Below are 56,426 nucleotides of genomic sequence, written 5' to 3'. Positions count from 1 at the left end.
AGATACAGATCGCCGGGGATTTCGTCGCCCACCTCGGTGCTGGCATAGAGAGCTCTCGCCAGGGGCGGTGCTTCGTAGAGGGGCACGTCGTGTTCCGTCGCAATGGTGCGGATCTGCAAAGCCAGTAAATCCCGCCCCTTCGCCACAACCCGAGGAGCGCCGGCGCCGTCCGCATAGGACAGGGCTATGGAGACGTGGGTCGGGTTCGTGATGACGACATCCGCTGTGGGCACATCCTGCATCATGCGCCGCTGGGAGACCTCGCGCTGGAGATTTCGAATGCGCTGCTTGACCTCCGGGCGACCATCGGTCTCTTTCATTTCGTCGCGCACTTCCTGCCGGGTCATGCGCAGCTGTTTGTTGAAGTTCCAGAGCTCAAAGGGCACATCAAACATCACGATGAGGACCATCGCCGAACTCAGAACGATCAGCGCGATCACCAGCATGCTCACAACCCGGCTGCTTGCCTCGCCGGGCGTCAGGGCGCTGAGCGTCAGGATGTCCCGCTCAAAGGCCATGATCATGAGATAAGCAACGGCCATGAGCAGGAGAAACTTGATGAGCGCCTTGGCGAGCTCAGCGAGACCCTTGAGGGAAAACACTCTGCCCAATCCTTTTACGGGATCGAGTTTCTCAAGCTTGAAGGCCATGGCCTGAACACTGAAGGACCAGCCGCCCATAAGCAGAGGCCCGGCAAGGGCCGCCACCACGGTAACCGCAAACAGCGGAGCGAGGGCCAGAAGCGTCGCCGAAGCCATGTGCATGAACCGCACGGGGAGCTGCTCCGCATCAAAGGCCGCCGCGCGATCGACGCTAAAACCCGAGATTGTAATCGCAAAAAGGTCATCCACCAGACTGCCCCCGAGCACCCAGAGACCCACACCCGTGATGAGCAGGGAGAGCATGGTGTTGAGCTCCCGGGAACGGGGCACCTGGCCTTTTTTCCGCGCCTCTTCCTTGCGGCGCTCTGTTGGCGGTTCCGTGCGTTCCTGACCTGTCTGTTCTTCAGCCACCGCGCCCTCCCCTGATTACCCCAGCACCAGCAGAGTCTGCTCGAGCCCGAGGCTGAGAAAACGCTGAAGCGTAGAAATGAACATGGGAAGCGCCAGAAGCATGAACACGAATCCGGCAATGATGGTCACGGGAAAGCCCACGGCAAAAATGTTGAGCTGGGGTGCCGCCCGGGTGATCACGCCAAAGGCGACGTTGATCATGAGAATCGCCGTCAGCGTAGGTAGGGCCAGGAGCAGTGCGCTGGCAAAAAGCTGCGTACCCAAAGACGCCACGTTAGAAAACATGCCCTCGGGGCTGATGGCGCTGCCCACGGGCACCAGGCCAAAACTATCCACCACCGCGCTGATGAGAATGAGGTGCCCGTCGATGGCCAGAAACAGCAAGGTGGCAAGCACCACGTTGAGCTGACTGACCACGGGCACCTGCACACCGTTTTGGGGATCCACGGACATGGCGAAACCCAGGCCCATGCTCATGGCGACGCTATGCCCCGCCACCACCACGGCAGCAAACACCAGTTGCATCACAAAACCCATGACCAGACCGATGGCCACCTCCCGCAACGCCAACACCAGACCCACGGCGGACAGGGGCTCCACCACGGGGGTGGTGGGTAAGAGGGGTGCTACCAGAGCGGCGACCAGCACGGCAAGAAGCACCCGCACCCGGACGCTGATGGAGGAATAGCTGAATATGGGCGCCGCAAGAAACATCGCCGATACACGCAAAAAAGGCCACAGGTAGGTGTGCAGCAAGAGGGTTAATTCTTCGGGGGTGAACTCCATGGCGTTCACCCGAGGAGGGACGGGATCTCTAGAAAGAGCCGCCGGGAGAAGCTCACCACCACCTGTATCATCCAGGGGCCCGCCACAAAAAGCGCGACCACCAGGGCCAGCAGTTTAGGAATAAAGCTGAGGGTCATTTCCTGAATCTGGGTCGCCGCCTGGAAAATACCGATGAGCAAACCCACGGCCAGAGCAGATAGCAGCAATGGGCCCGCCAGCAGCACCGCCAGCCACAGCGCATCCTGTCCTACCGCAAGTACTGTTTCCGGTCCCATGCTCCGCTCCTACACCGTAAAACTGGTGACAAGGGTGGCAGCGATGAGCGACCAGCCATCGATGAGCACAAACAGCATGAGCTTGAAGGGCAGGGAAATGAGCATGGGCGACAGCATCATCATGCCCATGGACATGAGCACTGCGGCAACCACCAGATCAATAATCAGGAAGGGCACGAACATCAGAAAACCAATCTGAAAAGCCGTCTTGAGCTCGCTGGTGAGAAAAGACGGGAGCAGCACTACCATGGGTACATCATCCCGGGTGTTGAATGGCTCGTAGCCACCAAGCTCTGCAAACAGTAATAGATCCGTTTCCCGGGTCTGCCCGAACATGAACTCCCGGAAAGGTATCTTCGCTGCGTCCAGGGCTTCGCTAAAACCCACGGTTTCGTTCATGTAAGGCTGGAGGGCCGTAACCCAGGCCGTCTCAAAAACCGGCGCCATAATGAACAGGCTCAGGAACAGCGAAAGACCCAGGATAATCTGGTTGGACGGTGTCTGGGCCGTACCCAGGGCCTGGCGCAGGATAGCCAGGACGATAAGAATCCGGGTAAAGGACGTCATGGTGATGAGCGCTGCGGGAATCAGCGTCAGCAGGGTCATGAGCAGCAGAATCTGGATGCTCATGGAGTAGTCGTTGCCACCGGCGGCGCTGGGCTGTACCGATACCAGAGGAATCCCCGCCTGCGCCAGTGCCGTTTCAGGCATCAACAGCAGCATCAGCGGTGCGACAATAGCGAGAAGTGTTTTCACGACTTGCTGCCCAGCGGATTTGCCGCGCGCAAGACAGCAGCAAAATCCGGTGTCGGGGTCTGCGTCGCTTCCTCAGTCACCAAAGCTTCGGGGAGTACATGGAGCTTGCGCACGGAGCCGGGAGCTACGCCAATGAGCAGCTGCTCGCCACCCACTTCCATGAGCACCACCTTTTCCCGCTGACCAACACTGGCGCTGCCCAGGACGCGCAGGGCGGAGCCGCTGGTTCCCACGGTGCCGTTAAAGCGCTTGAGAAAATAAACCACGGCAAAAAGACATACGAACACCAGGACCAGGGAGCCGAGGACCTGAAACAGGTAACCGGCACTGAAGAGCTCCGGGGAGCTGCCCGTCTTTGCGATGCCCACCGCTTCCTGCGCGGTTTCCTGCACCTTTTCCTGGGCAAGGCTTCGCGACGCAATCAGCGGCATGAGCAAAACCGGCAATGGTGAGCGCAAGGTCTTCATTTCAGTTTCTTGAGTCGCTCCGACGGACTGACGACATCGATGAGCCGCAGACCGAACTGCCCGGCGGATTCCACCACCTCACCGCGGGCAATGAGGGTGCCGTTCACCATCAGATCCAGAGGCTCTTTCACGCCCCGGTCCAGACTGACGATGGATCCCTGGTTCAATGCCAGGAGATCCTTGATGGGTAACTTTGTACGGCCGATCTCTACGGACAGAGTGACCTGCACATCCATGAGCAGATCCAGATCGATCTTGCCACCGGCACTTGCTGCCGCCGGAGGTGCCGTGCTCTGAAGCTCCTCGGGAGGCTCAGCTGCTACGGCGTCTGTCGCTTGTTCATCACTCATTGTGTTCTCCTTGCCTTAACTTGCTGCGGGAAACAGCAGACTGGCCAACCGATGGAGTTGCACGGCTTTTACGCCGTCGAAACTGCCGTAACGTCCCTCTGCCAGGGTGACGTTGTCGACTTTCAAACTGACCTGCTCCGCCGGAGCCAGGGGTATGACCGCGCCGGCCTCGAGTTCAAGGAGGTCTGCCAATGCGATGGATTGCGTCGCCAGCACACCGGCCACTTCCAATTCAATGCCCGGCAACTCCCGGCGAAAAAAGGGTTCCCAGGTCTGCCCCTCGAATACATCATCCTGTTTCCGCGGCGGCGCAAAGCGCTCTCGGTAGGGCTCCAGCGCGGCGAAGGGAAGCATCACGCTGAGCGCACTGGAAAAATCTCCGGCGCTAAGGGTAAAAGCGATACGCAACAGCATTTCCGAAGCCGGCAACATTTCCAGGCGATCGGGCATGCCGAGGGTGTTGATCTCCCCGGCCTCCAGAGGCAATTTGTCGACCCAGGAATTGATCATGCTGCTGAGCTGAAACTCCGCAATACGCTCGGCAAGACGCAGCTCCGTGGGAGTTAGATTGCTGCGCGCAGATTCCGCGGGGCCACCGCTGCCACCACCGAAATAGGCGTTGACGACAAACGACAGCAGATCAGCAGGGGCGATGGCGAACACGGGACCCGCCAGAGGCGAGAGCGTGGTAGTGCTAACCGCAACGGTGCGCTCAAGAGACGCCACCGCATCAGCAACGGTTAACAGGGAGGGGGTATCACCACGGACAGTGAACTCAATGGAGAATCCGGATTCCAGAGCCTCCCCCAGTGCCTCTGCGTGACGTTCCACCAGAGGCCCGAGGGCGGTAAATTCGCGGAGCAGTGACTGCTCCCGCGCGGCAAAGTCAAAGCGACGGAATTGGCCATCGTCAGCAGCATCAGCCGCCGAGGTGTCGTCGTCAACGCTTTCCATGAGCGCATCGATCTCACCTTCTGTCAGGACGTCTTCACTGGCCATTCCCGCTCCATGATCATTGCAAGACAAAGTTCTCGAAGTAAATCTTCTCGATACCGTCCGGGGGTGTCAGCCCCAGCGCCTGATTTACCGCCTTGAGCGCGTCCGCACGCAGTGCGTCCTTGCCCTCTATGGTTTTCAGTGCCCCAAAATCCTGCACACTGAACAACGTGATCAATCCGTCGCGTATCGCCGGCATATCCCGGGATGCCTGATCGATGGCGTCCTGGCTATAGCCCATAAGCTGCATCTCAGCCTGGACGTAGCGGGTTTTTCCCTTGTACTCCAGGTTCACCAGGAGCTTTTCAACGTCCAGATACAGGGGCACTTTGGGAGCCTCCTCGACGACCTCTTCAACGGCATCCGCTTCTGCCTCGTCGCCGCCGGAGAGCAACAAAAACGCCGCTGCACCACCTCCAAGCAAAACGACAACCGCCACGATGACAATGATTAACTTTCCCTTGCCTCCGGACTTTTTTTCGGCTTCCGGAGCATCTCCACCCAGGTTCAAGTTGTCTTTGTCAGCCATTTGTTCTCTCCCGTGTCATCGGCTTTTCGCTGGTCCGCCGCGCAGGAATACACGGAGAAGACTCAGCAATTGCCATACCAGTGGAAATTTCCACCATAAATACAATGAGTTACAGATACTTGGGGTTGCCGGGCGCCGGTATTTTGACGTCTTAAAATGACCCGGACGTCAGTAAACACACACCCTTCAGCAACCCCGTTAAGGTCCCGGGAAAGATGGTAGAACGAAAGACGCCCGGAGAAAACGATTCCCCGCGGAGATCACCGGCGGTACAGACGCGGGGAGCGTCATGGCGACGCTCAGATCGGCCTGAAAATTAAGATCAGCTGGATTGGGCTTGCGCGAGGGATTCCGGCACTCGGTTTAAATATAGGTGTCGATGCGCGCCTTGCCGGCGTCATAAATCAGCGACCGGGAATCGTCGCTGTCTGCAGCATCGGCGACAGCGGCTTCATCCGCTGAAGACTTACCCTCACCCCGTTCACCACTCTCACTGCCACGGCCGAGATCACCCTGCCCCACGTCCGACTGGGCCAGCTGCAGACCACTCTGCTCCAGCATCTCCCGAAGTCTGGGCATGGACTGTTCAATAGCATCCCGGGCCGCGAGGGTTTCGGCGGTGAACACCACTTTGGTTTGATCACCCTCGGTGGTCACGGTCACCTGCAGGCGACCGAGTTCAGCAGGGTGTAGCTGCAGACGCGCTTCTCTCACACCGTCACGCACCAGGGTCTTCATTCGGGCCGTGAGCTCTCCAGGAAACTCGCCATCATCCGGCGCCCGCGTGAGGGAGTATTCCGGCACGGCGGCGGTCGCTGGCGTAGCCGATGGCGGCGTAGCGCCGACAGAGGGACTGAGCACCGCGGTGGCCGGGGTTGCGCCCGTCGGTGTCAGTCCTTCACCCCGAGGTGTTGAGACAGCACCGCCGGAGATGTCGCTCAAGGTCGCACCCTGCATCTCTGCGACGGAGCGCTGCCCTGTATGCTCAGAGCCCATGCCGGAACGCAACCAGTCTACGGTGCTGCGATTCAGGACATCCGTCACGCTTGTAGGGCCCGAGGCCTGAGCCGTCACGGCGCGCCGGGTATCCATTGCGAGGGCGTCGCCCGGAGACGGGCTCCGGTTAGGATCCGCAGCCTCCGCTCCCGTCAGAGGTTTGGAAACAAAGCCTGCCGTGGCGGAAGCGGCCGTCTCCGCGGTCGCTGCTACCGACCCGTTAACTGCTGCGGTGGTCGCCCCGGGGGTCACCACAGGGGAATTCGAATTAGGATTCGCTCCGGATTTGACCGTCTCTGCAGCAGACACAAGCGCACTGGCTGCAGAAGACAGCTCTGGCGATCCCTGAGACAGCGACACCGGCGGCGCCGAAGTGCCGGATGCCGACAGGAGCTCACCGCCCTTCCCTGCGGCCGCAGCTTGGGTGCTCGCCGTTACCAACCCGTTGACCGCGGATGGCTCCGCGGTTTTCAGGGAGACATCTCCCGGTGTTTTTGCATCACCCTGACCGGGTAGCGGCCATTCACCCACGGCGGTTGACCCCGCCGGCACAGTTATTGGCTGAGCATCCGAAGGGGTTAACCCGGCAGCAGATTCACCTGGCGCGAGGGGCGAAAGGCTGGCCGAAAAGGCCATTGGGGCCGGCGTGGTTTCTCGGGGCGCAGAGGAAGATACAGCGGTAGTATCGGCCTTGGACCCCGCTTCCATGCTCGCTACACCCCCTTCAGAGCGGGGATCGGGCTTGACTGTCGCTGCAGTGGCTTCTGTGGCTTGAGTGCTGGCAGCCTCGCGCGCAGTGCTTTCGGCAGTGTCTTTCCCTTCCTGCGGCAAAGCCTTGCCGGCGGCTTTCTCCGCTCCTGCCTGCCCGTCGGTGCTTTTTTCTGACTGAGCGTCGCGGGATCGCTGACCGTCCAGAACTTTGGAGAACGCGCTATTTTCGCCACTTTTAGCTTGATAATTGCCGACTTTAGCGGCTTTTACCCCCGCAGTCTCCGTGGGAGCTACGGTGAGCAAGGGCGAGTTAACACGGTCTGCCATGACGGCCTCTTCTGTTTCAAACGATCGACTTACATCAACAGAGCAAAGCCTATGCCAATTCAGGCACCCGAATCGTGACGCTGGAGGCTCATTTCATCGCTCTGCTTTTGCTCCTGCTTGTCCGTCTCGCGAAGAAGATCGAGGCGCCCGCGGTTCACAAGCTCATCCACGCTGGAACGTCGCAGACTCCGATCGACAAGGGCCTCCCGATGCGTCTCCAGCTCTGCCTCGCTGCGACTCACCTCCTGATCCTGGTGGCTGATAGCGTCGTTAAGGTTGCGAAGAAACAGGCGGTAGTCCGCCAGCTGCCGGGCATCCATCCCGGTGCTCGCCATCGCCTGAAGACGCTGCTCGTACTCCTGTTTGAATTGTTCGAGCTGGGAGCGGCGGGCGGCAGACTGATCCAGAGCCTGCTGGCTTCGCTGCAGAGTGCCCGCTGCACGACTCTCCTGGGAGCGCGCAAGCATGGCCACCTTGTCGAGTTTATCGAGCTCCATCAGCCTGCCGCTGTTCCATTACCAAGATGTCGCGCCGTGTTTTGAAGATCGCCAAGGCTCTGCGCCATATCCACCTTCTGATGCTGGGGCTGGCGAATGATCTGGCGAAGGGGCTCGTGGGCGCGGAGGGCCTGATCAATCTTTGGATCACTGCCATGTTCGTAAGCCCCAATGGAAATCAAATCCCGGTTCTGACGATACACCGAGTATAGCTCTTTCAGGGCCCGGGCAAGGTCCTGCTGCCCCTCATCAGCAATACCGGGCATGGCCCGACTCACGGACGCCTCCAGATCGATAGCAGGAAACAAGCCCGAATCCGCCACCTGGCGCGAGAGCACAATATGACCATCGAGAATGGCCCGGGCGGCGTCGGCAATGGGGTCATTGTGATCATCACCCTCCACCAGCACGGTATATACCGCGGTGATGGACCCCTCGGGACCGTTCCCTGCCCGCTCCACCAGATTAGGGAGCAAGGAAAACACCGACGGCGGATAACCCTTGGATACCGGGGGTTCTCCAACAGCCAGTCCGATCTCCCGCTGCGCCTGAGCGAAGCGGGTGAGGGAATCCATCAGCAGGAGCACATCACGGCCCTGATCGCGGAAATATTCGGCAATCGCCGTGGCGCGCCAGGCGCCATGCACCCGCATCAACGGCGGGTAATCCGCAGGCGTTGCAACAACGATAGCCCGGGCGAGCCCCTGGGGCCCCAGAATATCCTCGATAAATTCCCGTACCTCGCGACCCCGCTCTCCCACCAGGCCCACGACAATGACATCGGCCTCGGTGTGGCGGGTCATCATGCCCAGGAGCGTGCTTTTGCCGACACCACTGCCCGCGAAGAGCCCCAGGCGCTGGCCCTTGCCCATGGTCAGAAAGGCATTGATAGCTCTGACACCCACGTCCAGAGGTTCCCGAATGGGGCGACGGTCCAGGGGGTTGAGTGCTTTTGCCCGCAAGGCCACGCTGTGGCTGCAATGGGGCGCAGGCCCACCATCAAGATAACGACCGGCGCCGTCGATGACCCTGCCAAACAGCTGTTCGTCAACGGCAACGGTCGCGCGCTCGCCCAGGGGCTGCACCCGCGCGCCGAGCTGCAGGCCCGACACATCGCCCTCGGGCATGAGCACCAACCTTCCCTCGGCAAAGCCGACAATTTCCGTGTCCACCACGGTACTGCCACTCACCACGCGACAGCGCTCGCCAATGGCGCCATCACAGCCCTCTGCTTCGAGCTTCATGCCGACCATACGCATAAGCCGACCTTCACAGAGAAGCTTCGGCGCGTGCACATGAGCAGCGAGGGTGTGCAGTCGCTGCCCCACGCGCTGTTGCTGTAGCTGACGATGGGTCAGGCCCGAGGACATGCCTCTCACATCTCCTCGGACGAGAGATCGGGAGAGGCACTCTCTCTGACGGTTGCCGCCTGCGGCGTATCCTCCAGTTCCTCGGGAACCCCGGCATCGGCACGGAGCGCTCCCAGGGCAGCCTCGATGCGCGATTCCACGGACGCATCGACAAAACTGTGTCCGGCGCGAAGCTGCAATCCCCCGCGCTGCATACCCGGACTCTCATGAACTGTGAAGCGCTCATCCGTGACCAGGCCCAGGTCCCGGCAAAGCGCCGCATCCTCGGGGTTCAGGCGCAACTCCACGGGTACCGACACGGACCCGAGAGCCGCCAGAGCATCGGCCAAAACCTGCTCTATATCCACGCCTGCTTCCAGCTCCCGGCGAACCACCGCCCTCGCTACGCGCTCGGTGATCGCAAGAAGCTCCCTGAGGAGCACCGCATCCGTATCCTCAAAAGGTGCTGCCATGGCGTCCAGGAGCGCGCGCAGCTCGCCGACAATACTCTCGGCCTGGGCCCGCCCGGCGGCAAGACCTTCGGCGTAGCCTTTATCAAAACCCTTACGACGTTCCGCCTCTTCGTCAATCGCTGCGGCCTGCGCATTCGCCGCGCGCGCCCCGGGGGCTCCCGCCTGTGACAGGGCGTCGAGCACCGACGGTGACCAGCGGTCCCCGGCCTGATCGGACTCAGACAAAGTCATCTCCGCCCTTGCCAATCATAAGCTCGCCTTCGTCTGCCAACTGTTTGGCGGTACCCAGAATTTCCTTTTGCGCCGCCTCTACCTCCGCAAGCTTCATGGGACCTTTTGCCTCCAGGTCCTCGCGGAGCATATCGGCGGCCCGGGACGACATATTCCCAAAGAATTTTTCCTGCAATTCGTCATCAACGCCTTTCAGTGCAACGACCAGGGTATCTACGGAAATTTCCCGAATAAGGCGCTGCATACCGCGATCATCCAACGCCGCGAGATCATCAAAGACAAACATCAGCTCGGCGATTCTGTCGGTAATTTCCGCATCGTTTTCGCGCAGGGATTCCATGACCGAGGCTTCGAGATCCGCATGCACGTTATTCATGATGGCGGCGGCACTGGTCATACCATTGACCGCGCGGGGTGGCGTCTTGGAGGCGCGACCGAGTTGCTTTTCAAGCACCTTATCCAGCTCCTCCATGGCCGCCGGATCGATCATCTCAAGCCTGGCAATGCGCAGCACAAGATCCGAACGAATCCCTTCGGGAAGCTCCCCAAGAACCTCGGCAGCCTGCTCCTCTTCCAGGGAAGCCAGGACAATCGCCATAATCTGGGGATGCTCTTCCATGATGATGTCCGCAACACTGCCGGCATCCATCCATCGGAGAGCCTCGATCCCGCGGGTTTTTGCTTTGCCAGGCATCACCTTGGAGAGCATGCTGCGGGCTTTTTCTTCCCCCAGAGCCTGTACCATCACGCGCTGGGCAAAGTCTGAGGCACCAATCCCCAGGGGATTGATGGACCCCGCCTTGGTATTGAATTCGTCGAGAACCTCCGCCAGCTGATCATCGGAAACCCCGGAAAGCGTCGCCATGGCCTCGCCGACCCGCTGGACTTCCCGAGGTTCCATATGACGCATGATCGACGCGGCGGAATCCTCCCCCACGCCGAGCAAAAATATAGCGGCCCGCTGTGCGCCGCTCAGCTTAGATCCTGCCTCAGCCATCATCTGATACCCAATTCCTGACTACCTGCGCGGCCCGGTCGGGCTCGCCTGCGGCGACGGACCGCGCCATCTGCAACTGTTGCTGGTACCCACCAGCTCCCCCGTCACCGGAGGTGCCTGGCAGTCCCGCCTGATTCTGTCCACCCAGGGTCACCTGATCGTCACTCATGCCCGCGCCGCCCAGCGCCGCGACCGCCTGTCCGTCAGGTCCCTGAATACCCTGCGGTGATTGCATCATAGGCACGGGCACCGCGGCAAACTTCACGAGAGGGCGCACTACAACAAAAATCAGGCTCAGCAATACGATAAGCGCCAGGAGGCCTTTGCCCAGCTGCCAGATCCAGTCCTCCTCAAGGATAGAGCTTTCGATCACCGCATCCTCGATCGCTGGTGCTTCAACGAAGGATGCGCTAATCACGCTCACCGTATCACCTCGGGCGGCATCAAAGCCTACGGCCTCGCGCACCAGGGAGGTCACCTCATCGATGCGCTCCTGGGGCATGGGTTCCCGCGTGGTGGTCCCATCGTCGGCGGTGGATTCGATGTAGTCGAGGACAACGGCAATCGACAGCTTCTGCAGAGTGCCCGGCGTCTCTCGAACGTGACTGATGGTCTTGTCCATCTCATAGTTAACGGTGGATCGACGACTGGTGCGGGCGGGGGGAATCGCACCGAGCTGAGCCGTTGCATCGACATTCACGCCCGTATTGACACCCGCGTTGGCACCAAGATTTGGCTGAGCCTGCTGGGCCGTCACGGTGGTATCAATGGGCGGCTCATTGGACAGCGTGCCCGGCACACCGCCGCCGTAGGGCTGATTGGAAGTCTCCTCAGAGGTCTGCTCACTGCGCACCCGCGTGTCGGGGGCATAGGTCTCCTCCGTACGCTCTACCCGCGTGAAATCAACATCGGCCGCCACCTGCGCCCGCACGGCGTTGGCGCCAAGAATGGGTTCGAGGATATCGACGATACGCGCGCTCAGATTGGACTCCAACTGTCGCGTGTACTGGAACTGATCCTGGGTAAAGGCAAACTCATCATCCCGGCCTTGCTGGGAGAGGAGCTTGCCCTGCTGATCCACGACGGACACCTGCTCGGACTCCAGGTTAGGTACGCTGGACGCCACCAGGTGAATAATGCCCGCGAGCTGACGATCGTTGAGGGTCCGTCCCGCATAAAGATTCAGCATCACCGACGCCGCGGGCTGCTCCCGCTGCCGGAGAAACGCCGATTGCTTGGCCATGGCGAGATGCACCCGGGCACCGCGAACATTGTCCAGGGCGCTGATGGTTCGGGCGAGCTCCGATTCCAGGGCGCGGTGAAAGCGTGCCTGCTCCATAAAGCTGGACAGGCCGATCTCCTGCTCCCGATACAGGCTTTCGAAGCCCACGCCTTCACCGCGGGGATAGCCATCGCCAGCGAGAAGAAGACGCGCGCGATGCACCTCACCCGCGGGTACCGCAACCATGCCGGTGCGCTGATCCATACGGTAGTCCATGCCGTTGGCTTCCAGCGACGCGATCACGTCATTGGTGTCCTCGGGTGCCATAGTCCCGTAAAGAGGCTTGTAGTTGGGCTCTACCACCCACTGCACCATCCCCATGGCCAGGGCAATACTCGCCGCGAGGCCGATGAGCAAAGCTAATTGGCGGGTGGCCGGCTGGCGGGAAAATCCGCTAAATCGGTTAAATAAATTGTTGTCGATAGCTTCAGCCATGGTTCCGCGCTCTCAATGGTTCAATGCTACAAAATGCCCTGAATCGCAGGTTTACACCTGCATGCTCATGATTTCCTGATAGGCCGTCAGCAGTTTGTTTCGCACTTCTGTCATAGCCTGAAACTCCAGACCTGCCCGCTGGGAAGCGACCATCACCTCGGTTACGGAAATCTGTGGATCCCCCGACTCAAAAGACGTCGCCAGGGACTTCGCTTCCATCATGGAGGCGTTCACTTCTTCGATGGAGTCCTGCATCAAACTGGAGAAGTTGGCACCGGATGCCGCATCGGGCGCCGCGGTCTCGGAACCCGCAGCCGCCGCCATGGTGCGCATCTGCGCAATCACCTGGTTAATCGCTATATCACTCATGATTTTTCAACTCCTCGGTACGCTTATTCGTTCGTCACGCTGTTTCGTTTGTCATTGTTCATGCTGTAACTGTCATTGCTATGCCGTGGCTCAGGCCGACGCAGGGAGACTGATACCCTGCTCCCGCAATCGCGCGAGCTTGTAGCGCAGGGTCCGTGGACTGATCCCAAGGCGCTCGGCGGTATCCTTGCGATTCCCCCCGGTCGATTCAAGGGCCTGGAGAATCAGCTCCTGCTCGCGGATTTTCAGATCCCCCTCGAGTGCGGGGCGACCCGCGGGCACTGGACTCAAAGGTTCCGCACTGGCGCACAGCTGATCACCCAGAAGCAAATCCGCCTCACTCAGCACATCGCTGCGCGCGAGAATGACCGCTCGCTGCACACAGTTCTCCAGCTCCCGGACATTCCCTCGCCAGCTGTACTGCTCCAGGGCCTTTTCTGCCGAGGCATCGAAGGAGGCGCCGGGTTTTGGGGCGTAACGGTCAAGAAACAGCCTCGCCAGGGGCAGAATATCCCCCGGACGCTGACGTAAGGGCGGCAGATTCAGGGGCAGCACATTCAAGCGGTAGTAGAGATCCTCACGGAAGTGCCCGTCGCGCACTTCCTCCTCCAGCAGGCGGTTGGTCGTAGCAATCACCCGCACATCAAGGGGAATGAGCTTGTTGCCTCCCAGGCGCTCCACTTCGCGCTCCTGCAGCACGCGGAGCAACTTTGCCTGGAGCCCAAGATCCATCTCGGAGATTTCATCCAGGAGCAGCGTGCCACCGTTGGCCTGCTCAAATTTTCCCGGACGCGACTGGTAGGCACCGGTATAGGCGCCTTTCTCATAACCAAAGAGCATGGATTCGAGCATATTCTCGGGAATTGCGGCGCAGTTAACCGCCAAAAAAGGCCTGCTCGCCCGCGCCGACTCACTGTGTATATAGCGCGCCAGCACTTCCTTACCGCAGCCGGACTCACCGCTCACCAGCACCGTTGCATCGCTGGGTGCGATTCGCTTCGCCAGGACACTGAGCTGCTGACTGGCGGGGTCCACCGCAATAAAGGGCAGATCCGCTTCCGCGGGAGGCTGCATACGGGCAACCATATCCAGCAGCACCTGCGCCTCAAAGGGCTTCAGGAGGTAATCGGTCGCGCCATCGCGCATAGCGGAGACGGCATCGCGCACGGACCCGTGGGCCGTAATCATCACAAAGGGCATTTCAGGTTTTCGGCTGCGTACTTCCCGGAGTAGGCCGTGACCGTCCAGCTCATCCATCTGGACATCGCTGATCACCATGTCAAAGCTTTCCGCATCCATACGGGACAGGGCTTCGCGACCGTTGCCCGCAGCGACGGCGCTATAACCGCCGAATTCGATGGTGTCGCAGAGCGCATCGCGGAGCGTATCGTCATCCTCTACGATCAGTACCCGGGTCGCCTGGTTCATGCATTAGCCCTCTCAGCGTTGTTAAGGGTGCTGGATACCACGGCACCACCGCAGGTCGCCGCGGTATCCAGCAAGGGAAGATCAATGAGAAATTCTGCGCCGCCCTGGAGGCGATTCCGGGCGCGCACTTCGCCCCCGTGATGACTCACGGTTCGCGCAACCACGGCGAGACCGAGGCCCGTGCCCTGGGCGCGCGTGGTGAAAAAGGGATCGAACAATCGGGGAAGAACTTCCGGCGCGATGCCCGGTCCGTTATCCCGAACGCAGATTTGCAAGGAATTGTGACTGGTAGCGCCGGCCCAGAGCTCGATACGAACATCATCGCCCGCCACATCCACGGCGTTCTGAACAAGATTCGCCAGGGCGCCGATGAGGTCTTCACTGGCGCCCGAGAGAGACAGGGTGTCGTCAATGGGGGTGACGGTAAAGCTCGTGGCCGCAGGCAATGTCGGCCGCACCACCGCTTCCAGCGCCGTCATCACATCGCGAAGGAGCAGAGGTCGCATTTGCGGACTACCTCCACGCACAAAGCTGAGCATGGATTCGATCAAACCTTCCATGTGCTGAAGGCGGCCTGCCAGGCGGTCACAAATCTTTGTGCGCTGCTCCGCCGGGAGATCATCCCGTCCGAGCTGTGCCAGGTAGAGGGTGGTTGACGATAAAGGGGTGCGGATCTGATGCGCCAGGCGCGCCGCCATTTCACCCAGGGCAGCGAGGCGCTGACGCCGGCCCAACTGCGCCTGGAGATCGTGAAGCTCCGTGGTATCGGTGATCAGCACCACCTGTTCGCCGTCGCCTTCGAGGGGGCGGCTGCTCATGGATAACTGTCGTTGGCCGCCATGATTGTCCTTAAGCTCCGGGTTACGCTCGGCGACCTGCGGCCAGGTTTCTCCCAACAGGGGTTCACCAAGCATATCCAGGGCAGCGGGGTTGGCGTCACGGATGGTGTCTGCGCCGTCGAGGATCATCACCCCACCGGGTAAGACCGCGAGGAGTGAGGCCAGACGCCCGAGAAGCCGCTCTTTTTCGGCCAGCTCACGCAAACGGGCGCTGCGACTGATGGCGAGCTCTGCCCGGAGACGCAATACCTGCTCCTGCATGTTGCGGTAGCTGCTATCGAGTTCCCTGGAGACCTCCGTGAGCGAGGCGAGGGAACGCGCATCCAGGGACGCCCGCTCGGCGGCTTCCGTGCTCTCTGCCGTGGAAATCTGTTCCATGCCTGTACTGTCCGCATCCGGTATCTCGAATACAGAGCATTGCAAGACTTGTGCCTAATAAATTATTGTTTTATTTCAGCCACTTATGATTTCAGAAGGGGTTGAACGTCAAGACTCTGGCGCGCCGTCGGGCCGGGCAATCTCGTACTTGCGCATTTTCTCCACAAGCGTCGTGCGCTGCAGATTCAGCATCTTCGCCGCCCGGGCCACCACCCAGTCACTCTGCTCCAGAGCCTGAACCATCAGGGAGCGCTCAAGATCTGCAAGATGAGTCTTGAGATCGAGACCGTCACCACCGAGGAGCACCGGCGACTCATCCGCCTCCCCAGGCCCAGCACTGACACCGGCAGCGGCACCGGGCGAGGCAACGCTGTGCCGTGCATCCGAGGCCGCCATGGACGCCGCCTCCTCCCCCCGCAGCGCCACCTCGGAGACCTCGCTTTCCGGTGGTGCCTGCTCACCGGCGAACTTCGGCGGCAAATCAGCAACGGACACGGGGTGATCCGGATGCAGGATCGCGAGACGCTCCACCAGGTTCGATAGCTCTCGCACATTCCCGGGCCAGGGGTAACGCATGAGACAGCGCATGGCGTCGTCGCCGACAGACACCGAGCCCCGCTGCTCTTTTTCCATGAGCTCTACGAAGCGTCGCACCAGCGCGGGCACGTCTTCAACGCGCTGGCGCAGGGGCGGAATATCAATGGGAAACACATTGAGGCGATAAAACAGGTCCATGCGGAACTCGCCGGCATCCACGCGCTTTTCCAGATCCTGATGCGTCGCCGCAATCACACGGACATCGCAGTCCTGGGTTTTGTTGCTGCCCACGCGCTCAAAACAGCGCTCCTGCAACACCCGCAGAAGCTTTACCTGCATCTGCAGGGGCATATCGCCGATCTCGTCGAGAAACAGGGTCCCGCCGGTTGCCATCTCAAAACGGCCCTGACGGCTGCTGATCGCCCCGGTAAAAGCGCCTTTTTCGTGACCGAAAAGTTCCGACTCAAGAAGCTCCCCGGGGATAGCACCACAGTTGACGGGGACAAAGGGACCTCGGGCTCGTGGCGACAGCCTGTGGATGCCCCGGGCAACCACTTCCTTGCCCGTGCCGGACTCCCCAAGAATCAGTACCGAGGCCTCGGCGGGTGCTACCTGGGCGATGAGGCGACGAATTCCCTCAATCTGCGCACTGCTGCCCACCAACTCCCGCGCCAGTTTTCGACTTGCTTCGCGAAGCGCTTCTGCAGCGTCATCCACGCGGATACCCCTTATGTGTGCAGATCATTAAAAAACTCAAGGAGTTTCAATGCATTAGCACAGCAAGTCAACTTTTTGACGCTAACAGCAGTAATCTCGGATCAGCTTTCACCCGAGGAGCGCTTAAAGGCTACCTCACGACGGTGATGCCGGAAGATAAGTTTCTCCAGCCAGGATTTTGCGGCGCCGGTCAGTCCCGTGAACTTGACCTTGGCCGTACCCTTCGCAAAGTCCTCGGCGGTGGACACCACCTCGCCGTAGCAACACAGAGGCTTGGGAAGCCCCCGCTGAATATATAGCTCCAGATAAATCGTAGCCCCGGGCTCGGGGACATCACCCTTCCAGGCAACACCCGCAGCGGATACGCGCACGGGGCTGGTATCCGGAATATCCAACTGGTGGTAGATGAGGGTGCCCACAAGATCCAGAAGCAGATTCACTTTCAGGTCGAGGCGTGCGACTTCCTGAGCAACGATACCGGAGGAGGATTCCTGCTGCTCTTTCTGACCACCAGCGTCGCCAATCACCGATACCGCCCGCAAAAAATCCTCGTTGGAGGCATTCACGAGCGCCAGATGTTTCTGATCCAGCTCATGATCAATTTTGCGCCAGGCAATGGAAATATTGTCGCTGTAGGCGAGACCGCCTTCGGATTTTTTTTGAGTTTCAGTCACTGCCTCTCCACCCCGTCACGCCCGCAAACATCCTAGCTAGATTTAAAGCTAGCACAGGAATGGCGGGAATGGGCAGGTGCTAGCCGGGGGAGTGCTGAATGTCCTGGTAGCTCCCCAGGGCCGAGCGGGTTCTAGCCTGGCTGATGCCCTGCTCGAGCACCGAATCCCGGGCAGAGGCCAGCAGCCCCATAAGCTCATCATTGAGGTGGAGCATGACGGCAAGGGCCTCGGACACCAGCTCACTGTGCTGGGGAGCGACCGCCTCGGAAAAACACAGTTCGAGATCCGCACGCCGGTTACGCTCAAGCTCGGCGACCTCGTCCCAGTCGCCGGCATTGGCGTGTTCGAGCATGGTTCGCGTTGCGCTCAGGACATCAGCAAGGCGCCGGCATTGCCCCGTGGCATGCTCGGTACTCAGGTCCTGTTCAATACGTGTCATGGCGGGATCCCTTAAAACGCAAACGGCTACCGCAGGGCTTCGGGAATCTGATCCCAGCCACTCTTAATGTCGCGAAGGAGGCTGCTCACTTCATCCAGCATGGCAGGGTCACCCGTGGTGCCCGCCTCGAGAAGCCGTCGCTCCATATAGTCATAGAGATCCGCAAGCTTGCCCGCCAGCTCGCCACCCTGCTCATGATCAAGGCTGGCGCGCATGTTGTCGATAATCGTAATGGCCTTACCCAGTAATGCACCCTGAACCGCGGTATCGCCGCGCTCCATCGCGCCCTTCGCCGACGCGATGCGATCCAGGGCACCGTCCATGAGCATAGCGATGAGATGGTGAGGACTGGCGTCATCAACCGCGCTTTGTACTCCGACGTTCTTGTAAGCGTTCAGTGCCTGACTTGCGTTCATTGGTGGTGCCTCAAGAATTCATTAATTGTTTGAGTTAGCGCCGGGAATCGGGATATTCGCCAGCTGCTGCGTGATGAAAGATCCGGTGCTGGATATGTTAGCCAGGAGCGTGTCCAGGGCATTGAACTGGCGACGGTAACGAGACTCCAACGCCTCGAGACGACGATCCAGTGCGTCTCGATCATCTGCGATGCGATCAACGCCGCTCTGCAAACCATCGGTGCGTAGATCCAGCACGCCGTTAGTCTGGGTCAGTCCCTCGAGCACGCCGTTAAGCGCAATGCCTATACCGTTGGAGACGGTGATGTCACCTCTGGCGCCGAGAGCTCCGCCGCTGACCGTGAGCCGCACGCCCTCGGCGCTGCTCCCGGCAGCCGCGCTGAGGAGCTGTCCGTTACCGGTGGCTGCTACGCCGCCAATGGTGCCCGCGACATCGACGCCGGCGGTACTGGCTGCGCCCGCGAGACCCAGCCCCGTCGTGGTATTGCTGTTGATCGCGACGCTGCTCTCGGAGCCAAACTGTGTTGAGGTAATCTGCAACTCAAAACTGGCGCTAAAGGCGACGGATACATTGATGCCCGCCTCCGCGAGGGCGGCGTCTCCGTTGATACGCGATTGAATCTCCGCTGCCAGGGCATCGGCGCTGTTGTAGCTGCCTTCGGTAAGGCTGATGTTTGCCGAGTCAACACCGTTCACACTCAGGCTAAAACTGTTGTTGCTGCTATTGAGCACCACCGCAGAAGCGCCGGGATCGGTGATTGCAGTGCCCGTAAGGCTGCCCTGGGAGGCCAACTGGGTGATGTTGACCGCATAGCTACCCACCGCGGTGTCCGCCGTCGCACCCTCAAAACTGATGGTGCTGTCTGCAATAGAACCAACCTGGGCAAACACACCGGCGACGCTCTCAAAATTGTCGGTCAAGGCCGCATCAAGGGTGCTGTCGTTCACGGACAACGTGCCGTTCGCCTGGGTGGTGACTCCAAGTTCAGCCAAAGTGCTGAAAGGACCCTCAAAGCCATCGGCCGATGAACTGAGCGCCGAGCGTACCTGATTGATTACCGAGCGTGCGGTAAAGTCACCCTGCAGAGGCGCTGCTGCGCCCGTCTCCGCGTTGAAAGCCGTGAGGTTATTGGCGGTGCTCACAAAGCTGTTGTACGCGGTTACGAATCCATCGATGGCAGAGCGCACAGCCGATGTGTTCTCACTCACGGACAGAGTCGCTGGGGTATCCGTGGTATCGCGCAGCGTCAGGCTGACGCCATCGATCACATTGGCTACGGAGTTAGTCTCGCTGCTGAGGGATAAGCCGTTAATGCTGAACGCAGCGCTTTGCCCCGCGACGGTTTGTTCCAGATTGTCGGCGCTGGCGTTGAAGGCCAGCCGGGAAAGCCCCTCATTGTCGTTATCCAGACCGTCGCCGGTATCGTCCACCTGCACTTCGATGCTGTTCGATGCTCCGGTTTGCTCCGAGCTCAGAAGCAAACGAAACCCGGTGCCATCGTTGACTATCGCGGCCGCCACACCAATGTCGGCTTCGTTGATGGCATCACTCAGGCCCTGGAGGGTGTTATTGCTGCTGTCGATGGTGACGGATGCGCTGGCGCGATCGGCGTTGACCGTAAACCCGTTGTAATTGGCAGGATTGAGATCAGCTGCCGGCGTGTAGTCCGTGGTACCGAATCGGAACGTCAAGGTCCCTTCTCCCACGGTATCCGTGAGACTGGTAAAAGAACCCGACGCGAGCGATTGAGCCTGAGCGAGTTGATCGACCTGAATCTGATAGCTGCTGGGCGCCGCGTTGGTACTCGCACTGACGGAGACTGCAGCGGCGTTGCTGCTGGTGGCACTGCGCTGATTAAAGGTGTTCTGGTTGGTGAGGCCGGCAACGCTTGACTGCAGGCCCGACAAAGCGCCCTGGAGAGTACCAAAAGCCGAGAGTTCACTGGTGAGCTCTGCTTCCTGGGTCAGCAGACGGTTCTCGGCGGGGGCACGCTCGGCGTTAACCAGCGAGGTGACCAGTCCTTCGATGTCCAGGCCGGAGCCTATACCCGTTGCCGCAACCATAACTTATTCCGCCACATCACCTTTTGCTTGCTGAATGTTTGCCAGGAGCCGCTGGCACCGATCACAAACGATGCATGATTGATGCCAGCAAACCGCGAGTGACTGCTTTAGCTCTCGCTATCCATGAGCAAACCTTTTACCGGAGCTGCTGCGTCGGCACTGGCCTGTTGGTCAGCGATGAACCGCGCTATCTGCAAAATCTCCTCAGCCGGTATCTGCCGCACGACTTCATCGGTATCCGTGTCCAACACCTTGATGACCGTAGCGCCAAGATCGCCATCTACAGAAATCTGCAGAGAACGGGACACTGTCTGTATGTACTCCGAAATATCCTGGGTTGCCTGCGCAAGTTCCTGCGCTGACTGCTTTTGGGCCTGGGCTGCGGGCGCGCTGTTGCCGCTTGCGGCGACTGCTTGCCGATCGACTTGTAAGGTAGAGCTTGGTGCAGAGATGCCTGTAGGAGCAGCTGCTGGCTTGGATTCCGCACGCGGCGCGGTGGTCCCGGTATTCGGGATCGGCGCTGCTGTCGTAATCGGATTAGCCATATTCATACCTCCTTATAGCATAGCGTCTCTTGCCGTAGATGGCGAAAAAGTGGGGGGGCTTCCGCCCGCCCCACTTCCCGAGACGCGTTGACTACTCATCCGCTATTACTGAAGGAGAGCCAATACGTTCTGCGGCTGGGCATTCGCCTGAGCAAGTACCGCAATACCCGCCTGCTGCAGAATCTGCGCACGGGCCAGGTTGGCCGATTCGGCCGCAAAGTCCGCATCCTGAATACGTGAGCGTGAAGCACTCAGGTTTTCTGCAGAGGTCTGGAGGCTCACTACCACTGATTCGAAGCGGTTTTGGATCGCACCGAGATCGGCGCGGGAGCTGTTGATCGTAGTCAGAGCCGCATCGATTGACGCGATTGCGTCGTTGGAGCCCTGCACAGTGCCAATATCCAAAGCGGCGACGGCAGTACCAGTCGCTGCAATGGCGTTGGTGCCTATCCCTGCCAGAGCGTCGGTGAACGTCACGTCGCCTGAAACACCTTCGGGCGCCTGGTACGTTATGTCGACGCTTGCACCGGTCGTAGCTGCAGCTGCCAATCCATAGTCTGCAATTGTGGCCGCGGCACCTGCGGTGAATGCAACGGTGATGTTACGGCCGTCGGCCGCAGAGAGAGCAACACCCGTGCCGTCGTTAGTGGCGATCACACCGGTCACTGTGGATTGTGCATTGATAGCCTGCACCGCTGCGTCACGGTTCGAGGCAGCTGATGCGGTGTTGGTCACGCTAATCGCCAATCCATTTACCGTAACGGTATCTACGTCACCATCCGCACCCGTTACCGTGGTGGTAGCGGACGCTACCGTGGTTTCATTGGCGCTCGCCAGGAAGCCGACATTTGCTGCGTTCAGTGCATCAGCGACGGCCTTCGCGTCGTTGGCAATCGTGCCAAGGCTAACCACATCGCCATCAATGGTGACGTTTTGCGCAGCCGGGGTATCAGAGGCCGTACCAATGGACTGACCGGTGAGCTGGAAACCCTGGAACTGACCCAGAGATGAGGTTCGGGCGCTGGCAATGCTATCTACCGTGATGGTTTGTCCCGCGTTGGCCCCTACCTGAAATTGCTGTGCTGAGAAGCTACCGTCCAACAGGTTAACGCCGTTGAAGTTAGACTGCTGCGCCACACGATCGATCTCAGCGGTAAGCTGATCAACCTCAGCCTGCAGCGCCTCGCGATCGGATGCAGAATTGGTTGCGTTTGCGGACTGTACCGCCAACTCGCGGATACGCTGCAAGTTATTAGTGATCTGCGCGAGATCACCTTCAGCCGTTTGCGCCAGGGAAACGCCATCGTTGGCGTTACGCGCCGCCTGGTTCAGGCCGCGGATCTGGGCGGTGAAGCGCTCAGAAATCGCAAGGCCCGCCGCATCGTCTTTGGCGCTGTTGATACGCAGACCAGAAGACAGACGCTGCAGTGAAGTGGCCACATCATTCTGTGAAGAGTTGAGGTTACGCTGAGAAGTCAGCGACGGAATATTAGTGTTAATAATCTGAGGCATGGTTTTGTTCCCCTTTTGCTCAGGCGCCGTGTGGGTCAATCCCTGGCGCAGTTCACTCTACGAGTCTACAGGCGGTGGGGTCGAAAACTGGTCGGTCCCGCTGCCTTCACAAGAGTTAGCGGCGGTCTGACGGGAGACTTTAGGACTTTTTTTCGTAGCGGGAGCTCAAAACTTGATTTGCATCAAAAGCCAGGCGCTTCGAGGGGTAGCAGCGCCCCCGAGCGGAGGCCGGCCAGCCCGGTAAAGACATGATGGAAACCTCTAAATTATTGATTTTAAGCTATTTATTAAAAATCCGACCGTGAGTCAGCCGCTCCGAAAACGTCTCACTGACCGAAAGGCTCCGAAGAAACAAAGCTTAGAGATAGTTGAAAAGCGTCAGACCCTGGGTCGTCACATAGGTCTGCTGGGCGGCTTGCAGGGCCACAAGCTGCAGATTGAGCTTGCTGATGGCCTCGGCAAAATCGACGTCCTGGACATCCGAGAGCGTCGTTTGCAGCTGGAGATTGAAGTCTTCGTTGATGCTTTGCTGGCTTTCGATGCGATTGAGCCTTACGCCCACGTCGGATTGCACTTCCAGGACGTTGCCGATGGCCTGATCCAGATTATTCAGTCCACTCGCTAAGGCATTGTTCACGGCGGCACTGCCGCTGGGTGTGCCGGCACTATTCTCCAGCGCATCGGCGATCCCCTGCAAAGTGTCAAATATGGACTGCTTTGGGGCGCTGTCCAGGGTGATGCTGTCCCCGTCTTCGGGCGTGCCTTCAATAACCAGACGCGCCCCGTTAAAGCTGATGGCATCGCCCGGCGTGTAGTTCCCCGTGGCGACCACAGCCGCACTGCTGTCAGTGACCGAATAGGTCACGGGATCTGCCGGTGTCGCCTGGCTAAACGTTACCGTGTAGTCGTCGCGCACAAAGCTGCCATCGGCGCTGGACTCGGCGACTACGGCGGTACCGGTATTGGCCGGGTCGGCGGCAAAGTCGAAGCTGCCGTTCCCCGCATCCACTGCCAGAAACACCCGGGATCCGGAGTCGCGCACGGCAACCTGTGCCGATGCCGCAATATCCAAAAACCGCTGGCCGTCATCACCACTATAGGTCACCGTGCCGCCCTGGCGGCTGAAGGGCTGGGTCTGTGCCTGAAAACCGGCGAACAGGTACTCGTCATTGCCATCGCGGGTATTCGCCAGGGCAACCAACTCCTCGATACGGGCATTTACCTCGACCGCAATGGACGCGCGTGTTTCCGGGCTCTGGGTGGCGTTGTTGGCCTGCACCGTCAGCTCGCGGACCCGCTGCAGAACATTATTCACTGCGCTGAGCGTCGTTTCTTCGACGGCCAGCTGACCCTCGGCCAGGGAGGCGTTGCGCTGGTACTGATCCACCAGACGGATATCCTCTTCCAGATCGAGGATCTTTACCGCTCCGCTGGGATCATCCGAGGGCGATTGAATGCGCTTGCCCGTGGCCAGTTCCTGCTGCGTGCGCGCCAGATCCGCCTGCTTATCCAGGATCGTGGAGATCCCGGATTGAAAAATTTGCAGCGTGGAAAGACGATCAACCATGAGTCAATTCCTAGCGACGCCGGGTAGCGTTAAGTAGTGTCTGGAAAACTTCGTCGGCAACGGCGATAACCTGCGCTGCGGCCTGATAAGCCTGCTGATAGCGAATGAGGTTTGCGGCCTCTTCATCAAGGTTCACACCCTGAGCACTGTTCAGGGCAGAACGGGCCTGCTCCAGAAGTGTACCCTCGGTATCCGCGGCGCTTTTTGCCTGACGCGTGCTCACCGCCACATCCGCCAGAAGCGAGGCGTAGGCATCCTGATAGCTTGCCGTGCCGCCATTGAGCGTGCGTTCGGTCTGCAGCGCGGCAAGGGCCAGGGCATTGCGGTTATCCCCGGAGCCATCCACGTTGTTGGCGATGCTGAAGCTGTCGCCGTCCTCGGGAATACCCTGGAGGGTGAACTCGATATCGCCCAAAGTCACCGGCAGGCCGTTGGCATCCGTGCTCGGATCGTAGGCGATGGGACCTCCCGCGATACCCGTGACATCAAAGCCCGGGACACCGGCGCCGAGGGCATCGGAGTTGAAGGTCAACACGATATTGCCGGCGAGGGGCAGACTCGCAACATCGCTCACTGCGAGGTCGTTAAGCTGCCCGGACCCGGCGTTTGCAAGAGATGTGCTACTGCGAAGCGGACTCGCCGCGGCGAAGGCTCGCGGATCCGAGATCGCCACGTCGAAGAGGCTCGCGCCCTGGGCAACGGGCGCTATGAGAAAGTCATCGCCCGCTGCCGGCGTGCCCGAGACAGTGATATCAATACCATCGATGGAGAAGGCGGGGCCAGGGCCCGTGGTACTGGCATTGGTGGTGGTATTGGTGAGCGTGTAGTTGGCGCCGTCAAAGCTCAGCTGATATTCGTCACCGCTGAGGTTCGTGGGATCTGTGATCACTGCGGTGACCGCGCCGGTTCCCGTGTTGCTAATACTCTCAGAGATCGTGGGCTCCAAAGGTCGGAAAAAATCGCCGCCGAAGTTGCCATTGAGATCCAGACCCAGAGCCTGTTGATCGTTGAAGGTTGCCGTCAGCCCCGTGGCAATGAGCCCCAGGTCACTGCGCGCGCCGTCGAGCACATTTCCGCGAAAATCCAGCACCGCGCCCAGTTCACCACCGCTGAGAAAGCGCCCGATATCCGTTTGCACTGCCAGCCCGGAAATCCCCACATTGACCCGGGTTACATCAAAGGGGTCTGTAAAAGTTTCCAGTTCCGTCACGCTGCTACCCACCACAAGGGCCTGACCATTACCTACGAGGACGTTGACGGCCCCGTCACCCTGATCCACCGTGGTGACGCCGATGACCTCAGACAAGCGATTGAGGAGCTGATCCCGGGCATCAAGGAGATCGTTGGGTGGCTGTCCGCCGGAGCGCACGGTCTCGCTCACAATGCGATCGTTGAGATCGGCGATACCCGCCGCGAAAGCGTTGATCTCCCGCACCGAATTATCGATGCGGATATTGGCTTCCTGATCAAGACCGGCAAAGCGGTCGTTAAGATACTGAAATCGATCGGCCAGAACCTCGGCCTGACCCAGAAGCACCTGCCGCTCCGGCAGAGACCCCGGATTGTTGGCAACATCCTGCACCGCGCCGAAGAACTCGTCGAGCACAGGCCCCAGTCCCGTTGCCGGATCCGCAAGAATGTCGTCGACGCGACCCGAGAGATCGCCAAGAGCAGACGCCCCCGCCGCACTCGAAGTGCGATCCAGCACGTCGCCGGCCAGATACTGGTCATAGCTGCGCGTGATCGCCGCAATACCCACGCCTGAACCCACGAAACCCGAGCCCGACAGCTGCGGCTCCAGAGCCGCAAACTCAACCCGTTGCCGACTGAAACCCTCGGTGTTCACGTTGGCGATATTCTGCCCCGTGGTGCTGATCGCACGCTGGAGCGACAACAATGCCGAAGTGCCAATGTTTAGTACGTCTGCCAAGTCTCAACCGTCCTGATGGCCACGAAAGGGACCATTCCTCAACCTGTTAGCGGCAAAGTCGCCGCATTCTTTAGATCCGGCGCTGCCCCGGCGAGGTCACCCCGCTTTAAAATCGACAGCACTTTGTCTGCATAGGCGGGGTCTGTGGCATAGCCCGCGCGCTGCAGCTCCCGGAGATACTGCTCACCATCAGCGGCCAGTTCCCGAGCGTCGCTGTAGCGCGGACTACCTTTGATAAGTGCCGCATAATCAGCAAAGGAGTCCGCCGCGGACTCGTAAGCCCGGAATCTGGCTACTTCGCGCACAGCGACGCCATCGCGATACTCCATGGTCTGCACGGTCACCGTCGCACCGTCCCAGTCCGCACCCGCTTTAATGTTGAAGAAGTTATGGCTACTACCCTGAGCTCCGGTGGTGACATGCTTGCCCCAGCCGGTTTCCAGCGCCGCCTGAGCCAGCAAAACATCTGCGTCAACCCCCAACTCCCGCGCGGCCTCTTCGGCCAGGGGACGCAATCGGTCCGCAAACTCCCGGGGTGATGCCGGTGCCCAGGGGGGCGTTACCGGCGAAGCTTCGGAGGTGGCTGCAGGCGCAAATCGCTGACTCGATATGGGGAATTTCAAATACCGCTCGAGATCCAGGGGTTGCAGCTTGTTCTCGGGCGCTGCGCCCGGCATATGCAAAGCAGCGCCATCACCGTCGTCGGGCGAGAGACCGGCACGGTCGGAACGCAACTGCTCCACGAGCACATCGGCAAGTCCAATACCGCCCCGGGATGCCAGATCCAGAGAAAGCTGCTGATCGTGCATCTGCTGATAACTCTCCAGCTGATGGCTGTCGAAGAGCCCCCCTTCCATGGTCGCATCGCGCATGGACTTGAGCATCATCTGCACGAACAGGGATTCAAACTGCTGGGCAACGTCTCGCAGGCTGGCATCCGCATCCTGACGGGCGGCCGTGCGCAGATTTGCCAGGGAGTTGAAGTCGTTGTAGACGGCCTGGGGTTGCATGGCTTTAGATCACGATGAGCTGGGCACGCAAGGCGCCCGCTTGCTGAAGGGCCTCAAGTATGGCGATGAGATCCCCGGGGGCCGCGCCCACTTTGTTCACCGCTGTCACCAGCTCCTGAAGCGTAATACCTGGTTCCAGCAGAAACATGCGCGCATTGTCTTCCGCGAGACTCACTTCTGAGTTGGGTGTGATCGCCGTTTGCCCGCCGCCGGCAAAAGCGCCGGGCTGGCTGACGTTGATATTTTCTGAAATCGTGACTGTGAGATTGCCGTGAGCCACCGCCGCACGCTCTACCCGCACGCTGTCACCGATGACGATGGTGCCGTTGCGGGAGTTCACCACCACTTTGGCCGCGGCGGCACCGGGATCCACCGACAGGTTTTCCAGCAGGGATACAAAGGCCACCTTATCGCCGGGATCCCGAGGCGCCCGTACCTCGATAGATACCGCGTCCAGAGGCTTGGCGATGCCCTCCCCCATACTTTCGTTGATCGACATGGCGACACGCTGGGCCGTCGTGAAGTCGGGGTGATTAAGATTCATCACCATCACCGGCTCGGTGCCAAAGGGCGTGGGCACACCGCGCTCGACAATGGCTCCATTAGGAATGCGCCCGGCACTGGGCACGTTGACCGTGACGCTTGACCCGTCAGAGCCCTCAGCGCCAAAGCCACTGACAATCATGGAGCCCTGGGCAATGGCGTAGGTCTGGCCGTCCGGCCCCTTGAGCGGCGTCATCAGCAACTGACCTCCGCGAAGACTTTTGGCATTTGCGAGGGACGACACGGTGACATCGATGGTCTGCCCCGGCTTGGTAAAGGGTGGGAGTTCGGCGGTCACCATCACCGTTGCAATGTTCTTCAACTGGGGATTGACGTTCGCGGGGACGTTGACCCCCAGCTGGGCGAGCATGCTCTTCAAGCTCTGGATAGTGAAAGGCGCCTGAATCACCTGGTCACCGCTGCCGTCCAAGCCTACCACCAGACCATAGCCCACAAGCTGATTGGAGCGCACACCGGCGATACCCGCGATATCCTTTATGCGTTCTGCCTGCACCGGAGAAGCCAGCAACAGCAGTGTGAGCATGGCGGGCGTCAGGCGGCGCAAAAAGGTGAATATCAACATGCCATTATCTCCAGACATCAGAAAGGCATCAGGGGGCTCATGAAGAAGCGCGTGAGCCAGCCGGGGGTATTGCTTTCGTTAAGGATGCCGGTGCCGCCGTAGGAAATACGGGCGTCAGCGACGAGAGTAGATGGGATGGTGTTGGTCGGACTCAGGTCCTCTGGGCGGACGATACCGCGCAGCCGAATATACTCATCCCCTTGATTGATCTTGATCCATTTTTCACCCTGTATCTCGAGATTGCCGTTCGGCAATACCCGCGACACCTGCACCGCGATGGACCCGTTGAGCCGATTGCTCTGGTTGCTGGAACCTTCGCTCTCGAAGGCACTGGACGACGAAAGCTCCGTCCCAAGGTTGTAGCGCCCGTTGTTGATGGTCACCGGTGCACCAAAGATCGTGGGATCGACAATGCTCACGCTATTGTCTTTGCTCACATCGGTGTCGGCGCTCTTCGTGGCCGACGTCGATTCCACCAGCACAACACTGACGATGTCACCAATTTCGTGCGCCCGCACATCCTCAAACAGAAACATGCTGCGATTGTCCGCATAGAGACTCCCCGTGGTTGGCGCGGTAGACACCACCACCTCGGGATACTCAATGGGTTCGATCTTGACGTACTCCGGGGGCGAATCGCTCTCGACACCGGCGCAGGCCACCAGGGAAGCCAGAGGTACACACAACAGTATGCGCAGCTTATCCATAATCCCGGCTCACAAGTTATTGGAGATGTACTGAAGCATCTGGTCAGCGGTGGAAATCGCGCGAGAGTTCATCTCGTAAGCACGCTGGGTCTCAATCATGTTGACCAGTTCCTCGACGACGTTGACGTTCGAGCTCTCCACGTAACCCTGGGACAAGGTGCCGAGTCCGTTAAGACCGGGGTTGCCCGGCTGAGGTGCGCCACTGGCACCGGATTCCAGAAACAGGTTCTCCCCTCGCGCCTGAAGTCCCGCCGGGTTGATAAAGTCCGTCAGCTGCACAAGACCGATCTGCGTAGCGGCAGCGGTTCCCGGCTGCTGCACCGAGACCGTCCCGTCCGCAGCGATGGTGACGGACAGCGCGTCCTGGGGCACGGTGATGGGGGGCTGTAACTGGTAGCCCGCCGAGGTGACGACAATGCCCTGGTCATTAATCTGAAAAGAGCCGTCACGGGTAAAGGCCTGATTCCCGTCGGGGAGCAGGATTTCGAAAAAACCCCGTCCCTGAATGGCAATATCCAGAGCCCCGTCAGTTTTGGTCAGATTGCCCTGAGTGAACAATCGCTCCGTGGCCACCACCCGGGTACCGGTACCGATCTGCAGCCCCGAAGGTAACAGGGTGTCCTGGGAGGACTGGGACCCTACCTGGCGAACATTCTGGTAAATGAGGTCCTCAAAAATCGCCCGTCCACGCTTGAAACCCGTGGTGCCGACATTGGCCAGGTTATTGGCAATGGTCGACATCTTTGTCTGCTGGGCATCAAGACCCGTTTTCGAAATCCAAAGTGACTGATTCACTTATCTTCTCCTTTACACGCGCTCTAGGACTGCAGGCGCATGAGACTGGCGCTGGATGTGTCCACATCCTCCGCCGTCTTCATTAATTTTACGTAATGCTCAAACTGCCGGGACAGCTCGATCATGCGAACCATGGCCGTCACGGGATTGACGTTGCTGGACTCCAGGGCACCACTCACCAGACGGACGTTGCCGTCGGCCGGCGTAGGCAGATCGCTATCGGTCCTGAAAAAGCCATCCTCACCCTTGGACAGATCCTCAGATGCCGGATTGACCATCTTGATGCGATCCAGAACCGCAACGGCATTGGGCAGTTCGCCCAGGGGTACGATGGACACCGTGCCGTCGCTGCCAATACTTAAGGAGCTGAAGGGCGGCAGGGCGATGGGTCCATCGTTACCCAGAAGCGCCTGACCGGCTCCATTGACCAACTGCCCGAACTCATCAATACGAAAGTCACCGCGACGGGTCACGCCTTCACCACCATTGCCCTCGCCCGTGAGCGCCTGGACGGCAAACCAGCCCTCACCGTTGATGGCCAGATCAAGATCGCGCCCGGTTTGCTCGATGACACCCTGCTCAAAGTCCGTGCCTGTGCCTTGAATAACGTTGTAGGCACGGGTCTCCTGGCCCGCGCCCCGCAGGTAGACGGTCTCCGCTTCCACAAGGTCTGCTTTAAAGCCCACCGTCGACGCATTCGCGAGATTGTGAGCGTTAGCGGCCTGCGCAAGCATTGACTCCTTGGCCCCTGCGGCGGCGATGTAAACGAAATGATCCATGGCGAGTTAGTCCGGTTTAATCCGTTATTACCGGAGGTTAATCACGGTCTGGGTAATGGCGTCCTCTGCCTGAATCACCTGGGCGTTCGCCTGGAAGTTACGCTGGGCAACAATCAGGTCCACAAGCTCCTGGGTAATTTCGACATTGGAGTCCTCAAGGGCCGCTGACTGCACGGCACCCAGACCCGATGTGCCCGGCTCCCCCACGTTGGGCGAGCCTGAGGAGAAGGTTTCTACCCAGTTGGTATCACCCACAGGCTGGAGGCCGTTCTGGTTGTTAAAACTGGCGAGGGCGATCTGGCCCAGGGCCCGCGACTCACCGTTGGTGTAGCGGGCAAAGGCGATACCGGACTCATCAATCTCCAGTCCGCGCAGCTGTCCCGCAGCGAATCCATCCTGAATCACGCTGGAGACCGCAAAGGCGGTACCGAACTGCGTGGTTTGCTGCAGGTCAACAACAAAGGTCTGCGCGGCAGCGCCGTTAACCGCACCGGTAGAATCCACCGGCGTCCAGGCCGTTACATCAATCTGCGTATCCGAGGCCGGGTCAAACTGGCCATTGGAGGTGAACTGCAAGGTTACGGGATCGCCCACGGTGCCCGTTCCGGGGTCCTGGCTTTGACCATCAATCAGCGAATACACCTCGAACTCGTTGGGGTTTGCAGTCTTTACGTAGTAGAGGCTCAGTACATGGGGGTTGCCCAGGCTGTCGAAGATCGTTGTAGAGGTCGTTGCATTGAAATCTGCAGGACTCGGCGCCGTGGGAGGCACGGCAAAGGCGTCATAGGGACCGTTGGTGGCAAAGCCCGTGCCCGTGGTGACTTCCCGGGAATCGAGGTTACTGGTCAACGACACATTGGAGGTGGGGTTGGGATCAATCAGCGAGGTATCAATCTGGATATCCCCCAGCTGTCCCGTCACATCACCTCCACCATCGACTTGGAACCCCTGAAGTCGAGCATTCTGGTTCGAGACTAGAAACCCCTCCCGGTCTACCTGAAAATTACCCGCCCTTGTGTACTCAACAGCACCTTCAACACTGAGTTGGAAGAAGCCGTTGCCATTGATCGCAAGATCCAGAGAATTATTGGTAAAGGTGATATTGCCCTGACCAAACTCCTGGGTGACACCGGCGAGCGACACGCCCTTACCGATGGCATTGGAGCCCGCTCCGAGAAGACTGGTCGCGTACACGTCGGCAAACTCTGCACGGGAGGCCTTAAAACCCGTCGTGGATGCGTTAGCGATGTTGTTACTGACGACACCAAGGTCAGCGGTTGCCGCGTTGATGCCTGAGATTGCTGTACTAAACGCCATACTGACTCTCCTTCAAGAGTGGTTTTGCTATAAAAATTGTTTTACCTGTTCGAGACTTACCTTGCTGCCGTTGGCCAGGTTGAGCGTCACTGCGCCCTGGGCACCGTCAACGGCAACGGAATCAACGCGCTGATGTGCGTAAACAGAGGCGGCAGTATTTTGCCCCCCGATGACCGCTTCGGCGGATACGCGATAGCTGCCCGGGGGCAGCAGCTCACCCTGAGCGTTTCGGCCATCCCAGCGCACCGGCAGTTGTCCACCGGCAGAGGCAGGAAGGGCGGCGCTATAAACCAGACGCCCCGAAAGATCCTGCACATAAAAGTTACCGCCGGCGGTGCTGTCCCCGAAGTCCACGGTGGCATCCAGGGAATACTCCACTTCACCCTGAGCGTTGGCGGCTCCCGTGAGCTGGCCCAGATTGCTATCGGTCATCACGCTGCGCCCCACTAAAGAAGCAGCTTGGAGGGCCTGCCCCCCTGTCAGCGCACTACTCAAACCTCCGAAACTCGCGTTCAGCTCATCAATACCCGATACCGTGCCGAACTGAGCCAGCTGCCCCATCATGTCGCTGTTACTGTTGGGATTGGTGGGATCCTGGTTTTCAAGTTCGGCAACCATCAGCGCGAGGAAATCCTCGGCGTCCATTTCGTCAATGGAGTTCGCCGCCTCGTTTCCTAAAGGTGTTGAAGGCGGAAATAACTCATTGATTGATGAGAGTGAATCCATGATCTCAATACTCCAAAACTATTTATCGTCCAAGGGTCAGCGTACGAAGAATCAATTGTTTAGCGGTATTCATCGCTTCGATGCTGTCCTGATAGGAACGCGATGCTTCCATCATGTTGGCCATCTCCTCCACGCTATTAATGGCAGGGCGGTAGATGAAGCCCTCGTCGTCGGCCATGGGGTGCGTCGGAACATATTCTTTAACCGCGGGTAGATCCGACTGGGTGATACCCGACACGCGAACACCCGCCACGGCATCCATGCCATTCGCACTGCTGAGCTCATTGAGCATCGTTTCGAACACGGGGTACTGTGCGCGGTAGGTTTCCTCCGCACTGCTACTCACTGCGTTCGCGTTGGCCAGGTTGCTGGAGATGGTGTTCAGTCGGGTGCTCTGGGCGTCCAGAGAAGTGGCTGCAACGCTGATGGCATCAAATAGACTCATAGCTCAAGCTCCTTTTAGACCTGTCCGCGGATGGCAGTGCGCAAGCTGTTGATGCGCCCATCGAGAAGATTCAAGCTGGCCTGGTAGCGCATGGCGTTGTCCATGAACTCGGCGTGCTCGCGTTGGGATTCCACAGTATTGCCGTCGAGGGAGGGCTGCGTGGGAATGCGGTACATCGGTTCAGTGCTTCCCGGCGTGCCCGAAGCGTTCAGATGGGCAGCGTGAGTACGCGTCATGCCATCCTGCGCTCCCATGGCGCTCTGCATGGCTGCCCGGAAATCGATATCCCGGGCCTTGTAGCCCGGGGTGTCTGAATTGGCGATATTCGCCGAAAGCAGCTCGGTTTTTTGCGCACGCAACGCCAATACCTGGGGCGAAACACCTAATGCGCTGTCTAGTCCTGCCATAGCTTTATGGTCCATCTTGCTGTGCTGATACTCCCTGTTGCTATTCAATTGTCATGCCAATAACAAATACTCAATAAAAACAGCAAGTTATACACCCCTCCAGCACGCCCTGGGCGGCAATCAGCCGCCGTTGCGGCAAGCTTTGCCGCCCTGTTCCAGCGCCGGCAGTCATTGCCTTCTCTTTCCGCCCGGCTCTGGCACGAAACCTGCTGCTACACCGGTACAGCCGTTCTACCTGCAGGAAACGTCAGAGAAATGACACATCGCCCAGTCACCCCCAAAACCCTCTCGCAGCGTCAGGCGCCGGGTTCGGCCGTGAAATCGCTTATTGCAGTACTGCTGGGCTGGGCTTGTGTGAGCAGTGCCGCAAACGTTTCAGCAGCCACCCAGCCCCACGGGGATATTCTGAACATGGTGGAGTTTGCCGCGCTTCAGGCGGCGACTGACCAGGGCCTGGAGCGCGTGGAAGTCCGGGTGCGCCCTCTGGATCAGAGACTTCGTCCGGCGCTGTGTGATCGCGAGCTGGAAATTGTTAGGCCTCACAACGGCAGAGTTCTGGGTCCCGTGAGCTATGGAGTGCGGTGCAGCGGCAGCGTGCCCTGGACCCTGTATCTTCGCGCAGAAGTGAGCGCGTCCCTGGACCTCCCCGTTCTCAAAAAAGCGCTGCCCCGGGGCAGCATTCTCGGCGCTGACGACCTGGAAATTGTCACCCGGCGCGTCACTGCCCAGGTGGCGGATGTGATCCTGGAGCCCGCGGCCGCCGAGGGCATGGAACTCAAGCGCCCTTTACCGGCGGGTTCCACCCTGCGTCACGGGCATGTCGACCTCCCGGAACTGGTCTCCCGGGGGCAGATGGTGACGCTCATCGCCGGCGGTGGGGGCGTAGAGGTGCGTATGCAGGGAAAGGCGATGGGCAGCGGCGCTCAGGGTGATCGCTTGTTAGTAACTAACCTCACCTCCGGTCGTCGCGTCGAAGGATTGATTCTGCCTGACGGCAGCATTCGCATACCCTGAGCGATCAACTGCTTTGGGGGCAAGCCAGGTCCGGACGACCCCAGCCGCTAAAAAGGTGGTTTGTGCTAAACTTTTTCAGGGATTGACCGCTAACAACGGTGAATCACTCAACGCCTTCGCCGCAGTCATGATGGGTGCGGCGAAACAGGACGGAGACCCATGAATCCGGTAGACAACAACATCAATGTCCGCCCAACGCGCAGCGACAGCGATCCAGTGAACCGACGCGGCGCTGATGCCGTGACGAATAGCCGCCCTGCGCCGGGCTCTGCAAAGGATGCTGCATCGGTCAGCGATGGGGAATCTGTTTCCATTACGGGAACAGCAACAGAGCTTTTATCGCTGGAAAACCAGCTGAAAGCCCTGCCCGGCGTCGATCAGGCGCGCGTCGACAGCATTCGCGAAGCAATCAGTAATGGTAGCTACTCCGTCGATCCGGAGCGCATCGTGGACAGCCTCTTAAAGAGTGAAGTCGAGCTCGGTTAAACGGAGATCTGCCCCCTCATGAGCGCCGGCTCTACCCAGCTCACCCCTCTGCTCACCGCAGAGCTTCGCACCCTTCGCAGCCTTGAAGCGGCTCTTGACGCCGAATATCAGGCACTGGTGGACAACAGTGTTGACGCCCTCGAGAGCGCAACCGCGCAAAAAAACCTGGCAGTGACTGCACATCGCGAGCAGCAGGAACAACGATTGAGCTGGATGCACGGCCTCGGATTGGGCGCCGACAGCTCTCTGGCAGAACTTGTGGAGCACTGCGGCGGCAGCCCCCAGGATGCTGAACTTCAAGATACCCTCGCGGCCCTGGCCGCCGAATGCCAGGAAAACAATAGGCGCAATGGCGGATTAATACTGCGTCTGCAGGACCGTACCCGTGGCGCCCTGGATGTACTGCGTCGTGAGGATGGCGGACCGGACCTCTACTCCCTCAGCGGCTCCCGGGAACACCAGAGCGACAGCCGCACTCTCGGAAAAGCCTGATTCCCCCCCTCACCAGCAACACGGCCAGCAATACAGCTGGCAATTCAGCCAGCACTTCGCTCAAAACCATAGCCGGCAATTTTTTGACGACGGCGGCCAAGGGGCGGCGATACGATGCCGTCTGACTGTCATTTTCCTGTCGCCTATCTTGGCCTTGCCATAAATCCGGCAAAAATCCTCAAAAGAACAGGCAAAATAGCCTAATTTCTAAAAAAATAACTGGCACAAGCTTTGCATTGTAGACCTTGACGCAGATAACGACCGCTCCCGAAGACGGCGATGAGGCCAAGGCAATGAAAAAAGTCATCCCCCTGCACAGCAAGCTCGACCCTGAGACACGCTCACCGGGGCACACCGCGACGGCGCTGCCTACGGGTGAAGCCCTCGCCAACCTCCCGGGCCGCTGGAGTGACGGTGCAGAACAGCAACTGCTGTTAATGCAGCGCCTCATTGGCAGCAACAATGTCGACACCATTGCGTCTATGTTCTTTAGCTGGTGTTCAGATCTGGGGCTTGCAGATGGCATGACCTATGAGGCCGTCGGCGATGGTGCCGAGCTTCGCTTCGGGACTCGCCGCCACCACAGCGCCAACTACACCCTCACCCTAGACAGCATGGAGCTGGGCCGCGTCTCGCTCTGCCGCCGCGAGCGCTTCAGCGAGAGCGAGCTGCTGAGTATCGAACAGGCCCTGGGCACCGTGGCGCGCTGCCTCCGTGCAGCCATCGAGTATCAGACCTTGGAGTCCATGGTGAACCAGGATTCCCTGACGGGCCTGGGTAATCGCCTGTCGTTGCACAAGTGGATCGAGCGCGAGCTTTCGCGCACGCGGCGCCACAACAGCCCCTTGGCCCTGATGATGATCGACGTCGATCATTTCAAGAAAATCAACGACAGACTGGGACACCTCGGCGGCGACCACGTACTGCGAACCATTGCGAATGTGTTCAAGAGAAGCACGCGAGGCTCGGACCTGCTGTTTCGCTACGGCGGCGATGAGTTCACTATCCTGCTGCCCCACACGGATCTCCCGGGGGCAAGAGAAGCCGCCAAACAAATCCGCGCGAATCTCAAGCGCATCAGCAGTGAGGATTTCGGCCTTGGAGAACACGGCGAAGGACTGCGCCCTGACGTCAGCATTGGTATTGCCAGTTACCATGCAGGAGACACAGAAAGTACCCTGCTCCAACGCGCCGACACCCATCTTTATCACGCCAAGGCCAATGGACGCGGAGCGATATGCAGCAACGTGTGAGCAATCTATGGCTGAGCGATGCGCTGATCGAGGCCGCCAACCTCGCGCCCCTCGCGGACACACCGCAGCAGCGACAAGACGGATTTCTGGATGAGGCTACCGAGAGCCCGGCAACCCTCAGGTCCACAAGTCAGAGTCACCGGCGCATGTGGCAGCACCTGGCCACGGTGTTGCTCCTCGTTGGCAGTGCCGCGTTCAGCTATCTGGCCTGGAGCCAATCTGAGATCAAGCTGGGCGGCAAAGCGCCTGCCCCCCCTCCGGCAACGGTACTCGAGTATCCAGGCATTCCCAACGATACGGGAACCGCAACCTGGCGCACCGACCAATCGTCCGTGAACGCCCTGCGCGTCAAAAACCGCCAACTACAGCTGCATATTGCAGCGCTTGAAGAAGCCCTTAACCAGGAAGAAGCCCTTAGCCAGCCAGGAAGAACCCCTTAGCCAGAAAAAACTCTGGGCCCCTAAAAAGCCTCAGTTCAACACGCCCAACATTTCTTTTCTGAAGGGCACCAGGCCCTCGTTGTCACCTTCACGGACTTTATTCGCCCAGTCAGCGTTCGCCAGCATGGCCCGCCCCACGGCCACCAGATCGAACTCCCCGGCTTCAAGACGCGCTACGAGATCATCCAGAGAAGCGGTCTCCGCTTCCCGGAAGGAGGTCTCACCGGGCGCTGGAATAAAGTCTGCATTCAAGCCGACACTACCCACGGTGATCGTGGGCTTCCCCGTAATTTTCTTCGTCCACCCCGCGAGGTTCAGCTCGGAACCCTCGAACTCCGGCTCCCAGAAACGGCGCTGGGAACAGTGAAAAATATCGACGCCCGCCTCGGATAAAGGTGTCAGGAACTGCTCCAGCAGCTGGGGCGTGGGTGCTAATCGCGCGGTGTAATCCTGCTGCTTCCATTGCGACCAGCGCAGGGCAATGGGGAAATCAGGTCCCACGGCGTCACGGCAGGCCGCAATGATTTCACAGGCAAAGCGACCCCGGTTATCCATGGATCCCGCGTAGTGATCGTCCCGCTGGTTGGTGGCTTCCCAGAAGAATTGGTCGATGAGGTAGCCGTGGGCGCCGTGAAGCTCAATGGCATCAAAGCCGCAGGCTTTGGCATCCCGTGCACCCTCGGCATAGGCCCGAACGACATCGTCGATGTCTTCCTGGGTCATTATGTGACAGCGCACTTTGCCCGGGACGCCCATACCCGAGGGTGCGTAGCCGGGAACATCACCCTCAGGCGGCGTGCCGGCGCGTCGAACGCCACCCACATGCCACAGCTGGGGTGCGATCTTGCCACCTTCCTTATGAACCGCCTCCGCGACCCTCTTCCAGCCCTCAAGACGCTCCTCACCCCAGAAATAGGGCACACCGGGGTATCCGCTCGCCGCGATGTGATTGATGCAGGTCCCCTCGGTCAAAATCAGTCCGGTTCCTCCCGCGGCGTGGCGTCGGTAGTAATCCACCACTTGCTCGTGGGGCACATTGTCCGGAGACATATTCCGCGTCATGGGCGCCATAACGATGCGATTGGGCAGCTCAAGCTTGCCAAGGGTAAAAGGCGTAAACAGGGCACTGTTATCGGACATGCGAACTCCATGGTTCAGGCTGGGAAAAACGGTAAAAAACTGCGATCACGGCAATGCCGGCGCGCGAAGCCTAGCTCAGGCCCCGACAAATTTCCATCTGAGCGCCCGTTCACTGCGTAGTTACTACTATACCCAACACCGAGTTTTCCATGCGCGCTATTTACTGGTTTCGCAATGACCTGCGACTACACGACAACCCGGGACTCGTCGAGGCCGCCAAGGCGGATGAGCTCCTGCTGCTGTACCTCTGGCCGCTCCAGCGAGCCTGGTGTAACACCCAGGGTCTGGGCGAACAGCGGGAGCGCTTTATCACCGAGAGCCTGAAGGCCCTCCAGGACGATCTTCAGCCCCTGGGACAAAGTCTTCTGGTGCTCCAGGGGTCACCGGAGCTGGTGATACCCGACCTCGTGCGGGATTATGGTGTTGACGCCGTGCACGCAAGTCAGTGCGCGGGAAGCTATGAGACGCGGGCAGTTCGCGTTCTCCGGGAGCGACTCCATATCCCTGTGACCGAGCACGCAGGGAACACCCTGTTCCGTCGATCAGACATCAAGGCACTATGCCCCGAACTCCCCAGAAGTTTTTCGCCTTTCCGGCGTAAGGTCGAGAAAAATCTCGAGCCTCTAAAACCTTCCCGGGACCTGCCTCAACTGCCGCCCCCACCCGCCGTGACCTTTCATCGCATCCCTGACGCGGCGGTCAAGCCCCCCGTGGGACTGCCCCTGCGGGGCGGCAGCAGCGCGGGGCAGCGACGCCTGAAGCAATTTCTCCACAGCGGCGCGATCCGTTCTTACAAAGAAACACGCAATTGTCTTGATCCCCTCGAGGGCAGCTCCACCCTGTCCCCATGGCTGGCCCTGGGAAGTTTGTCGGCGCGGGAGGTAGCGGCGGCGGTCCATGAGCATGAAGCCCAGGAGGGAGCCAATGAATCCACCTACTGGCTGGTCTTTGAACTCCTCTGGCGGGAATACTTTTTCCATCGGGCGCTACAGGATGGCGTGTCGTTGTTTCGTCATGGAGGCCGCGAAGGCAAAGTGTCCCGCTGCACTTTTGAGCCCCGGAATTTTGCCCGCTGGTGCGCCGGCGATACGAATCATCCCTTGGTCAACGCCCTTATGCATCAGCTCGTAGCCACGGGGTGGATGAGCAACCGGGGGCGTCAGATCGCGGCGAGCTGTCTCATTCACGACTTCGGCATCGACTGGCGCTATGGGGCCGCGTTCTTCGAAAAGCACCTCATTGATTACGATGTTGGAAGCAATTACGGCAACTGGCAATACATCGCCGGCGTGGGCGCGGACCCCCGGGGGGGACGGGCGTTTAACATCGAAAAACAAACGGCCCAATACGACCCTGATGGCGTGTTCATCGCAAAGTGGGATGGTGAGCGTGCGGCCCAGCCCATGTACGTGACCGACGCCGCGGACTGGCCCATCAATCCAACGGGCTCATGAAAGCACGGCGCCAGAACGCGGTCTCGCCCAAAGGTCGGCGGCAGGCCAAGAACCCCAAACCCGAAAAAGTCTGTCCGGTCTGCGACCGGCCTTTTCTGTGGCGGGCGCGGTGGAAAAACAACTGGGACGAGATTGTCTACTGCTCCCGGCGATGCTCCGGCGAGCGCAGTCGCCGCAGGGACCGGGCTTAATCAGGCATCAAGCACCGTCGCCAGAATCCGATCGCCCCACCGGACAATGGCATCGCGGTCCTCCGCCTTGCGCTTTTTCCAGCCGCCGATAATGAGACCCATCCGCGCGTTCCTGGTGAGGTACTCCTGGTGACGGTCAATAAAATGCCAGTAGAGACTGTTGTAGGGGCAGGCGCCCTCTCCCGTGGTCTCCTTGGGATCGTAGCGACAGGCCTTGCAGTGATTACCCTGACGCTGAATGTATTTTCCCGAAGCCGCGTAGGGTTTGCTCGCCATGAGGCCTTTGTCGCCATGGAGGGCCATGCCCAGAGTGTTAGGTAACTCCACCCACTCAAAGGCATCCACGTAGACCGCCAGGTACCAGTCACACACTTCGCTCACATCCAAGCCCGCAAGCAGGGCAAAGTTGCCGATTACCATCAGGCGCTGGATGTGATGCGCGTAACCCAGATCCAGGCTCTGTTTGAGTGCCTGGGAGAGGCACCGCATATCGGTATCTCCACTCCAGAACCAGGCGGGCAGGGATCGCTTGGCGTCAAAGGTATTGCGCTTTGCATAGTCGGGCATGGCGTGCCAATACACACCCCGGACGTACTCCCGCCACCCCAGTACCTGACGAATAAAGCCTTCAGCCCCCGACAGAGAGCAATCGCCCCTTCGCCATGCCGCCTCGACCTGCTGGCAAACGGCGAGGGGTTCCAGTAAACCAATATTGAGATACATGGAAATCAAGCCGTGGAACATCCACGGTGACTCCTCCGCCAGCGCATCCTGGTAGGTACCGAAGTTGTCCAGGGCATGCTCGCAGAACCAGTCAAATTGCGCCTGAGCGTCCTCCCGGGTCACCGCGAGGCGAAACTCCCTTAAATCGCCGGGGTTATCGGGAAAATGTTTTTCGACGAGATCAATGACCTCCCGGGTGACTTTGTCGACGGTCACGGCGGGGCGCTCCGGAACATCAATCTGGGCACGCCAACCCTTGCGATTGTCTGCGTCGTAATTCCATTGACCGCCCTCGGGCTCCCCGTCCTCATCCATGAGCAGTTCATAGCGGCGACGCATCTCGCGATAAAAGTACTCCATGCGAAGCTGCTTGCGGCCGTCCGCCCAGGTCTCGAAGTCATCAATGGATGACAAAAAGCGCCCGTCGTCCTGAAGCACCACGGAGACGCCCAGTGCCGACTCCCAGCCCTGCATGACTTCGAGCAATCGATACTCGCCGGGCGCCGTCACCAACAGTGCTTCCGCCTTGGACTTTTTCAGTCCTTCGGCAACCGCCTCTTGCAGGGAGGACACACCCTCATCAAAGCTTCGATAGATAACCGTAAAACCCTTCTCTCGTAGCAGCTCGGCGAAATGCCGCATGGCGCTGAAGATAAGCACGATCTTATGACGATTATGGGTGACATAGCTGGCTTCCTCAGCCACCTCGGCGAGGAGAACACAGTCCCGGTCAGGATCCGCGTTCACCAGCACAGGGTTTTCAAGAGACAGCTGGTCTCCCAATACCAATCGGAGGGTTTTGCTACTCATACGGACCACTCGTGCTGACTGATTGAGAGAAAGACGATAGCGGGCTCAGAGCCAGCGCTGCATCAAGGCGTGCACATTGACCCGTGCATCCATACGCGCTGCCAGCATGAATATGCCTCCAAGCTTGCGATGGAAGTACACGACATCCGTCGGCGGGGCGTGCCAGAAATCGGCATAATCCGTCGCTTTCTTGCCCAGCTCTCCCAGGCGCTCGGGCATGGTGGAGCCGCCAAAATCATAGGGCCTGTCTTCCCGAAGAGGCTCCAGGGCCAGGAGCAGCAACTCCAATACAAGCTCCCGGTAGCGGGAGTCCTCATCCCCCATGGAATAACCGACTTTCTCGGCGGCCACGGCCATGGCGTCGCGATCTCCCTCCACGGCGGCGGCAGCGAGCTTGCGATAGTTGTTCACGAATCGAACTTTGAAATCCCGGGTGGCACCGAAGTCCAGAAGCACGATTTCTCCCGTGGACCAACGATACTGGTAGTTGGCGAAGTTAGGATCCGTCTGCACCATGCGTAGCTCAAAGAGCTCTGTGAGAAGCAGCTCTACAAGCGCGGACACGACGCGATCGCGCTCCTCCTGCGGCCGCCGGGCGATGGCATCAATGGGACCACCGGCGACATAGGTCATGGCCAGCACCGTTTTGCGCGTCAGCTGAGGCACCAGCTCCGGCAAGATAAAACGCTCATCATCACCCAGCACTTCATTAAAACGTCGAAGAAACTCCGCCTCCTTGAGGTAATTGGCCTCATCCCTGAGCTGCCGTTTAGCATCATCCAGGAAAGGCTGAAGATCGGCCTCCTCGGGAAGCAGACCGGAAATACGCAGTACCGTGGCAATATTGTCGACATCACTGTTAATGCTTTTGCCGACGCCGGGATACTGAATCTTCAACGCCAGCTCGGTACCGTCGTGGCCCACAGCACGATGCACCTGGCCGATGGATGCCGCGGCAATAGGATAGCGGTCAAACACCCGGAATTCCGTTTCCCAATCCGGGCCATAGGCTTCGGTCATGGCTTCCTCCAGCTGCGAGTCGGGCATACTCGTGCCATCGGATCGGAGGCTCGCCAGAATATCCGTAAGCTCTTTGGGCAACAGCTCGCCGGAATCCATGGACAGGATCTGTCCCAGCTTCATGGCTGCACCACGCATCTCCGAGAGCTGCCTGGTCACCCGCCGGGCGTTACCCGGCGTCAGGAGAAGATCGCGCTTGCTCGGTCGATTGCCCGCCCGAATCTGCCGGGCGCCCTCGGCAAGCATCCCACCGGCGACACCGCCCGCCAGGCGCGCAACCTTGGCAAAGCGTCCCGCGCGACTGGCGGGGACCGCTTTGCCCTTTGACCGTGATTTGTCATCGGACCCTGCCATGATTACGCGCCCTCCGTGATCCAGTCATCGATGTAGCGATGTGCAATCTCGTGACCATTAAACTCTGCATTGAGGACGGTAATGAAGGTGAACACCCCTGTCAGCTTGCGCACAATGAGGGCGAAGTCACGGGAGGGTGTCGCAAAATGCCGGGTCGCCGCCGAGTTTGCCGCGTGCTTGCCGACCCGCTGCATCAAACGTGATCGTCCCCAGCAATACTCTCCGTCCTTGTTGAGGTACTCCTGTGGCAGGTTCTCGGGGTGAGCCAGAGGCTCAAGGAGCATCTCACAAAATTCGCAAAAGCTCTTCCGGGCAAATTCCGTCGCATCCTCCCGGAGGCAACCAAGACCCACAAGACTCTCGGCAAGAAGCTCACGATCACCGGTCTGACCCGCGGCAATCGCGTCCCCGAAGTGCCGCCGGAAGTCGTCGTCGCAGGCGAGGGTAGAGCCGAAGTCCAGAAGAACAAGACTGTCTGCAGAATCGTCGCTGCGGATGAGGTAGTTGCCAAAATTGGGATCGGTCTGGAGCACGCCCCAGTCGTAGAGCTCGATAAAAAACAGCTCCAGCATCGCCTCACCGAGGGCGTTGCGACGGGATTGGGAGAGGGCCGATACCGCGGAATCCGTGACGCGATAGCCGTCGACGTACTCCAATGCCAGCATCGTGTCGCCGGAGTAGTCGTCAATAACTGCCGGCACGTGAAAACGGGTATCGCCGGCAAAACGGCGACCGGCGTCCCGGGTCATTTGCGCTTCCCGCTGGTAATCGATTTCGTGATGAAGCTGTTCACGCATATCGGCAAGCCAGGCATCGATCTCACGCCCGGCTTTAATCCACCGCGTCAACAACAGCATTCGTACAACGGCATCAAAATCATCGTCGATAACCGCTGCGAGTCCGGGATACTGCACCTTGAGCACCAGCTCATAGCTATCCCCCTGCCGGGTGGCGCGGTGCACCTGGGCGAGGGACGCGGCGGCCAGCGGTTGTTTAGCGATCCTGAGCTCCCCGTAGCGGTCGCCCAGACTCTCGCGCACACCTTCCTCCAACTCCTGCCAGGGCAAGGGATGCGTCTGGGAATCGAGATCATGGAGAGCTTCCGTAAGCGGAGCCGGCAGAAAGTGCTCTCCGAGCAGCGCCATCATCTGCCCGATTTTGACGTAGGTGCCTTTGAGCCTGCCCAGTTCAGCGGTGAAGCGCCTGGCTTCACGGCGCATGAGCTCGCTGTTGCCGGCCTCGTCCCCACGAATCTTGCCCATGGCGGAGCCGAGGGCAAAGGCGCCGCCCGCGCGGATACCCGCGAGGGACACGGCGAGACCGCGGCCAAAACTGCCGCGGCGGATGGAAGAACGTTTAGTCATAGGATCCTTACGTAGCATCCCCCGCGGAGGATGACGTGGGGGCGCTGCTGTCCAGAATCTGAACTAATCGTCCAATAGCAGTGCAGCGAGACGCTGGCGATGGTGCTGGGCATCGCCGAACTGCTGCTGGGCACCCTGGGCGCGACGAATGAAGAGTTGGGCATCGCAATCCCAGGTAAAGCCCATGCCGCCGTGAAACTGCACGGCGCGATCGCCGGCGAATTTCAGGGCGTCCGTGGCCTGGGCCTTCGCCATGCGACAGGCCACTTCCTGATCCTTGTCCAGGGGCTCGCTGCCAAGCAGGGAACTGGCGTGGTACACAAAGGAGCGCGCGGAATCCATCATGGTCAGCATGTCGACGCTGGGATGTTTGAGCGCCTGGTAGGAGCCAATGAGCTTGCCAAACTGCTTGCGGGTTTTGAGATAGTCCACGGTGACATCCAGGCAGGCGGCCGCGGCACCGGTGCTCTCGGCAGCCACAAGCAGCGCACCCAGAAGACGGTAATCCCGAAGGGCCGCAAGGACGCTGGCCCCTGAAATCACCGCAAGGGGTGTGACTCCGTTAAAGGTGATGTCGGCGGCGCGATGGGTGTTGTCGATGAGCACCCGAGGATTGATGGCATCGTCATCGAGGGTTGTTGCGTCGAGGACTGCCAAAGCGGTGTCGGCGCCCGCTACCGCAGTGACCACGATCCAGCGCGCGCTGGTCGCATCCATCACTAGTCGCTTCTGCCCCTGGAGCATGCCCGCGTCATCAATCACGGTAGTCCGTGGCAGAGCGCTCCAGTCTTCGGACTCCAACTCCGCAACGCAGGCCGCGTCCCCGCCTGCAATACCCTCGAGCACCTCCGCTGCCGCTTTGCTATCGGCGCGAAGCAGCAGCTGAGCGGCGAGTAGCGTGGACAACAGCGGCGTGCCCATCAGGGCTTTACCCAGGCTTTCCGCCACGGGCACCGCTGCACCAATACTCAGTCCGGAACCGCCGAGCTCCTCGGGCAAGCCAATGCCGGTCCATCCCATGGCCACCATCTCATCCCAGACCCCAGGACTGTATTCCAGGGGTGTTTCCAGATGCTCTCTCGCAGCGTTCAAGCCGCCGCGGTCGGCACAAAAACTGCGCGCATAGTCCAGGAGCATGCTCTGCTCCTCGTCAAAACGCATTGCCGTACTTCCTATTACCGACATATTCAGCCCCTACTTTGGCAGACCGAGCACGTGCTCGGCGACAATGTTTGCTTGTACCTGACTGGTGCCCCCACCGATGGTCGCGGAAAAGCTGTTGAGATAGGCCCGCTGCCAGAACCCCCCTTCCCGGGCACGGTCATCGCCAACAAACAGGGCACCATCAGCGCCCTGGGCATTGATCGCGAACTGACGCATGCGACGCGCATACTCGGTCCAACGCAATTTGTTCGATAAAGGCAGGGACATGGGGTAGTCGCTGGTGAGTGCGGGGATACCCGAACGGCGGTCACCGAGACTGATGGCCTTCTCCTCCATAATCAGGCTCACAAGCTGGTCACGGATGAGGGGATCTTCCAGCACCGGCTTTCCGTCACGCGTCACGTCGCGCAGCTGCTGTATGAGGTCATCGATCACAATGCGGACGAAGGCCAGGCCGCCGGCTGCTCCCGCCTCGGCACCACGCTCATATTGCAGCGTCTTCATTGCGATCTTCCAGCCGGCACCTTCACCGCCCATCAGGCAGTCCGCAGGAATCCGCGCGTTGTCAAAGAAGGTCTCGGTAAATCCGTATTCGCCCGTGAGCTTGCGAATGGGTCGGGTAGAAACGCCATCAACGGTCATGGGCGCGAGAAAGAAGGATAAGCCGTCGTATTTACGCTCGGCCTCGGGATTGGTGCGCGCAAGGAGAATCATGTACTTGGCGTAATTGCCCATGGTCGTCCAGATCTTGCTGCCGTTGATGACATAATCATCGCCATCGCGCTCCGCACGGGTGCGCGCATTGCCAAGATCCGAGCCATGATCAGGTTCCGAAAAACCCTGACACCAGATGTCCTCAGCGCTCAGGATGCCCTTGAGGTAACGCTGTTTCTCTTCTTCGGTGCCAATATCATTGATGAGGGGGCCGGCCCACCCCAGTCCGATAACATTAAAGCAAATGGGCACGGCCTGACGGCGCATTTCCTGATCAACGACCGATTGATAAATCGCATCGACGCCCTGGCCGCCATGCTCTTTAGCCCACGCCATGCCTAGATAACCGGCGGACCAGACCTTATGCTGCCACTCGCGGAGAAACTCCAGTTGCTCCTCGGAGCCCACCTCCATAAATGTCTGGGGCAGGAGAAAGCCGGGATCCGCCGGTTTATTCGCTTTCAGCCAACTGGCCACCTCGCGACGAAAATCTTCAAGTTCCTTAACGGCAGCGTTCATAGCAATTCTTCCATGGTGTTGGGGACATCGTGTTGAAACAAAGCTCAGGGGTAGATCAGTGTGCGTCCGGGACTGCTTCCTGTGCCACCCCGGCAGCGGCCGCCCGGATGAAGGCCTCCCGGCTCGTGAGGCGTTCAAGATAAGCGGCAGTCTGAGGCTTGTAGCGCTCGTTCAGCTGCAAAGTTTTACCGAAATACAGTGCATAGCCAACGCAAATGTCGGCGATGGTAAAACGTCCATCCACGAGGTAATCGTTGTTCTCAAGATGGGCGTCCAGGCGTCGCAGGCGAGCGATAAACCACTTGGCATAATCATCTGCAACGGGTTTCTTCTCAGGCGTCGGCTCCAGCACCGTGTAGCGCAACACGATGGTCTGGGGAAAGGTCAGGGTCGCATCCGCGTGGTAGGTCCAGTTCAGCATATCGCCATAGGCCGGATGTTCGGGGGGCACCGCGAGGTGTTCGTTACCGGGCCGGGTCGCAAGATAGTGGGGAATGGCGCAGGATTCCGTCATCTCCACATCGCCGTCCACAAAGAAAGGAATAGTCCCCAGGGGATTTATCTCAAGATAGTCCCGCTGAAAAATCCGGGGAGGAAAGGGCAGCATCACAAGCTCGTAATCCAGCCCCAGCTCCTCCAGCGCCCACACGGCACGCAGAGAGCGCGCACCTTCGCAATGCCATAGTTTCATTGTCATAGTCCGTACTGCCTTGCCGCCAGATCGCGCATGATTTCCTCGGAGCCGCCGCCAATGGCATTCACCCTCACTTCCCGATAAATCCGTTCCACACGATTACCCCGCATATACCCCGTGCCCCCGAGAATCTGCATTGCTTCCCGCGCACAGAATTCCAGGGTTTCGCTGGCCTGCACCTTCAGCAGGGCAATGTCGCCGGGGTTCGGGTTGCCATTCTCAATACTTTCGTAACAGCTGCGGATGTAGGCCTGGGTGGCGTTGAGTTTTTGTTTCATCTGGGCAAACTTGTGCCGGATGACCTGATGATCCGCGAGACGCTTTCCAAAGGTGTTGCGCTCTCGCGCCCAGGTAGCCGCCTCTTCGAGACACACCCGGCCTTGCGCTTCCATGGACACCGCCATGGCCATGCGCTCGCTGTTGAAGTTGGTCATGATCACAATAAAGCCACGATTCTCTTCACCAATGAGATTCTCCACAGGCACCCGCACGTTATCAAAGTATAGCGTTGCGGTATCTGATGCCCACCAGCCCTGCTTGCGGTCCAGCGCCGTGCGGGAGAAACCCGGGGCATCCGTGGGAATCAGCAGCATGGAAACACCGCCCGCTCCCTCGCCGCCGGTGCGCACCGCCGTGGACACCCAGTTGGCGCGCATACCTCCTGTGATATAGGTTTTTGATCCGTTGACGATGTAGTGATCGCCATCGCGAACAGCCGTCGTGCGCAGACGGGCCACATCAGAGCCTCCCCCCGGCTCCGTGATACCCAGGGAGATGTGTTTTTCTCCCGCGAGGACCGGTGGTGCAATGGCCTCCTTCATGGCCTCGGATCCCCAATTGATCACCGGCGGCAGACCAATGCCGTGAACCAGCAGGGACGCGGGCACGCCGCCGACACCAAAGCGGTTCATCTCCTCGCCGGAGATCCAACTGTGCCAGGAATCGATACCCTCGAGGGTGCCACCGTAGGCTTCGGGGTAGCCCATGCCTAAAAGACCCACGGCTGCTGCCTTTGGCCAGAGATCCATGGGAATTTCGCCCGCCTCGTCCCAGTCTTCGGCAAACGGCGCGATTTCCGTGTCGACAAAGCGCCGCAGCTGCGAGCGCCATTCCTCGTGTTCAGGCCGAATATGAGGATTGGGCAGGCGCGCGCTGTCAAAGTCGAGGGACATGGAGAATTCCTGAATCCTGAGAAAATTGAGTGTCGCTTAATAATACTGAGTGACACTCAATTCAACAAGCACTGCGCCCCTCATGACAGGAATCACCGGCGTAACTGCGCCGCGGTGCCGTTGAGGGGGTGAGTTTGTGGCCCTGGAAAAGCCTGAGGCACAAAGAGAGGGGTGAGAGCAATGGTCTCAGGCCGTGATGCTCTCAGGAAACACCAGCGCCAGGGCCCGGCGATGCTGCGCCTCCACCACCAAGGCATCGAGTTCTTCCCGGGCACGGCTAAGCAGATCTTCGGGCAGCCCGACATCACCGACACGCAGTATCTCGGCGCGCAGCAGCCACTCCGTGGCGTAATCGTCCAGGCAGGCGCGCAATGACTGCACCTCGCTGGCTGCGAAGGCGCTTACCTCTTCACTCTCTCGGTTCACCTCGGAGTTCGGCGCGCTGCCTGAGGGGCGCCTACCAAGCAGTGCATAGGCAGCCATAAGACGGGGATCGGGCTTCGAGCCGGGGGTCGTGGTGCGAGGCAGGGGCTTGTACAGCTGATAGTTTTCACGATCGGCAACACCACCAAAGACGCTGGTGATCCGAGCCCCCACCGCCATGTCGTAGCGTCCCCAGGTGGGATCAAAAAGCACGCGTCCATCCAGCGCCGTCACGCTGCAATCACTGAAGCTCAGGAGAAGATTGCGATGCTCCTGACGCAGTACGTCCTCCAGGCGACCCCGCACGGTGATCCCACAGAGGAACTCAAGCTCCACCGCCTCACCCACAGCAATACGGTGAGCCTTTAACTCATCGACGGTGTAATCCGACAGGCAGCGACTGAATTCCTTCAACAAACCTACGGGGGATCCGAAGCCCTCCTTGTGGCTCTCTATACCGTGGCCGTAGAGCTCTTTCCCGCGGCAGGCCAATTGCGTGGGGCCGCGGGTCTGGAGATACGTCACATTGCCTACGGCATCGCAAATGACCTCGGAGATGACACCGCTGACCTGCACACCGGAATCGTACTCCGCGGTGCAAACAACTTTTGCGTCGATGGCTTTACGAAGAGAGTCCGCGCCGCCGCGACGGGCTGCCATGGTGGCGGCAAACTCCTCCAGCACCTGACTCATATGGCGACAGCTTTTAGTAACAAATAATTGTGGCTGCGTGGAGGTAATGTCGTAGGGTGTTTCCACGGCATTGACGGTCAGGGGCAACTTCTTGACGCGCTCATCATCCAGGCAACTCTGACTTTCCCCCAGGGAGGACAGGAGGCCCGCACCAAACAGACGATAATCCTCGAGCTCACCGACAAGTCCGTACTCCACGGTCCACCAGTGGAGTCGCGTCAGCAAGGCCGCTTCGGAAGGCTCCCCATCACTGTCCCCGAGCGCAGCAAGGCGCGCTTCAGCGTTGGCGATGTCGTCGGGGTCCGTCGCGGGATTCTCTTTCAAGATAGAGAGCTCTCGAATCGCTTCGTAGAGCTCATGGTCGTGCGCATTGGCAATTGCCTGCATGCCAACCTCTCCGAAGCGCTGGAGGAACTCCGCGTAATCCACATCAACAAGAAAAGGCGCATGCCCCGCAGATTCGTGCAGAATATCCGGAGCGGGCGTGTAAAGGAGATGCTCGACGCTGCGCATGTCGAGGGCGATCACCAACACCTTGAGAGCCTGAAACTCCATAAAGATCGCGGGTGGGATAAAGCCATCAACCACCACCGCACGCCAACCCAGCTTTGCAAGACAGGCATTCATTTCATCGATAGAAGGAATGTGATCCAGGGCGATACCCGTTCGCGACAGGCCCTCGAGGTACACGGGGTGCGCCGTTTGAGCGAGTCCGCGAGTGAGCGCCGTCATAAGAAATCGCCATACCGCATGATCCCGGGGCGTGTACTGCGCATCGGGGTCCTGGACGGCGACAAAGGGACGGAGGTGCAGGGGCAGGCTGGCGACGATCTCCTGCTGACCTGGCGTCGTGGAACTCACTTTATGGCACCTCCTGTGACGGGCATTGCTGGATCCTCAGTCATGGCATGGTCTTCAAGCTTCTGGAGTATCTCCCTGAGATTCCGACGCTCCGTTTCGCTAAGGACGCTCAAAAAGTCAGTCTCCCAGTGCAGCGCCAGGGGCGCAATGGATTCAAAGAGCTCTGACCCCGCAGTGGTGAGGCAGAGCTCGATCACGCGACCGTCACCCGTGCTCAGATACCGCTCCAACAGCCCTCGCTTCTCAAGATCTGCAACGGCGCGGGATACCGCTACTTTATCGAGATTACCCTGCCGGGAAATGGCCTTGGCGCTGAGATAGGGCGTTTCATGCAAGAGCGCGAGGATACGCCACTGGGGCACACTGACCGCGAAGCGACGCCGATACACCCCGGCAAGAGACACACTGATGTGTTTTGCCAGGCGATCAAAGCGGTAGGGCAAAAATCCTTCGAGGCGAAACAGCGTAGTCATGGCTTTCCTGCACTGGCTAGATAGTTTCATATGAAACTAGTATGCTTGAGCTCTGTCAAGGAAAAAGGATCAAGGTCATGAGCCGTCAATGGTTTCCCCATGTGATTCGCGAAGGGCTGCACTCTCGGCAAGCGCACTGTGACCTCCCCGAAGGCACCTACGAACGGGAGATGGGTAGAGAGGGGTTTTTTGGGCCCGCGAGCCACATCCACCATCGCCACCCCCCCACCGCCTGGGTCGACTGGAAGGGTCCCCTGCGACCCCATGCCTTTGATCTGACGCAGCTCGACGCGGTCAGCGAATCGCCCTTTGCCCAGAACGCGCTGCTGGCCAACGGCGACGTAGCCCTGCGGTTCTGGCGCTGCGACCGGTCCATGGGACATCTGGTACGCAACAGCGATGGCGATGACCTGCTCTTTATTCACAATGGAAGCGGCTCACTCTTTTGCGACTATGGGCAGCTGAGTTTTCGGGATGGCGACTATCTGGTGATTCCCCGGGGCACGGCATGGCGCATAGAACCCGCGGAACCGGTGGAATGCCTGATCATCGAGGACAGCGACGGCGCTTACCAGCTTCCCGATCGCGGAATGCTGGGACCCCACGCAGTTTTCGACCCGGCCATTCTCGATCACCCTCATATCAATGAGGCCTTTCTTGCCCAGCAAAGCGAAGAGCCCTGGGACGTTCATATCAAACGCCACGATGAGGTGAGCATTGTCTCCTTCCCTTTCAACCCCCTGGATGCCGTGGGCTGGCACGGCAACAACACGGTGCTGCGCTTGAACTGGCGGGACATACGCCCGGTGATGAGTCACCGGTACCACCTTCCTCCTTCCGCGCACACGACCTTCGTGGGCGGGGGCTTTGTGGTGTGCACGTTTTGCCCGCGACCCATTGAGACGGATCCCGGGGCGTTAAAAGTGCCCTTCTATCACAACAACGACGACTACGATGAGGTGCTTTTTTACCACCGAGGCAACTTTTTCAGTCGTGACAACATTGAGGCGGGGATGATGACCTACCACCCCTGCGGATTTGCTCACGGCCCTCACCCCAAGGCACTCAAAAAATCGCAAAGCGATCCCGCAACGGCAACAGACGAGGTAGCTGTAATGATCGATACGCGACGGGCACTTTCTATTCAAAGCGCTGTGCAGGGCGTGGAAAATCCAGACTACGTCAACTCCTGGCGCAGCCAGGGTGCGGACGGGTTCTCAGTCTCAGAAGGACCAAGCTCATGAAACTAGCCTCCTACAAATCCGGTCGCGATGGTCAGCTGATGATCGTAGACCGAGGGCTGCAACGCTGCTGCCCCGCAGGTGACCTTGCTCCCACCATGCAGACGGCCCTCGATGACTGGAGCAACATCGCGCCACGCCTTCAGGAACGCTATGAGCATCTTTGCGAAGGCACCCTCGACGCCAGCAGCGCTTTCGAACCGGGCAAATGCGCTGCGCCGCTCCCCCGCAGCTATCACTGGGCCGACGGTAGCGCCTATGTGACCCACGTGGAGTTGGTCCGAAAAGCGAGAGGCGCGGACATGCCGACCTCTTTCTGGGAAGACCCCCTGGTTTACATGGGTGCCTCGGATGCCTTCATTGGCCCCGAGGACCCCGTAACGGCGGAAAGCGAGGATTGGGGCATTGATTTCGAGGGCGAGGTGGTCGTGGTGACGGACGATGTGGCGGCGGGCACCACCGCCGACGAGGCTGCAAAGCACATCAAACTCCTTGGCATCGTCAATGATGTTTCCCTTCGCAACCTCATACCCGGAGAACTTGCCAAGCAGTTTGGCTTCTATCAATCCAAGCCATGGACGGCCTTCGCACCGGTATTCGTAACTCCCGATGAACTGGGCACCGCCTGGGATGGCGCCCGCCTGCACTTGCCCCTACGGGCAACGCTCAACGGCGAATTGATTGGCGCACCCAACGCCGGCCAGGACATGACCTTTGATTTTCCAACGCTCATTGCACACTGCGCAAAGTCCCGCTCCTTAATCAGCGGCACGGTTATCGGCTCGGGAACCGTCTCCAACGTCGGGTCCAAAGATGGCTCCTGCTGTCTCGCGGAGGTGCGCTGCCTGGAAACGCTCCGCGACGGGAAACCCAGCACTCCGTTCATGAGCTTTGGTGACCGTATTCATATCGAAATGCTGGATGGGGAAGGCGCTTCGGTTTTTGGTGCTATCGATCAGCAGATCAGGCCCTTTGAGCGGAGCACGGTGTAAGGAATGAAGCTGTATAGCTTCTTCCGCTCCACGGCGGCCTATCGCGTACGCATCGCCCTGGGACTCAAGAAACTCGAACACGAGATCGCTCCCGTAGACCTCATAGCAGGACAGCAGCGAAGCGCGACATTCCTTGGCGAGAATCCCCAGGGACTGGTGCCGGCTCTGGTGCTTGATTCAGGCAAGACCCTTGCACAGTCTGGTGCCATTCTGGAATGGCTGGAAGAGACGCATCCTGATCCACCGCTGTATCCCGAGGGAGCTCTGGCGAGGGCCCAGACCCGCGCTCTCTGCCAACACATCGCCTGCGATATCCATCCTCTCAATAATCTTCGCGTCCTGCGCTATCTGAATGACCCCCTGGAACTCGAGCAGAGCGCCGTGGACGACTGGTATGCCCACTGGATACATCGTGGCTTTACCCCTCTGGAAAAAGCTGTCGGCGAATTCCCTGAGGCGTTTTCCCTCGGCGACCGTCCGGGGATGCTGGAGATATTTCTCATTCCCCAGGTGTTCAATGCCTACCGCTTCAAGGTGGATCTGACTGCGTTCCCGAATATCGCGGCTCTGGACAAGCGCTGTCAGCAGTTGACCGCTTTTCACCATGCGCATCCATCGCGACAAGTCGACACTCCTCAGGAAGAGCGCGCCTGAAGCCACCGCTTGACCGCCACAAGATCAGCAGCGGTATCAACATCTCTCACCACGCCGGCATCCGTCACGGGTACCGACACACAGCTGCTCGCGTATTCGCGGATAAGCTGATTGGCGCCCTCATCACCGGAGAGGTTTTTTAGCCGCGGTATAAATTGCCGGCCAAAAATCACAGGATGACCTCGACGGCCCTCGTAAACCGGAAACACGATGTTCTCGGTTTGGGCTTTCTCCTGAAGCAGGAGAATTGTCTCTGACGCCAATCCCGGCATATCGGCAAGAGCGATAAGAACAGAAGCATCGTCACCGATTTTTTTCACGCTCTCCGCGAGAGTGCCGCCCATGCCTTCGCCCGCCCGGTCGCAGCGCAGAATCTCAACGGATTCGCCGATCAAACTTTCTGCAAGCAGGTCATCATCGGAGACCGCCGACAGACTGACAAAGACCCGGAATCCCAGGGACGTGAATTGCGAAATAGACTGCTCTAGAAGAGTTTTCCCTGACCCCAGAGCCGCCTGACGCTTGTCGTCTCCAAAGCGCCGACTTCTGCCCGCCGCAAGCATCAATACCACCGTGTGCGGGACAAGATCACGCTGCAAGCCTGTATTCACCGCTTCATCCGCAATTTTTTCCTCTCTGAGGGCTGAAAACGCTGCACATTTTATTCCCGGTAAATGGGGTTTTAACCCTTGCGATAGCTTGTGAAAGCCTTATGCTGTAAGGCGCGGGGTAGTTATTTCGCGCACAAATAATGTGATTGGGCATAGGGATCATTACAAGGGGTGTGATCATGGCAGGAAAGTTTGAACTGAAGAAAGGAAAAACCGGAAAGTTTTCTTTCAATCTTAAATCAGGAAACGGGCAGGTGGTTTTCACCAGCCAGACTTACGACAGCAAACGCTCGGCTACGGCAGGCATAACTTCCGTGAAGAAAAATGCGGACAAAGATGCACGCTATGAGCGCAAGTCATCGACCAAAGGGCAACCTTACTTTGTCATGAAAGCCACCAATGGTCAGGTGATCGGCAAGAGCCAGATGTATTCCAATGCAGTCAGCATGGAGAAAGGCATCAAGTCTGTCGGCCTCAATGCACCCGGGGCGGACACCCTCGACCTGACTGTTGAAGCACCGAAGAAAAAAGCGGCGCCCAAGAAGAAGGCTGCTGCAAAGAAAGCCAAAGCGGCACCCAAGAAGGCCAAGGCCGCTGCCAAGAAAGTAGTCAAGAAAGCAAAAGCTGCGCCTAAGAAGGCCAAGGCAACTGCCAAGAAAGCGGTAAAGAAAGTTGCTAAAAAAGCGAAAGCCGCACCGAAGAAAGTCAAAGCGGCGGTGAAGAAAAAAGCGCCTGCCAAAAAGAAGTAAGGCAGTGGCGGCAGCTGCCCGTCAGCTGTCGCCCGTTTTTCCTCTGACCTTATAGTTTTTCGCCTGTATCACAGGCACACCAGGCGTCTACAGCCTCTCAACTCTCTGCATCTATTCGCATCTGTTTGCATCTGCTCGCAACTACCTTTGTTATCTCCTTCCGCCCCCCCCTGGCTTCTCCTTAGCTACTCCTTACCTCCTTCTCAGCTCAAATCAGCTCAGGCTCTAGTACCAGACTCTTCCACGGCGACGCGCCGGACGTCGAACGGAGCGCCTTAGCAACAAGTCTTTGTTGTTACGAACCCTGAGATTGAAACAGAAGAACCGGAGAGCCGTGGTGAACGACTCCCCGGGGTTCCGCCAGGGGAAGCGGGAACAGGTGCTTTAGTTCGCAGACGCAACAGCCGAAGCATTCACCTTTGACAGCGCACGAGACAGGGAGCGCTCGTAGCAGTCTTCGTTGCGCGCCGCCTGGGCAACACCGCCCGCCCGTCGAATGTCATTGTGACCGCAGACCTGCTCCGCGGCACGGGCCAGGCGGTAGTGCAGGGCTTTCTGCCCCTCCACTGAGTCCAGATTGAGGTCGGAGAAGCTTACGGCGACCTCTGCCGGGGCAGTGACGGAGTCAGCAATGACTTCGGTGGTACTACCGGCACTTGCCTGAACAGCGAATGCCGCGAGAGCGCCGGATACGGCGGTTGCAAAGATTACACGTTGGATTGATTTCATGATTAAGCTCCAAATTTTTTAAGTGACCATTAGCCGGATTCGTTTGCGGTCTGCGCCCTTCATCGCCATCCCACGAATCCAAAGTTAGGCCAAGGCGGTGCGCACCGGTAGAGCGTTTCGATAAAGCGTTGGCCAGCGTCGACAAGATGATGGAATCCAGCGGCCAAGGGGCTGCGTATTCTTTTGCGTTGCAGCAGATACTGCGAAATCAGCCAAGACCGGTTGTTGACGGTACAATGGGCGGCGAGGTGCAAGTGATTAGCCACGAAGTGCAGCGGGCCTGGCATCAAAAACCAAGCGTTGCGCGTGCACCATAGTTTGGCATTAAGGGAATAAACGGGTTCAAGGCATGAAGTATGTAGGCAGTCCAGATTTCGATCACGCCCAGCAGGGAAGTATCGGAGTGCTCGTCACAAATCTGGGCACGCCGCAGGCGCCGGAAAAGAGCGCGCTGCGGCCCTATTTGAAACAGTTCCTCTCTGACCCCCGGGTGGTGGAGGTTCCCAGGCTTCTCTGGTGGTTTATTCTCAACGGCATCATTCTTAATGTGCGCCCCGCACGCTCCGCCGAGGCCTACAAAACGGTTTGGACTGACGAAGGCTCGCCCCTGCTGATACACACGCGTAACCAGGCCCTGGGGCTGCAGAAACGCCTCAATGACGAACACGGCGGTCAGGTCATCGTGGAATTTGCCATGCGCTATGGTGAGCCCTCCATAGGCCATGCACTGCAATCACTGATGGACCGGGGGGCGCGCCAGCTGCTGGTGCTCCCCATGTATCCGCAGTACAGCGGACCG

General features: G+C 59.3%; 59 protein-coding genes and 1 pseudogene (2 of these 60 cut by a window edge). 12 read left to right on the top strand and 48 right to left on the bottom strand.

The genetic code is table 11. From position 1 onward, the window contains the following. The 36 genes and pseudogenes from flhB to flgB all read right to left on the bottom strand — a co-directional run. Nucleotides 1-1,013 carry the 5' portion of a flagellar biosynthesis protein FlhB gene (gene flhB / locus KT71_RS05135; RefSeq protein WP_008292503.1) on the bottom strand. The gene continues 142 nt to the left of window position 1, outside the view, so only the first 1,013 of its 1,155 coding nucleotides appear in the window; the start codon lies at nt 1,011-1,013; its stop codon lies off the left edge, out of view. 15 nt (nt 1,014-1,028) lie between these two features. Beyond that, a complete protein-coding gene (fliR, locus tag KT71_RS05130) occupies nt 1,029-1,799 on the bottom strand; it encodes a flagellar biosynthetic protein FliR (RefSeq protein ID WP_023659988.1) in 771 nt (256 codons plus the stop codon). A gap of 5 nt (nt 1,800-1,804) precedes the next feature. Continuing rightward, nucleotides 1,805-2,074 (bottom strand): flagellar biosynthesis protein FliQ, encoded by a 270-nt coding sequence (fliQ, locus tag KT71_RS05125; RefSeq protein WP_008292506.1) that lies wholly within the window; start codon nt 2,072-2,074, stop codon nt 1,805-1,807. Nucleotides 2,075-2,083: 9 nt separating this feature from the next. Then, nucleotides 2,084-2,797 (bottom strand): flagellar type III secretion system pore protein FliP, encoded by a 714-nt coding sequence (gene fliP / locus KT71_RS05120; protein WP_152025324.1) that lies wholly within the window; start codon nt 2,795-2,797, stop codon nt 2,084-2,086. Nucleotides 2,798-2,826: 29 nt separating this feature from the next. After that, on the bottom strand, nt 2,827-3,297 hold the full coding sequence (gene fliO, locus KT71_RS05115; RefSeq protein ID WP_023659987.1) for a flagellar biosynthetic protein FliO: 471 nt from the start codon (nt 3,295-3,297) through the stop codon (nt 2,827-2,829). Next, nucleotides 3,294-3,647, bottom strand: coding sequence for a flagellar motor switch protein FliN (gene fliN, locus KT71_RS05110; protein ID WP_008292511.1), 354 nt, complete (start codon nt 3,645-3,647; stop codon nt 3,294-3,296). Before fliN ends, fliO begins: the two co-directional genes overlap by 4 nt. Before the next feature lie 15 nt (nt 3,648-3,662). Continuing rightward, on the bottom strand, nt 3,663-4,646 hold the full coding sequence (locus KT71_RS05105; RefSeq protein ID WP_008292512.1) for a FliM/FliN family flagellar motor switch protein: 984 nt from the start codon (nt 4,644-4,646) through the stop codon (nt 3,663-3,665). Nucleotides 4,647-4,659: 13 nt separating this feature from the next. After that, nucleotides 4,660-5,172, bottom strand: a complete 513-nt coding sequence (locus KT71_RS05100) for a flagellar basal body-associated FliL family protein (RefSeq protein ID WP_008292513.1) — start codon at nt 5,170-5,172, stop codon at nt 4,660-4,662. 363 nt (nt 5,173-5,535) lie between these two features. Next, nucleotides 5,536-7,206 (bottom strand): flagellar hook-length control protein FliK, encoded by a 1,671-nt coding sequence (locus KT71_RS05095; protein ID WP_008292514.1) that lies wholly within the window; start codon nt 7,204-7,206, stop codon nt 5,536-5,538. Between the two features lie 59 nt (nt 7,207-7,265). Beyond that, nucleotides 7,266-7,703 carry a flagellar export protein FliJ gene (gene fliJ, locus KT71_RS05090; RefSeq protein WP_008292515.1) on the bottom strand — a complete coding sequence of 146 codons (438 nt, stop codon included), beginning with the start codon at nt 7,701-7,703 and terminating at the stop codon, nt 7,266-7,268. Continuing rightward, entirely contained in the window at nt 7,703-9,073 is a 1,371-nt protein-coding gene (locus KT71_RS05085) for a FliI/YscN family ATPase (protein ID WP_008292516.1), read from the bottom strand. Before KT71_RS05085 ends, fliJ begins: the two co-directional genes overlap by 1 nt. Nucleotides 9,074-9,078: 5 nt before the next feature. Continuing rightward, the gene (locus KT71_RS05080) at nt 9,079-9,756 is read right to left on the bottom strand and encodes a FliH/SctL family protein (RefSeq protein WP_008292517.1); all 678 of its coding nucleotides are present in this window, start codon (nt 9,754-9,756) and stop codon (nt 9,079-9,081) included. Continuing rightward, the gene (gene fliG / locus KT71_RS05075; protein ID WP_008292518.1) at nt 9,743-10,756 is read right to left on the bottom strand and encodes a flagellar motor switch protein FliG; all 1,014 of its coding nucleotides are present in this window, start codon (nt 10,754-10,756) and stop codon (nt 9,743-9,745) included. The genes KT71_RS05080 and fliG overlap by 14 nt, the downstream gene beginning before the upstream one ends. Further along, entirely contained in the window at nt 10,746-12,470 is a 1,725-nt protein-coding gene (fliF, locus tag KT71_RS05070) for a flagellar basal-body MS-ring/collar protein FliF (RefSeq protein WP_008292519.1), read from the bottom strand. Before fliF ends, fliG begins: the two co-directional genes overlap by 11 nt. A gap of 51 nt (nt 12,471-12,521) precedes the next feature. Continuing rightward, nucleotides 12,522-12,839: a flagellar hook-basal body complex protein FliE gene (gene fliE / locus KT71_RS05065; RefSeq protein ID WP_008292520.1), complete on the bottom strand. Its 318-nt coding sequence runs from the start codon at nt 12,837-12,839 to the stop codon at nt 12,522-12,524. 90 nt (nt 12,840-12,929) lie between these two features. Continuing rightward, entirely contained in the window at nt 12,930-14,267 is a 1,338-nt protein-coding gene (locus KT71_RS05060) for a sigma-54-dependent transcriptional regulator (RefSeq protein ID WP_008292521.1), read from the bottom strand. Next, a complete protein-coding gene (locus tag KT71_RS05055; protein WP_008292522.1) occupies nt 14,264-15,484 on the bottom strand; it encodes a sensor histidine kinase in 1,221 nt (406 codons plus the stop codon). Before KT71_RS05055 ends, KT71_RS05060 begins: the two co-directional genes overlap by 4 nt. 108 nt (nt 15,485-15,592) lie before the next feature. Then, on the bottom strand, nt 15,593-16,738 hold the full coding sequence (locus KT71_RS05050) for a sigma-54 interaction domain-containing protein (protein ID WP_008292523.1): 1,146 nt from the start codon (nt 16,736-16,738) through the stop codon (nt 15,593-15,595). 101 nt (nt 16,739-16,839) lie between these two features. Further along, on the bottom strand, nt 16,840-17,412 hold the full coding sequence (locus KT71_RS05045; protein ID WP_008292524.1) for a PilZ domain-containing protein: 573 nt from the start codon (nt 17,410-17,412) through the stop codon (nt 16,840-16,842). Nucleotides 17,413-17,491: 79 nt separating this feature from the next. Next, the gene (locus KT71_RS05040; RefSeq protein ID WP_008292525.1) at nt 17,492-17,851 is read right to left on the bottom strand and encodes a flagellar protein FliT; all 360 of its coding nucleotides are present in this window, start codon (nt 17,849-17,851) and stop codon (nt 17,492-17,494) included. Between the two features lie 26 nt (nt 17,852-17,877). Beyond that, the gene (fliS, locus tag KT71_RS05035; RefSeq protein WP_008292526.1) at nt 17,878-18,267 is read right to left on the bottom strand and encodes a flagellar export chaperone FliS; all 390 of its coding nucleotides are present in this window, start codon (nt 18,265-18,267) and stop codon (nt 17,878-17,880) included. Between the two features lie 21 nt (nt 18,268-18,288). After that, on the bottom strand, nt 18,289-20,331 hold the full coding sequence (gene fliD, locus KT71_RS05030; RefSeq protein WP_008292527.1) for a flagellar filament capping protein FliD: 2,043 nt from the start codon (nt 20,329-20,331) through the stop codon (nt 18,289-18,291). A gap of 3 nt (nt 20,332-20,334) precedes the next feature. Continuing rightward, nucleotides 20,335-20,427: pseudogene (locus KT71_RS21310) on the bottom strand (hypothetical protein); the annotation flags it as partial. A gap of 11 nt (nt 20,428-20,438) precedes the next feature. Further along, entirely contained in the window at nt 20,439-20,876 is a 438-nt protein-coding gene (locus tag KT71_RS19640) for a flagellar protein FlaG (RefSeq protein ID WP_023659986.1), read from the bottom strand. A gap of 105 nt (nt 20,877-20,981) precedes the next feature. Further along, the gene (locus tag KT71_RS21215) at nt 20,982-22,388 is read right to left on the bottom strand and encodes a flagellin (protein WP_023659985.1); all 1,407 of its coding nucleotides are present in this window, start codon (nt 22,386-22,388) and stop codon (nt 20,982-20,984) included. 358 nt (nt 22,389-22,746) lie between these two features. Beyond that, nucleotides 22,747-23,955 (bottom strand): flagellar hook-associated protein FlgL, encoded by a 1,209-nt coding sequence (gene flgL, locus KT71_RS05015; protein ID WP_008292531.1) that lies wholly within the window; start codon nt 23,953-23,955, stop codon nt 22,747-22,749. Nucleotides 23,956-23,965: 10 nt separating this feature from the next. Further along, nucleotides 23,966-25,885, bottom strand: a complete 1,920-nt coding sequence (flgK, locus tag KT71_RS05010) for a flagellar hook-associated protein FlgK (protein WP_023659984.1) — start codon at nt 25,883-25,885, stop codon at nt 23,966-23,968. A 38-nt stretch (nt 25,886-25,923) separates the two neighbouring features. After that, on the bottom strand, nt 25,924-26,895 hold the full coding sequence (flgJ, locus tag KT71_RS05005) for a flagellar assembly peptidoglycan hydrolase FlgJ (RefSeq protein WP_008292533.1): 972 nt from the start codon (nt 26,893-26,895) through the stop codon (nt 25,924-25,926). Nucleotides 26,896-26,899: 4 nt separating this feature from the next. Then, the gene (locus tag KT71_RS05000) at nt 26,900-28,021 is read right to left on the bottom strand and encodes a flagellar basal body P-ring protein FlgI (RefSeq protein WP_023659983.1); all 1,122 of its coding nucleotides are present in this window, start codon (nt 28,019-28,021) and stop codon (nt 26,900-26,902) included. Between the two features lie 17 nt (nt 28,022-28,038). Continuing rightward, complete coding sequence (flgH, locus tag KT71_RS04995; RefSeq protein WP_008292535.1) at nt 28,039-28,728, bottom strand: flagellar basal body L-ring protein FlgH; 690 nt, start codon at nt 28,726-28,728, stop codon at nt 28,039-28,041. Between the two features lie 9 nt (nt 28,729-28,737). Beyond that, entirely contained in the window at nt 28,738-29,523 is a 786-nt protein-coding gene (gene flgG, locus KT71_RS04990; RefSeq protein WP_023659982.1) for a flagellar basal-body rod protein FlgG, read from the bottom strand. Nucleotides 29,524-29,546: 23 nt separating this feature from the next. Then, nucleotides 29,547-30,302 (bottom strand): flagellar basal-body rod protein FlgF, encoded by a 756-nt coding sequence (gene flgF / locus KT71_RS04985; protein WP_008292537.1) that lies wholly within the window; start codon nt 30,300-30,302, stop codon nt 29,547-29,549. Nucleotides 30,303-30,329: 27 nt separating this feature from the next. Next, a complete protein-coding gene (flgE, locus tag KT71_RS04980) occupies nt 30,330-31,619 on the bottom strand; it encodes a flagellar hook protein FlgE (protein WP_008292538.1) in 1,290 nt (429 codons plus the stop codon). A gap of 27 nt (nt 31,620-31,646) precedes the next feature. Continuing rightward, on the bottom strand, nt 31,647-32,345 hold the full coding sequence (locus tag KT71_RS04975; protein WP_008292539.1) for a flagellar hook assembly protein FlgD: 699 nt from the start codon (nt 32,343-32,345) through the stop codon (nt 31,647-31,649). A gap of 22 nt (nt 32,346-32,367) precedes the next feature. Further along, nucleotides 32,368-32,790 carry a flagellar basal body rod protein FlgC gene (flgC, locus tag KT71_RS04970; RefSeq protein WP_008292540.1) on the bottom strand — a complete coding sequence of 141 codons (423 nt, stop codon included), beginning with the start codon at nt 32,788-32,790 and terminating at the stop codon, nt 32,368-32,370. 14 nt (nt 32,791-32,804) lie between these two features. After that, a complete protein-coding gene (gene flgB, locus KT71_RS04965) occupies nt 32,805-33,197 on the bottom strand; it encodes a flagellar basal body rod protein FlgB (protein ID WP_023659981.1) in 393 nt (130 codons plus the stop codon). Nucleotides 33,198-33,452: 255 nt separating this feature from the next. On the opposite strand from flgB, the gene flgA reads away from it, so the two are divergent. The 5 genes from flgA to KT71_RS04940 all read left to right on the top strand — a co-directional run bounded on the left by flgA (nt 33,453) and on the right by KT71_RS04940 (nt 36,882). Beyond that, nucleotides 33,453-34,211, top strand: coding sequence for a flagellar basal body P-ring formation chaperone FlgA (gene flgA, locus KT71_RS04960; RefSeq protein ID WP_008292542.1), 759 nt, complete (start codon nt 33,453-33,455; stop codon nt 34,209-34,211). Nucleotides 34,212-34,370: 159 nt separating this feature from the next. Further along, on the top strand, nt 34,371-34,697 hold the full coding sequence (flgM, locus tag KT71_RS04955; protein ID WP_008292543.1) for a flagellar biosynthesis anti-sigma factor FlgM: 327 nt from the start codon (nt 34,371-34,373) through the stop codon (nt 34,695-34,697). Nucleotides 34,698-34,715: 18 nt separating this feature from the next. Beyond that, nucleotides 34,716-35,189 (top strand): flagella synthesis protein FlgN, encoded by a 474-nt coding sequence (locus KT71_RS04950; protein ID WP_008292545.1) that lies wholly within the window; start codon nt 34,716-34,718, stop codon nt 35,187-35,189. Between the two features lie 245 nt (nt 35,190-35,434). Further along, on the top strand, nt 35,435-36,442 hold the full coding sequence (locus tag KT71_RS04945; RefSeq protein ID WP_008292546.1) for a GGDEF domain-containing protein: 1,008 nt from the start codon (nt 35,435-35,437) through the stop codon (nt 36,440-36,442). After that, entirely contained in the window at nt 36,427-36,882 is a 456-nt protein-coding gene (locus tag KT71_RS04940; protein ID WP_008292547.1) for a hypothetical protein, read from the top strand. Before KT71_RS04945 ends, KT71_RS04940 begins: the two co-directional genes overlap by 16 nt. A gap of 30 nt (nt 36,883-36,912) precedes the next feature. Here KT71_RS04940 and KT71_RS04935 read toward each other — a convergent pair whose 3' ends face one another. Next, nucleotides 36,913-38,022, bottom strand: a complete 1,110-nt coding sequence (locus KT71_RS04935) for an NADH:flavin oxidoreductase (protein ID WP_008292548.1) — start codon at nt 38,020-38,022, stop codon at nt 36,913-36,915. 149 nt (nt 38,023-38,171) lie between these two features. Between KT71_RS04935 and KT71_RS04930 the strand changes: the two genes are divergently transcribed. Together KT71_RS04930 and KT71_RS21210 are read left to right on the top strand one after the other, a co-directional pair. Further along, nucleotides 38,172-39,476, top strand: coding sequence for a DASH family cryptochrome (locus KT71_RS04930; protein ID WP_008292549.1), 1,305 nt, complete (start codon nt 38,172-38,174; stop codon nt 39,474-39,476). Next, a complete protein-coding gene (locus KT71_RS21210) occupies nt 39,473-39,667 on the top strand; it encodes a DUF2256 domain-containing protein (RefSeq protein ID WP_023659979.1) in 195 nt (64 codons plus the stop codon). Before KT71_RS04930 ends, KT71_RS21210 begins: the two co-directional genes overlap by 4 nt. Here KT71_RS21210 and KT71_RS04925 read toward each other — a convergent pair whose 3' ends face one another. The 9 genes from KT71_RS04925 to KT71_RS04885 form a co-directional block, all read right to left on the bottom strand. Next, nucleotides 39,668-41,200 (bottom strand): cryptochrome/photolyase family protein, encoded by a 1,533-nt coding sequence (locus KT71_RS04925; protein WP_008292550.1) that lies wholly within the window; start codon nt 41,198-41,200, stop codon nt 39,668-39,670. Between the two features lie 45 nt (nt 41,201-41,245). After that, nucleotides 41,246-42,574, bottom strand: coding sequence for an ABC1 kinase family protein (locus tag KT71_RS04920; RefSeq protein ID WP_008292551.1), 1,329 nt, complete (start codon nt 42,572-42,574; stop codon nt 41,246-41,248). Nucleotides 42,575-42,576: 2 nt separating this feature from the next. Continuing rightward, nucleotides 42,577-43,938 carry an ABC1 kinase family protein gene (locus KT71_RS04915; protein ID WP_023659978.1) on the bottom strand — a complete coding sequence of 454 codons (1,362 nt, stop codon included), beginning with the start codon at nt 43,936-43,938 and terminating at the stop codon, nt 42,577-42,579. A gap of 63 nt (nt 43,939-44,001) precedes the next feature. Continuing rightward, a complete protein-coding gene (locus tag KT71_RS04910) occupies nt 44,002-45,123 on the bottom strand; it encodes an acyl-CoA dehydrogenase family protein (protein WP_040362162.1) in 1,122 nt (373 codons plus the stop codon). A 9-nt stretch (nt 45,124-45,132) separates the two neighbouring features. After that, nucleotides 45,133-46,335, bottom strand: a complete 1,203-nt coding sequence (locus KT71_RS04905) for an acyl-CoA dehydrogenase family protein (protein ID WP_008292554.1) — start codon at nt 46,333-46,335, stop codon at nt 45,133-45,135. A gap of 55 nt (nt 46,336-46,390) precedes the next feature. After that, a complete protein-coding gene (locus KT71_RS04900) occupies nt 46,391-47,032 on the bottom strand; it encodes a glutathione S-transferase family protein (RefSeq protein WP_238549456.1) in 642 nt (213 codons plus the stop codon). Further along, entirely contained in the window at nt 47,029-48,201 is a 1,173-nt protein-coding gene (locus tag KT71_RS04895; protein WP_008292557.1) for an acyl-CoA dehydrogenase family protein, read from the bottom strand. Before KT71_RS04895 ends, KT71_RS04900 begins: the two co-directional genes overlap by 4 nt. Before the next feature lie 186 nt (nt 48,202-48,387). Then, nucleotides 48,388-50,178: an aromatic amino acid hydroxylase gene (locus KT71_RS04890; RefSeq protein WP_008292558.1), complete on the bottom strand. Its 1,791-nt coding sequence runs from the start codon at nt 50,176-50,178 to the stop codon at nt 48,388-48,390. Further along, on the bottom strand, nt 50,175-50,651 hold the full coding sequence (locus KT71_RS04885) for a MarR family winged helix-turn-helix transcriptional regulator (RefSeq protein WP_008292559.1): 477 nt from the start codon (nt 50,649-50,651) through the stop codon (nt 50,175-50,177). Before KT71_RS04885 ends, KT71_RS04890 begins: the two co-directional genes overlap by 4 nt. A gap of 77 nt (nt 50,652-50,728) precedes the next feature. Here KT71_RS04885 and KT71_RS04880 point away from each other — a divergent pair, with 77 nt between their 5' ends. From KT71_RS04880 to maiA, 3 genes are read left to right on the top strand one after another with little or no spacing between them, the layout of a single operon-like run. Continuing rightward, nucleotides 50,729-51,895 carry a homogentisate 1,2-dioxygenase gene (locus KT71_RS04880; protein WP_023659977.1) on the top strand — a complete coding sequence of 389 codons (1,167 nt, stop codon included), beginning with the start codon at nt 50,729-50,731 and terminating at the stop codon, nt 51,893-51,895. Then, the gene (locus tag KT71_RS04875) at nt 51,892-52,884 is read left to right on the top strand and encodes a fumarylacetoacetate hydrolase family protein (RefSeq protein ID WP_008292561.1); all 993 of its coding nucleotides are present in this window, start codon (nt 51,892-51,894) and stop codon (nt 52,882-52,884) included. Before KT71_RS04880 ends, KT71_RS04875 begins: the two co-directional genes overlap by 4 nt. A gap of 3 nt (nt 52,885-52,887) precedes the next feature. Continuing rightward, nucleotides 52,888-53,538 carry a maleylacetoacetate isomerase gene (gene maiA / locus KT71_RS04870; RefSeq protein ID WP_008292562.1) on the top strand — a complete coding sequence of 217 codons (651 nt, stop codon included), beginning with the start codon at nt 52,888-52,890 and terminating at the stop codon, nt 53,536-53,538. On the opposite strand, the gene KT71_RS04865 is transcribed toward maiA, so the two are convergent. After that, on the bottom strand, nt 53,520-54,149 hold the full coding sequence (locus KT71_RS04865) for a nucleotidyltransferase family protein (protein ID WP_008292563.1): 630 nt from the start codon (nt 54,147-54,149) through the stop codon (nt 53,520-53,522). The genes maiA and KT71_RS04865 overlap by 19 nt on opposite strands. Before the next feature lie 179 nt (nt 54,150-54,328). On the opposite strand from KT71_RS04865, the gene KT71_RS04860 reads away from it, so the two are divergent. Beyond that, entirely contained in the window at nt 54,329-54,898 is a 570-nt protein-coding gene (locus KT71_RS04860) for a YegP family protein (RefSeq protein WP_023659976.1), read from the top strand. A 384-nt stretch (nt 54,899-55,282) separates the two neighbouring features. On the opposite strand, the gene KT71_RS04855 is transcribed toward KT71_RS04860, so the two are convergent. Then, entirely contained in the window at nt 55,283-55,627 is a 345-nt protein-coding gene (locus tag KT71_RS04855; RefSeq protein WP_008292565.1) for a UrcA family protein, read from the bottom strand. Nucleotides 55,628-55,976: 349 nt separating this feature from the next. Here KT71_RS04855 and hemH point away from each other — a divergent pair, with 349 nt between their 5' ends. Further along, nucleotides 55,977-56,426, top strand: partial view of a ferrochelatase gene (hemH, locus tag KT71_RS04850; protein ID WP_008292566.1) — the 5' portion only. 645 nt of this gene lie beyond the right edge of the window; the window shows 450 of its 1,095 coding nt (coding positions 1-450); its start codon is at nt 55,977-55,979; the stop codon falls past the right edge of the window.

Source organism: Congregibacter litoralis KT71, assembly GCF_000153125.2.
GTDB classification, from domain to species: Bacteria; Pseudomonadota; Gammaproteobacteria; order Pseudomonadales; family Halieaceae; genus Congregibacter; species Congregibacter litoralis.
Note: the sequence above shows the minus strand (reverse complement) of the source record. Positions and strands in the feature narration are given on the sequence as shown.

Excerpts from the sequence above, each read along its gene's own strand:
- fliR (WP_023659988.1), bottom strand. The coding sequence starts at position 1,799 with ATGGAGTTCACCCCCGAAGAATTAACCCTCTTGCTGCACACCTACCTG.
- fliQ (WP_008292506.1), bottom strand. The coding sequence starts at position 2,074 with ATGGGACCGGAAACAGTACTTGCGGTAGGACAGGATGCGCTGTGGCTG.
- fliP (WP_152025324.1), bottom strand. The coding sequence starts at position 2,797 with ATGCTGCTGTTGATGCCTGAAACGGCACTGGCGCAGGCGGGGATTCCT.
- fliO (WP_023659987.1), bottom strand. The coding sequence starts at position 3,297 with ATGAAGACCTTGCGCTCACCATTGCCGGTTTTGCTCATGCCGCTGATT.
- fliN (WP_008292511.1), bottom strand. The coding sequence starts at position 3,647 with ATGAGTGATGAACAAGCGACAGACGCCGTAGCAGCTGAGCCTCCCGAG.
- KT71_RS05105 (WP_008292512.1), bottom strand. The coding sequence starts at position 4,646 with ATGGCCAGTGAAGACGTCCTGACAGAAGGTGAGATCGATGCGCTCATG.
- KT71_RS05100 (WP_008292513.1), bottom strand. The coding sequence starts at position 5,172 with ATGGCTGACAAAGACAACTTGAACCTGGGTGGAGATGCTCCGGAAGCC.
- KT71_RS05095 (WP_008292514.1), bottom strand. The coding sequence starts at position 7,206 with ATGGCAGACCGTGTTAACTCGCCCTTGCTCACCGTAGCTCCCACGGAG.
- fliJ (WP_008292515.1), bottom strand. The coding sequence starts at position 7,703 with ATGGAGCTCGATAAACTCGACAAGGTGGCCATGCTTGCGCGCTCCCAG.
- KT71_RS05085 (WP_008292516.1), bottom strand. The coding sequence starts at position 9,073 with ATGTCCTCGGGCCTGACCCATCGTCAGCTACAGCAACAGCGCGTGGGG.
- KT71_RS05080 (WP_008292517.1), bottom strand. The coding sequence starts at position 9,756 with ATGACTTTGTCTGAGTCCGATCAGGCCGGGGACCGCTGGTCACCGTCG.
- fliG (WP_008292518.1), bottom strand. The coding sequence starts at position 10,756 with ATGATGGCTGAGGCAGGATCTAAGCTGAGCGGCGCACAGCGGGCCGCT.
- fliF (WP_008292519.1), bottom strand. The coding sequence starts at position 12,470 with ATGGCTGAAGCTATCGACAACAATTTATTTAACCGATTTAGCGGATTT.
- fliE (WP_008292520.1), bottom strand. The coding sequence starts at position 12,839 with ATGAGTGATATAGCGATTAACCAGGTGATTGCGCAGATGCGCACCATG.
- KT71_RS05060 (WP_008292521.1), bottom strand. The coding sequence starts at position 14,267 with ATGAACCAGGCGACCCGGGTACTGATCGTAGAGGATGACGATACGCTC.
- KT71_RS05055 (WP_008292522.1), bottom strand. The coding sequence starts at position 15,484 with ATGGAACAGATTTCCACGGCAGAGAGCACGGAAGCCGCCGAGCGGGCG.
- KT71_RS05040 (WP_008292525.1), bottom strand. The coding sequence starts at position 17,851 with ATGACACGTATTGAACAGGACCTGAGTACCGAGCATGCCACGGGGCAA.
- fliS (WP_008292526.1), bottom strand. The coding sequence starts at position 18,267 with ATGAACGCAAGTCAGGCACTGAACGCTTACAAGAACGTCGGAGTACAA.
- fliD (WP_008292527.1), bottom strand. The coding sequence starts at position 20,331 with ATGGTTGCGGCAACGGGTATAGGCTCCGGCCTGGACATCGAAGGACTG.
- KT71_RS19640 (WP_023659986.1), bottom strand. The coding sequence starts at position 20,876 with ATGGCTAATCCGATTACGACAGCAGCGCCGATCCCGAATACCGGGACC.
- KT71_RS21215 (WP_023659985.1), bottom strand. The coding sequence starts at position 22,388 with ATGCCTCAGATTATTAACACTAATATTCCGTCGCTGACTTCTCAGCGT.
- flgL (WP_008292531.1), bottom strand. The coding sequence starts at position 23,955 with ATGGTTGATCGTCTTTCCACGCTGCAAATTTTTCAATCCGGGATCTCC.
- flgJ (WP_008292533.1), bottom strand. The coding sequence starts at position 26,895 with ATGCAACCCCAGGCCGTCTACAACGACTTCAACTCCCTGGCAAATCTG.
- KT71_RS05000 (WP_023659983.1), bottom strand. The coding sequence starts at position 28,021 with ATGTTGATATTCACCTTTTTGCGCCGCCTGACGCCCGCCATGCTCACA.
- flgH (WP_008292535.1), bottom strand. The coding sequence starts at position 28,728 with ATGGATAAGCTGCGCATACTGTTGTGTGTACCTCTGGCTTCCCTGGTG.
- flgF (WP_008292537.1), bottom strand. The coding sequence starts at position 30,302 with ATGGATCATTTCGTTTACATCGCCGCCGCAGGGGCCAAGGAGTCAATG.
- flgE (WP_008292538.1), bottom strand. The coding sequence starts at position 31,619 with ATGGCGTTTAGTACAGCAATCTCAGGCATCAACGCGGCAACCGCTGAC.
- KT71_RS04975 (WP_008292539.1), bottom strand. The coding sequence starts at position 32,345 with ATGGATTCACTCTCATCAATCAATGAGTTATTTCCGCCTTCAACACCT.
- flgC (WP_008292540.1), bottom strand. The coding sequence starts at position 32,790 with ATGAGTCTATTTGATGCCATCAGCGTTGCAGCCACTTCTCTGGACGCC.
- flgB (WP_023659981.1), bottom strand. The coding sequence starts at position 33,197 with ATGGCAGGACTAGACAGCGCATTAGGTGTTTCGCCCCAGGTATTGGCG.
- flgA (WP_008292542.1), top strand. The coding sequence starts at position 33,453 with ATGACACATCGCCCAGTCACCCCCAAAACCCTCTCGCAGCGTCAGGCG.
- flgM (WP_008292543.1), top strand. The coding sequence starts at position 34,371 with ATGAATCCGGTAGACAACAACATCAATGTCCGCCCAACGCGCAGCGAC.
- KT71_RS04950 (WP_008292545.1), top strand. The coding sequence starts at position 34,716 with ATGAGCGCCGGCTCTACCCAGCTCACCCCTCTGCTCACCGCAGAGCTT.
- KT71_RS04940 (WP_008292547.1), top strand. The coding sequence starts at position 36,427 with ATGCAGCAACGTGTGAGCAATCTATGGCTGAGCGATGCGCTGATCGAG.
- KT71_RS04935 (WP_008292548.1), bottom strand. The coding sequence starts at position 38,022 with ATGTCCGATAACAGTGCCCTGTTTACGCCTTTTACCCTTGGCAAGCTT.
- KT71_RS04930 (WP_008292549.1), top strand. The coding sequence starts at position 38,172 with ATGCGCGCTATTTACTGGTTTCGCAATGACCTGCGACTACACGACAAC.
- KT71_RS21210 (WP_023659979.1), top strand. The coding sequence starts at position 39,473 with ATGAAAGCACGGCGCCAGAACGCGGTCTCGCCCAAAGGTCGGCGGCAG.
- KT71_RS04925 (WP_008292550.1), bottom strand. The coding sequence starts at position 41,200 with ATGAGTAGCAAAACCCTCCGATTGGTATTGGGAGACCAGCTGTCTCTT.
- KT71_RS04920 (WP_008292551.1), bottom strand. The coding sequence starts at position 42,574 with ATGGCAGGGTCCGATGACAAATCACGGTCAAAGGGCAAAGCGGTCCCC.
- KT71_RS04915 (WP_023659978.1), bottom strand. The coding sequence starts at position 43,938 with ATGACTAAACGTTCTTCCATCCGCCGCGGCAGTTTTGGCCGCGGTCTC.
- KT71_RS04910 (WP_040362162.1), bottom strand. The coding sequence starts at position 45,123 with ATGTCGGTAATAGGAAGTACGGCAATGCGTTTTGACGAGGAGCAGAGC.
- KT71_RS04905 (WP_008292554.1), bottom strand. The coding sequence starts at position 46,335 with ATGAACGCTGCCGTTAAGGAACTTGAAGATTTTCGTCGCGAGGTGGCC.
- KT71_RS04900 (WP_238549456.1), bottom strand. The coding sequence starts at position 47,032 with ATGACAATGAAACTATGGCATTGCGAAGGTGCGCGCTCTCTGCGTGCC.
- KT71_RS04895 (WP_008292557.1), bottom strand. The coding sequence starts at position 48,201 with ATGTCCCTCGACTTTGACAGCGCGCGCCTGCCCAATCCTCATATTCGG.
- KT71_RS04885 (WP_008292559.1), bottom strand. The coding sequence starts at position 50,651 with ATGACTACGCTGTTTCGCCTCGAAGGATTTTTGCCCTACCGCTTTGAT.
- KT71_RS04880 (WP_023659977.1), top strand. The coding sequence starts at position 50,729 with ATGAGCCGTCAATGGTTTCCCCATGTGATTCGCGAAGGGCTGCACTCT.
- KT71_RS04875 (WP_008292561.1), top strand. The coding sequence starts at position 51,892 with ATGAAACTAGCCTCCTACAAATCCGGTCGCGATGGTCAGCTGATGATC.
- maiA (WP_008292562.1), top strand. The coding sequence starts at position 52,888 with ATGAAGCTGTATAGCTTCTTCCGCTCCACGGCGGCCTATCGCGTACGC.
- KT71_RS04860 (WP_023659976.1), top strand. The coding sequence starts at position 54,329 with ATGGCAGGAAAGTTTGAACTGAAGAAAGGAAAAACCGGAAAGTTTTCT.
- KT71_RS04855 (WP_008292565.1), bottom strand. The coding sequence starts at position 55,627 with ATGAAATCAATCCAACGTGTAATCTTTGCAACCGCCGTATCCGGCGCT.